Annotated in this window: 42 protein-coding genes and 26 pseudogenes (1 of these 68 running past the window's edge); 40 read left to right on the forward strand and 28 right to left on the reverse strand. The window is 70.0% G+C overall.

All coding sequences use genetic code 11. The features are described 5' to 3' along the window. Positions 1-1,298 precede the first annotated feature (1,298 nt). Positions 1,299-1,868, forward strand: a 570-nt coding sequence (locus tag UG55_RS17745) for a 5-formyltetrahydrofolate cyclo-ligase (RefSeq protein WP_242424690.1), incomplete at its 3' end; no start/stop codon positions are given. Between the two features lies 1 nt (position 1,869). Next, positions 1,870-2,021: pseudogene (locus tag UG55_RS47500) on the forward strand (5-formyltetrahydrofolate cyclo-ligase); the annotation flags it as partial. A 106-nt stretch (positions 2,022-2,127) separates the two neighbouring features. Here UG55_RS47500 and fxlM read toward each other — a convergent pair. Then, positions 2,128-3,405, reverse strand: a complete 1,278-nt coding sequence (fxlM, locus tag UG55_RS17750; RefSeq protein WP_066070304.1) for a methyltransferase, FxLD system — start codon at positions 3,403-3,405, stop codon at positions 2,128-2,130. 348 nt (positions 3,406-3,753) lie between these two features. On the opposite strand from fxlM, the gene UG55_RS17755 reads away from it, so the two are divergent. Next, on the forward strand, positions 3,754-5,022 hold the full coding sequence (locus tag UG55_RS17755; RefSeq protein WP_066070307.1) for an MFS transporter: 1,269 nt from the start codon (positions 3,754-3,756) through the stop codon (positions 5,020-5,022). Positions 5,023-5,161: 139 nt separating this feature from the next. Here UG55_RS17755 and dndA read toward each other — a convergent pair whose 3' ends face one another. After that, complete coding sequence (gene dndA / locus UG55_RS17760; RefSeq protein WP_066070497.1) at positions 5,162-6,367, reverse strand: cysteine desulfurase DndA; 1,206 nt, start codon at positions 6,365-6,367, stop codon at positions 5,162-5,164. Positions 6,368-6,470: 103 nt separating this feature from the next. On the opposite strand from dndA, the gene dndB reads away from it, so the two are divergent. The 13 genes and pseudogenes from dndB to UG55_RS47555 all read left to right on the forward strand — a co-directional run. Then, positions 6,471-7,625, forward strand: a complete 1,155-nt coding sequence (gene dndB / locus UG55_RS17765) for a DNA sulfur modification protein DndB (protein WP_083986929.1) — start codon at positions 6,471-6,473, stop codon at positions 7,623-7,625. Continuing rightward, positions 7,622-8,726 (forward strand): DNA phosphorothioation system sulfurtransferase DndC (gene dndC / locus UG55_RS47505; protein ID WP_396230942.1); only part of this gene is annotated, 1,105 nt, incomplete at its 3' end. The genes dndB and dndC, both read left to right, overlap by 4 nt. A 1-nt stretch (position 8,727) precedes the next feature. Then, positions 8,728-8,945: pseudogene (locus UG55_RS47510) on the forward strand (DNA phosphorothioation system sulfurtransferase DndC); the annotation flags it as partial. Between the two features lie 47 nt (positions 8,946-8,992). After that, a pseudogene (locus UG55_RS47515) lies at positions 8,993-9,160 on the forward strand (DNA phosphorothioation system sulfurtransferase DndC); the annotation flags it as partial. Beyond that, a partial coding sequence (locus tag UG55_RS38425; RefSeq protein WP_242424691.1) for an AAA family ATPase occupies positions 9,157-9,861 on the forward strand: 705 nt, incomplete at its 3' end. The pseudogene UG55_RS47515 and the gene UG55_RS38425, both read left to right, overlap by 4 nt. Position 9,862: 1 nt before the next feature. After that, positions 9,863-10,145, forward strand: a pseudogene (locus tag UG55_RS47520) (DNA sulfur modification protein DndD); the annotation flags it as partial. Position 10,146: 1 nt separating this feature from the next. Next, positions 10,147-11,130, forward strand: a pseudogene (dndD, locus tag UG55_RS47525) (DNA sulfur modification protein DndD); the annotation flags it as partial. Positions 11,131-11,138: 8 nt separating this feature from the next. After that, positions 11,139-11,531, forward strand: a complete 393-nt coding sequence (gene dndE, locus UG55_RS47530; RefSeq protein WP_083986930.1) for a DNA sulfur modification protein DndE — start codon at positions 11,139-11,141, stop codon at positions 11,529-11,531. Next, positions 11,528-11,658, forward strand: a 131-nt coding sequence (locus UG55_RS47535) for a hypothetical protein (RefSeq protein WP_396230944.1), incomplete at its 3' end; no start/stop codon positions are given. The genes dndE and UG55_RS47535, both read left to right, overlap by 4 nt. 1 nt (position 11,659) lies before the next feature. Continuing rightward, positions 11,660-11,755 (forward strand): annotated as a pseudogene (locus UG55_RS47540) (hypothetical protein); the annotation flags it as partial. A 1-nt stretch (position 11,756) separates the two neighbouring features. Further along, a pseudogene (locus UG55_RS47545) lies at positions 11,757-12,490 on the forward strand (DNA phosphorothioation-associated putative methyltransferase); the annotation flags it as partial. 1 nt (position 12,491) lies between these two features. Then, positions 12,492-12,671 (forward strand): annotated as a pseudogene (locus tag UG55_RS47550) (SAM-dependent methyltransferase); the annotation flags it as partial. Position 12,672: 1 nt separating this feature from the next. Further along, positions 12,673-13,000 (forward strand): annotated as a pseudogene (locus UG55_RS47555) (SAM-dependent methyltransferase); the annotation flags it as partial. Between the two features lie 147 nt (positions 13,001-13,147). Here UG55_RS47555 and UG55_RS17780 read toward each other — a convergent pair. Both UG55_RS17780 and UG55_RS17790 read right to left on the reverse strand, forming a co-directional pair. Next, positions 13,148-14,923, reverse strand: coding sequence for an ATP-binding protein (locus UG55_RS17780; RefSeq protein WP_083986932.1), 1,776 nt, complete (start codon positions 14,921-14,923; stop codon positions 13,148-13,150). 434 nt (positions 14,924-15,357) lie between these two features. Then, positions 15,358-15,834, reverse strand: a complete 477-nt coding sequence (locus tag UG55_RS17790; RefSeq protein ID WP_066070319.1) for a hypothetical protein — start codon at positions 15,832-15,834, stop codon at positions 15,358-15,360. A 1,003-nt stretch (positions 15,835-16,837) separates the two neighbouring features. Between UG55_RS17790 and UG55_RS28660 the strand changes: the two are divergent. Beyond that, a pseudogene (locus UG55_RS28660) lies at positions 16,838-16,965 on the forward strand (transposase); the annotation flags it as partial. Between the two features lie 186 nt (positions 16,966-17,151). On the opposite strand, the gene UG55_RS47560 reads toward UG55_RS28660, so the two are convergent. The 3 genes and pseudogenes from UG55_RS47560 to UG55_RS47570 all read right to left on the reverse strand — a co-directional run. After that, positions 17,152-17,558 (reverse strand): hypothetical protein (locus UG55_RS47560; RefSeq protein ID WP_396230943.1); only part of this gene is annotated, 407 nt, incomplete at its 5' end. Position 17,559: 1 nt separating this feature from the next. Next, a pseudogene (locus UG55_RS47565) lies at positions 17,560-18,144 on the reverse strand (DGQHR domain-containing protein); the annotation flags it as partial. Between the two features lies 1 nt (position 18,145). Further along, positions 18,146-18,429: pseudogene (locus UG55_RS47570) on the reverse strand (DNA sulfur modification protein DndB); the annotation flags it as partial. Between the two features lie 1,083 nt (positions 18,430-19,512). Between UG55_RS47570 and UG55_RS17810 the strand changes: the two are divergent. The 4 genes and pseudogenes from UG55_RS17810 to UG55_RS30125 form a co-directional block, all read left to right on the forward strand. Continuing rightward, positions 19,513-20,319, forward strand: coding sequence for a hypothetical protein (locus tag UG55_RS17810; RefSeq protein ID WP_066070331.1), 807 nt, complete (start codon positions 19,513-19,515; stop codon positions 20,317-20,319). A 17-nt stretch (positions 20,320-20,336) separates the two neighbouring features. Further along, positions 20,337-20,474 (forward strand): annotated as a pseudogene (locus UG55_RS47575) (helix-turn-helix domain-containing protein); the annotation flags it as partial. A 1-nt stretch (position 20,475) separates the two neighbouring features. Further along, positions 20,476-21,203: pseudogene (locus UG55_RS47580) on the forward strand (ImmA/IrrE family metallo-endopeptidase); the annotation flags it as partial. 24 nt (positions 21,204-21,227) lie between these two features. Then, positions 21,228-21,449, forward strand: a pseudogene (locus UG55_RS30125) (Xre family DNA binding protein); the annotation flags it as partial. A 307-nt stretch (positions 21,450-21,756) separates the two neighbouring features. On the opposite strand, the gene UG55_RS38430 reads toward UG55_RS30125, so the two are convergent. Then, positions 21,757-22,436: hypothetical protein (locus UG55_RS38430; protein WP_242424692.1), on the reverse strand; the 680-nt coding region annotated here is incomplete at its 5' end. A 951-nt stretch (positions 22,437-23,387) separates the two neighbouring features. On the opposite strand from UG55_RS38430, the gene UG55_RS17825 reads away from it, so the two are divergent. Next, the gene (locus tag UG55_RS17825; RefSeq protein WP_066070337.1) at positions 23,388-24,167 is read left to right on the forward strand and encodes an SDR family NAD(P)-dependent oxidoreductase; all 780 of its coding nucleotides are present in this window, start codon (positions 23,388-23,390) and stop codon (positions 24,165-24,167) included. A gap of 363 nt (positions 24,168-24,530) precedes the next feature. Here the strand turns inward: UG55_RS17825 and UG55_RS38435 are convergent. The 3 pseudogenes from UG55_RS38435 to UG55_RS38450 form a co-directional block, all read right to left on the reverse strand. After that, a pseudogene (locus UG55_RS38435) lies at positions 24,531-24,718 on the reverse strand (PPOX class F420-dependent oxidoreductase); the annotation flags it as partial. Between the two features lies 1 nt (position 24,719). Further along, positions 24,720-24,860 (reverse strand): annotated as a pseudogene (locus tag UG55_RS38440) (PPOX class F420-dependent oxidoreductase); the annotation flags it as partial. A gap of 26 nt (positions 24,861-24,886) precedes the next feature. Continuing rightward, positions 24,887-24,977: pseudogene (locus UG55_RS38450) on the reverse strand (PPOX class F420-dependent oxidoreductase); the annotation flags it as partial. A gap of 287 nt (positions 24,978-25,264) precedes the next feature. On the opposite strand from UG55_RS38450, the pseudogene UG55_RS47585 reads away from it, so the two are divergent. The 4 pseudogenes from UG55_RS47585 to UG55_RS17845 all read left to right on the forward strand — a co-directional run. Continuing rightward, positions 25,265-25,407, forward strand: a pseudogene (locus UG55_RS47585) (VapC toxin family PIN domain ribonuclease); the annotation flags it as partial. A gap of 85 nt (positions 25,408-25,492) precedes the next feature. Continuing rightward, positions 25,493-25,630 (forward strand): annotated as a pseudogene (locus UG55_RS47590) (pirin-like C-terminal cupin domain-containing protein); the annotation flags it as partial. A gap of 131 nt (positions 25,631-25,761) precedes the next feature. Beyond that, positions 25,762-25,851: pseudogene (locus tag UG55_RS45495) on the forward strand (hypothetical protein); the annotation flags it as partial. Position 25,852: 1 nt separating this feature from the next. Continuing rightward, positions 25,853-26,109, forward strand: a pseudogene (locus UG55_RS17845) (tetratricopeptide repeat protein); the annotation flags it as partial. Between the two features lie 693 nt (positions 26,110-26,802). Here UG55_RS17845 and UG55_RS17850 read toward each other — a convergent pair. Continuing rightward, positions 26,803-27,663 (reverse strand): LLM class F420-dependent oxidoreductase, encoded by an 861-nt coding sequence (locus UG55_RS17850; protein WP_066070505.1) that lies wholly within the window; start codon positions 27,661-27,663, stop codon positions 26,803-26,805. A gap of 82 nt (positions 27,664-27,745) precedes the next feature. On the opposite strand from UG55_RS17850, the gene UG55_RS17855 reads away from it, so the two are divergent. Then, positions 27,746-28,087 (forward strand): MerR family transcriptional regulator, encoded by a 342-nt coding sequence (locus tag UG55_RS17855; RefSeq protein WP_066070350.1) that lies wholly within the window; start codon positions 27,746-27,748, stop codon positions 28,085-28,087. A 61-nt stretch (positions 28,088-28,148) separates the two neighbouring features. On the opposite strand, the gene UG55_RS17860 is transcribed toward UG55_RS17855, so the two are convergent. Both UG55_RS17860 and UG55_RS17865 read right to left on the reverse strand, forming a co-directional pair. Continuing rightward, positions 28,149-29,045 (reverse strand): cyclopropane-fatty-acyl-phospholipid synthase family protein, encoded by an 897-nt coding sequence (locus UG55_RS17860; protein ID WP_083986934.1) that lies wholly within the window; start codon positions 29,043-29,045, stop codon positions 28,149-28,151. Positions 29,046-29,191: 146 nt separating this feature from the next. Beyond that, positions 29,192-29,719 (reverse strand): ester cyclase, encoded by a 528-nt coding sequence (locus UG55_RS17865; protein WP_066070352.1) that lies wholly within the window; start codon positions 29,717-29,719, stop codon positions 29,192-29,194. 1,009 nt (positions 29,720-30,728) lie between these two features. On the opposite strand from UG55_RS17865, the gene yaaA reads away from it, so the two are divergent. Continuing rightward, positions 30,729-31,640, forward strand: a complete 912-nt coding sequence (yaaA, locus tag UG55_RS17875; RefSeq protein ID WP_242424694.1) for a peroxide stress protein YaaA — start codon at positions 30,729-30,731, stop codon at positions 31,638-31,640. 157 nt (positions 31,641-31,797) lie between these two features. Here yaaA and UG55_RS30130 read toward each other — a convergent pair. From UG55_RS30130 to UG55_RS47595, 4 genes and pseudogenes are all read right to left on the reverse strand, one after another. Next, on the reverse strand, positions 31,798-32,007 hold a 210-nt coding region (locus UG55_RS30130; protein ID WP_206779388.1), incomplete at its 5' end, for a hypothetical protein. A 1,385-nt stretch (positions 32,008-33,392) separates the two neighbouring features. Then, a pseudogene (gene nadE / locus UG55_RS38455) lies at positions 33,393-33,794 on the reverse strand (NAD(+) synthase); the annotation flags it as partial. Position 33,795: 1 nt separating this feature from the next. Next, a pseudogene (locus tag UG55_RS17885) lies at positions 33,796-35,450 on the reverse strand (NAD(+) synthase); the annotation flags it as partial. Positions 35,451-35,492: 42 nt separating this feature from the next. Beyond that, on the reverse strand, positions 35,493-35,996 hold the full coding sequence (locus UG55_RS47595; protein WP_066070510.1) for a CinA family protein: 504 nt from the start codon (positions 35,994-35,996) through the stop codon (positions 35,493-35,495). A 516-nt stretch (positions 35,997-36,512) separates the two neighbouring features. On the opposite strand from UG55_RS47595, the gene UG55_RS27540 reads away from it, so the two are divergent. Both UG55_RS27540 and UG55_RS17895 read left to right on the forward strand, forming a co-directional pair. Further along, positions 36,513-36,816 (forward strand): WhiB family transcriptional regulator (locus UG55_RS27540; protein WP_131799245.1); only part of this gene is annotated, 304 nt, incomplete at its 3' end. Positions 36,817-37,083: 267 nt separating this feature from the next. Beyond that, on the forward strand, positions 37,084-37,575 hold the full coding sequence (locus UG55_RS17895) for a peptidylprolyl isomerase (RefSeq protein ID WP_066070513.1): 492 nt from the start codon (positions 37,084-37,086) through the stop codon (positions 37,573-37,575). Positions 37,576-37,652: 77 nt separating this feature from the next. Here UG55_RS17895 and hrpB read toward each other — a convergent pair whose 3' ends face one another. The 10 genes from hrpB to UG55_RS17945 all read right to left on the reverse strand — a co-directional run bounded on the left by hrpB (position 37,653) and on the right by UG55_RS17945 (position 48,078). Next, positions 37,653-40,292 (reverse strand): ATP-dependent helicase HrpB, encoded by a 2,640-nt coding sequence (gene hrpB, locus UG55_RS17900; protein ID WP_066070367.1) that lies wholly within the window; start codon positions 40,290-40,292, stop codon positions 37,653-37,655. 172 nt (positions 40,293-40,464) lie between these two features. Continuing rightward, the gene (locus UG55_RS17905) at positions 40,465-40,731 is read right to left on the reverse strand and encodes a DUF4235 domain-containing protein (RefSeq protein WP_066070370.1); all 267 of its coding nucleotides are present in this window, start codon (positions 40,729-40,731) and stop codon (positions 40,465-40,467) included. Between the two features lie 226 nt (positions 40,732-40,957). Beyond that, positions 40,958-41,383, reverse strand: coding sequence for a DUF2267 domain-containing protein (locus UG55_RS17910; RefSeq protein ID WP_066070373.1), 426 nt, complete (start codon positions 41,381-41,383; stop codon positions 40,958-40,960). A gap of 87 nt (positions 41,384-41,470) precedes the next feature. After that, a complete protein-coding gene (locus UG55_RS17915) occupies positions 41,471-41,890 on the reverse strand; it encodes a CBS domain-containing protein (RefSeq protein ID WP_066070374.1) in 420 nt (139 codons plus the stop codon). Between the two features lie 84 nt (positions 41,891-41,974). Further along, positions 41,975-43,099 carry an NAD-dependent epimerase/dehydratase family protein gene (locus UG55_RS17920; protein WP_066070377.1) on the reverse strand — a complete coding sequence of 375 codons (1,125 nt, stop codon included), beginning with the start codon at positions 43,097-43,099 and terminating at the stop codon, positions 41,975-41,977. Positions 43,100-43,187: 88 nt separating this feature from the next. Continuing rightward, complete coding sequence (locus UG55_RS17925) at positions 43,188-43,376, reverse strand: DUF2795 domain-containing protein (protein WP_066070380.1); 189 nt, start codon at positions 43,374-43,376, stop codon at positions 43,188-43,190. Positions 43,377-43,464: 88 nt separating this feature from the next. Further along, on the reverse strand, positions 43,465-44,448 hold the full coding sequence (locus tag UG55_RS17930) for a glycosyltransferase (protein WP_066070516.1): 984 nt from the start codon (positions 44,446-44,448) through the stop codon (positions 43,465-43,467). Next, positions 44,445-45,341: a glycosyltransferase gene (locus UG55_RS17935; protein ID WP_066070383.1), complete on the reverse strand. Its 897-nt coding sequence runs from the start codon at positions 45,339-45,341 to the stop codon at positions 44,445-44,447. The genes UG55_RS17930 and UG55_RS17935 overlap by 4 nt, the downstream gene beginning before the upstream one ends. Beyond that, on the reverse strand, positions 45,338-46,834 hold the full coding sequence (locus tag UG55_RS17940; protein ID WP_066070386.1) for a PfkB family carbohydrate kinase: 1,497 nt from the start codon (positions 46,832-46,834) through the stop codon (positions 45,338-45,340). Before UG55_RS17940 ends, UG55_RS17935 begins: the two co-directional genes overlap by 4 nt. Next, entirely contained in the window at positions 46,831-48,078 is a 1,248-nt protein-coding gene (locus UG55_RS17945) for a glycosyltransferase family 9 protein (protein ID WP_242424696.1), read from the reverse strand. The genes UG55_RS17940 and UG55_RS17945 overlap by 4 nt, the downstream gene beginning before the upstream one ends. A gap of 200 nt (positions 48,079-48,278) precedes the next feature. Between UG55_RS17945 and UG55_RS38460 the strand changes: the two genes are divergently transcribed. The 10 genes and pseudogenes from UG55_RS38460 to UG55_RS17985 form a co-directional block, all read left to right on the forward strand. Beyond that, a partial coding sequence (locus UG55_RS38460) for a glycosyltransferase (RefSeq protein WP_304440419.1) occupies positions 48,279-48,663 on the forward strand: 385 nt, incomplete at its 3' end. A 1-nt stretch (position 48,664) separates the two neighbouring features. Then, positions 48,665-49,616, forward strand: a pseudogene (locus UG55_RS17950) (glycosyltransferase family 4 protein); the annotation flags it as partial. After that, complete coding sequence (locus tag UG55_RS17955) at positions 49,613-50,725, forward strand: glycosyltransferase family 9 protein (protein WP_066070394.1); 1,113 nt, start codon at positions 49,613-49,615, stop codon at positions 50,723-50,725. The pseudogene UG55_RS17950 and the gene UG55_RS17955, both read left to right, overlap by 4 nt. Before the next feature lie 41 nt (positions 50,726-50,766). After that, positions 50,767-51,423: an HAD-IIIA family hydrolase gene (locus UG55_RS17960; RefSeq protein ID WP_083986938.1), complete on the forward strand. Its 657-nt coding sequence runs from the start codon at positions 50,767-50,769 to the stop codon at positions 51,421-51,423. Then, positions 51,423-52,532, forward strand: a complete 1,110-nt coding sequence (locus UG55_RS17965) for a glycosyltransferase family 9 protein (protein ID WP_083986948.1) — start codon at positions 51,423-51,425, stop codon at positions 52,530-52,532. The genes UG55_RS17960 and UG55_RS17965 overlap by 1 nt, the downstream gene beginning before the upstream one ends. Then, the coding region (locus UG55_RS38465) for a glycosyltransferase (RefSeq protein ID WP_242424698.1) at positions 52,529-52,915 on the forward strand (387 nt) is incomplete at its 3' end. The genes UG55_RS17965 and UG55_RS38465, both read left to right, overlap by 4 nt. Position 52,916: 1 nt before the next feature. After that, positions 52,917-53,761, forward strand: a pseudogene (locus tag UG55_RS17970) (glycosyltransferase); the annotation flags it as partial. Position 53,762: 1 nt separating this feature from the next. Further along, positions 53,763-55,937, forward strand: a complete 2,175-nt coding sequence (gene rfaE2, locus UG55_RS17975; RefSeq protein WP_083986939.1) for a D-glycero-beta-D-manno-heptose 1-phosphate adenylyltransferase — start codon at positions 53,763-53,765, stop codon at positions 55,935-55,937. Then, positions 55,933-56,658, forward strand: a complete 726-nt coding sequence (locus UG55_RS17980; RefSeq protein WP_396230945.1) for an SDR family oxidoreductase — start codon at positions 55,933-55,935, stop codon at positions 56,656-56,658. The genes rfaE2 and UG55_RS17980 overlap by 5 nt, the downstream gene beginning before the upstream one ends. A 58-nt stretch (positions 56,659-56,716) precedes the next feature. Then, positions 56,717-57,671, forward strand: partial view of a glycosyltransferase family 9 protein gene (locus tag UG55_RS17985; RefSeq protein ID WP_066070522.1) — the 5' portion only. Its footprint extends 68 nt past the window's final position; 955 of the gene's 1,023 nt are visible here — the first part of the coding sequence; the start codon lies at positions 56,717-56,719; its stop codon lies beyond the right edge, outside the window.

The raw sequence follows: 57,671 nt of genomic DNA on the forward strand, positions 1-57,671 counted from the left end.
CCCGGCACCGCGCCCCGGGTCGACCTGCACTTTCCCACGTCACGGGTGCGCCGGTTGACGCCGCAGACTCTGGCCCTGCTCGCCGGCGTCTACGGAACCGACGTCCATGCCCTGGTCGATCTCGATGACCACGAGCGTCTCGATCCCTCGGATCGGCTTCTTCTTAACAGCGTGGGTACCGCGGGGCCGGCCCCATCTGATCGCGCGAGCGCGGCGCGGAGCGTGGCCGCTCCAGTGGCCCCAGCCCAGCCCGCTGCTGGTGGATCACAAGCGCGCCGGCGGCCCGCCGTGCTCGCTGATCCTGCGGCCTGGCCGACTGTCGCGGCGCTGGGACCGGACGGGTCTGTCGAGGAACGCCTTGGCTACGTCCGCGACCAGCCCCGATCCGTGGATCTGGTGACCGTCGCGCTTCTGCGGCAGCGGGTCGAAGACCTCGACGTGCAGTACGACCGCACGCCTGCGACAGCTCTGCTCCCGGAGGCGAGCCAGCTACTCACCCTGGCCAGCTACCTGCGCTCCCAGGCGCCGTCCGCGCGGGTGCAACGGGAGCTGCTGACGGTGGAGGCCGAGGCGGCGATCCTGATGGGACAGCTCGTGTGGGACGCCTCCCAGCGCCGTGACCATCACCAGGCCCGCGCCTATCTGGATCGAGCCGCCGACGCTGGCCGGGAGCTACGCAACCCGATCGCGGAAGGACTCGCGCTGCTGCGCTCGACGATCGTCGCGCTGCACGGCGAGCAGGACCCGGAGGCGGCGCTGGAGCTCGCCCAGCGCTGCATGGCGGTGACCGAAGGCTCCAGCGACGTGCTCGCCGGCCTGGCCACTCTGCACGCCGCCGAGGCGTACGCGATGCAGCGCAGCCCGTCCGAATGCGAACAGCTACTCGGCCAGGCCGACAGGCTCCTCGGCACCGTTGACGCCGCGGACGAGGCGAGCTACCTGTACTCGCCCGGCCATATCCCGCGTATGGCCGGCTCCTGCTACCTGTTCCTCGGCCAGCCCAAGACGGCCGAGCGCCTGCTCGAACGCGTCATCTCCCACCCCCACAGCCCGGCGAAAGCCGACGCGATCGTTCTGGGGAACCTCGCTCTCGCCCAGATCCGGCAACGCAAACCAGACGAGGCCGGACACGCGTTCAGCCAGGCTCTCGACGTGGTCGCCCGCACCTGGGGCGGCGNGGGCATCGCGATGGCGTTCACGATCGGCCGGGAACTCCAGCCCTGGCGCCACGTCCCGACCGTCCGCGACGCCTGCGACCGTCTCCTCGACGTCATGGCACCCGCAGGCCAGGCAGCCCGATGAACCTCGACGTCCACGAAGCCAAACAGCGCGTCCGCGAACGGATCTGGACCCTGCTGGAGCGCGAACACGCCGCTCCGCCCGATGTCCACGGCTACATCCCCACGTTCGTCGGCGCGGACGAAGCCGCCGCACGACTCGCCGCCCTACCCGCGTGGGCCTCGGCGCGGATCGTCAAGGCCGTTCCCGACCGGGCCCAGCAACCCGTCCGCGCCCGCGCCCTGCGCGACGGCAAGACCGTCTACATGGCGGTCCCGAGACTGGCCGAACCGCTGCCCTTCTACCACCTCGACCCGGCCACCCTCCCTATACCGCCAGACCAGGCCGCCGACCGACACCTCGCCGCCACCCTCGCCCGCCAGGTCGGCGTGCAGGACATGCAGCCCGTTGACCTCATCGTCTGTGGCAGCGTCGCGGTCAACCCGCACGGCGTACGCCTCGGGAAAGGCGCCGGCTACTCCGACATCGAGTTCGCGCTCCTCCAGGAAGCCGGGCTCATCCGTCCCACCACCACCGTCGTCACGACCGTTCACGACCTTCAGGTCGTCGAGGACGATCTTCCAGAATCCNGCTGGGACTTCAGCGTCGACCTCATCGTCACCCCCACCCGGACCATCACCTGCGGCCCGGCCCGCCGGCCTGCCGGCCTGTATTGGGACGACCTGGACGACGCCACCATCGGCAAGATTCCCATCCTCGCCGCCCTGCGACGCCATGGGTAAGTGGCGCCACTCGTCGACCCGAGGCGCGTGGCCCTCATGCGCATCGTCCAGGAGAACATGGCTCCGGGCCTGCACAAGATGGCGTCGCACAGGCCCACTAACCTAATTAGCTCGGCGCCGGGCGGGAGCCGTGGTAGGTCGCGTCCGGGTCCGCTGGATGTGGCCAGGTGATGGTGATGCGGGCGTGGGCTCGGTCGAGGGTCCGGCCCGGTGGCAGAACGTGGTCCGGGGTTTCGGCGGGGTGGGCGGTGATGCGGGGGTCGGGTCCGTTGCGGTGGTCGCGTTCCCAGATGCGGACCTGGTCGGCGAGGTCCTCGGCGAGGGCGGTGGCGTCGGGGCCGACGGCGTGGGCGCGGAACTCGTATAGCGATTCGGCGATCTTCGGGCAGGTCAGATAGGCGAGGCTGGCGCCGTGGACGACGGCGTCGCCGGGCGGCTTGCCCTCAGGCGCGAGGGACTCCGTCGCCGCGTCCTTCGCGACGTCGATCTGGCAGTAGCCGTCGAACACGGTCGCGAGCCAGAGTTTGAGCGTGGCGAACGAGGTCATCGGCGGGAGCCGCACCCCGGTCCAGGTATCGACGCGAGGGGTGTCGAGGATGCCGTCGAACAGCTCGGGTTTGGCCGGGTAGTTGCCGTCGAACCGCAGGGCGATCTCGTCGCCGCGCAGCGCGAGGCGCTCCATCGGGCTCGCGCCGGCGCCCTGCATCCGTACGAAGCCGCACATCTGCGTCTCGCGGCTGACCAGCCGGTTGCCCTGCCGCTCGAAGGCGACCCCGCGGCCGAGACCGCGCAGCCGGAGCGGGACGACGAGCCGGCCACCCTCGACCAGCTGGTCGACCCACGCCGGTGCCAGGTCCACGGCCTGCGCCGTGACAATGATCGCGTCGAACGGGGCGTGCTCGGCCGCGCCGTCCCAGCCATCGCCAGTCAGGACCCGGACCCGGTCGTAGCCCGTCGCGGCCAGGAAGCCAGCGGCTCGGTCGGTGATGTCCGGGTCGATGTCGACCGTGGTCACCTCGCCCGTCGGACCGACCAGCTCGGCGAGAAGAGCCGCGTTGTACCCGCCCGAGCCGACTTCGAGGCAGCGCATCCCGGCCGCCAACCGTGCCTGCTCGATCATCGTCGCCTGCAACCACGGCGCGGACACCGAACTGATCGCCGTCCCGTCGGCGTCGAACTTCGTCCGCACGACATCGTCGGCGTACGCCGCCTCCAACGACGCCTCAGGCGCAAACAGGTGCCGTGGCACAGCCCGGAACGCCGCCTCCACCTGAGCCGTCCTAATCCACCCACCCGAAAGCAGCCCGTCGACCAGCCGCGCGCGCAGTACGTCCGCTTGCTCCTCGTCGAGGACGCCCGCCGTCTCATCCTGAACCGCATCCACGTGGCCAGCTCCCCTACTTCAGATCGAGATCGTCGGTCGCGGGTTACCCTGCCTGATCGGAGCGGGTCACACATTCCCCGGACGCAGAACATTCCGTTCGCGTCCCAGAGTGGCCCTGACCAGCGACGACGTTCCGAACCTGGCCGACATCTTCGCGCGCCGCACCAGCCGTCAGATCAACTGCCTCATTCGCTGGCGTGGTGGTTTGCACCGCGGCCACCGGGACAGCGGCGCCCGCCCGGCCGGCGCCCTTTGGCCTTGCGGGCGACCACTGCTCTCAAGAATTCTGCGCATTGGGCACCGGCGGCTTCGACCTGGCGGGAACATTGTGAGTGGTACCGTGCGCCGGTGCGGGACCGAGATCGCCGTAATCTGCTTTTCGCCTACGCCGTGAGTGCGGCGGGAAGCGGTATCGGGTCCGGGGCGCTGCCGATCGTCGCGGTCCTCGTCCTGCACGCCTCCGCGTTCGAGGTGTCGTTGCTGTCCGGTCTGGCCGGGCTCACCGCCGCGGCGGTCCTGCTGCCGCTCGGTGCCGGCATCGAACATCGGCGCAAACGACCCGTCATGATCGCGGCGGATCTGGTGCGGTTCGCCGCGCTCGCGAGCGTGCCGGCTGCTGCCGTGCTGGGTCTCCTCACCTACCCGCAACTGGTCGCGGTCGGGGCCATCTGCACGACCGCGTCGATCGCCTTCGGCGCCGCCAGCGGGGCGCACCTGAAAGCGATGACCGATCCGGCGGGGCGTCTGGCGACGAACAGCTGGTTCGAGACCGCCGACTGGATCTCAGATACAGCCGGGCCGCCGGCCGGCGGGCTGCTGATCGGCGGACTGGGGGCCACCGCGACGATGGCCGTCGACGCCGCGTCGTACCTCGGCTCCGCCGTCGGCGTGCGGCGCATCCACGCACGCGAGCCGCCACCGCCCGAGCGCTCCGCCCACTCCGGCATCCGACAGGGATGGCGCTACATCTTCGCCCACCCCGGACTGCGGCCCCTGTTCCTCAACGCGATGCTGTTCGGCGGCCCGGTAATCATGACCATTCCGCTGCTCGCCGTCCTCATCCTCGACGATCTCCGGCTATCCGCGTACGCCTACGGGCTGGCCCTGGGCCTGCCGTGCCTCGGCGGGATCGCCGGCTCCCGCCTCGCGCCGGTACTGGTGCGCAGGTTCGGCCAGCGGCGCGTGCTGCTCGCCGCCGGCGCGGCCCGCGCCCCCTGGATCCTGCTGTACCCGCTTGCATCCCACGGCCTGACCGGACTAGTGATCATCGTGGTCGCAGATACAGCCATGCTGACGTGCGCAGGAGTGTTCAACCCGGTGTTCGCTACGTACCGCATGGAGGTCACCGCCGACGCCTACATGGCCCGCGTCCGCACCGCCTGGGGAATCAGCGCCAAGACGGTGCAGCCACTGTTCGTCCTCACCGGCGGCGGGCTCGCCGCGCTCACCAGCGTCAGGGCCACGCTGCTCATCGCAGGGCTCGCTTGCGCGGCCAGCGTCGCGCTGCTGCCGTACCGGACGCTGTCCAGAGAAGCCACGGCCTCCGCCGGAATCCCCACGGAAGTAAGGCAGGCTCCCCGTAGACATCGGTGGTCGGCCCCCTGGGCACGCCCGTGAACGGAGCTGACGGGTAGCCGTCGCCGTGGCCTTGGTTGCCTACTGGGCACAAAGGCTGGTTACGCCTTCATCACGAGCGACGCCATCGACCGTCACTGTGCAGCGTGGGGGTTCGGCACCGCAGAATCGCGGCAGGGAATTAGCCGATTGCGGTGCCAGTGAGTCGGCGCAAGCGTTCAGCAACGGCTACCCAGTCTACTGAGGGCGTGAGGTGACTCCATGACAACCTGAGGGCTCCGGCAACTCGCTCGTCAGGCAGTCCAGCAGCGGTAAGGACATGGCTGGGTTCGTAGCTTTGCGACGTGCAAGCGGACCCGTTAGATATCGCCACGAGGTCCTTAAGCTCCACTATCGCGGCCTCCGAGTCCACTCCCGGGATGGAGAAGTTGAGTGTATGCGCGGCCATCCGAGCTTGATCGCCGTTGAACGCGATACCGAGAGGCTCTAGAGCCGCCAGTGCCGCCTCCTTCATGGCTTCGCACTGCTGAATACGTTCGCCGTGCTCACGGAGTGCCAGAGAAGCGGCCAAACCGAGTCCGGCGATGAGTGCTACCGGCAGGGTTCCGGGGCGGAGTCCCCGCTCTTGGCCGCCGCCGTAGAATAGTGGTTTGAGCGGGATTCGTCGGTAGCCGCGGCGCCGCGCAACAAGCGCACCGATCCCCTTCGGAGCGAAGATCTTGTGTCCGGATACGCTGAGAAGATCAATCCGGTGGTGACGCAGCGGGTCGATCAGCTTGCCAAATGCCTGCGCCGCATCGACATGAAAGTATGTCTCATGGTCCGCGAGCAGCGCAGCAATCTCGGATATGGGCTGGATTACCCCGGTCTCGTTGTTAGTTGCCATGATGGAAACGAGCAGGGTATCTGGGCGAAGCGATCGGCGGACCTCGTCTGGGTCAACCCAGCCCCCAGGCGTTGGAGGCAGAAGCGTCACCTCGAAGCCGCGTCGGCGCAGCTCCTCAAGCGGCTCCAGCACAGCCTTGTGCTCGATCTGACTGCTGACGATGTGGGTTCGCCGGTTGCGCTCGCCCTCTGGAGCAAGCCCCAAGATCGCTAGATTGTTACTTTCAGTTGCACCGCTAGTGAACACAACCTCGTCCGCCTGGGCGTCGACGACGCGGGCGACCTCCTCACGCGCCCGGTTCACACGGCGCTTCGCTGCTTGGCCGAAGCCATGGGTACGGCTGCCTGCGTTGCCGTACTCGTCCGCCAGGAAGGCCATGACCTCAGCTACGACGCGCGGTTCCACGGGCGTGGTGGCGTTGCAGTCCAGGTAGACCGGTCGCTCGGCGGCGGAGTCAGCTGTGGCGCCGACCAGGCTGTCTGCGGGAGTCGCTACGGTCATGGACACGATCATACGCGCAGGTTCGGACCCATGTTCGGGGGGACACGGGCGTATGTTCGGACTGTCCCTTCCGTACAGACCACTCGTCTGGTAGGTGTAACAGGTGCCACAGGCCAAGGTCAGACACGAGCCGGGGCGCGGTGCGGGCGCGCGCCGCCGTCCCGGCGCCTTCGAGTACGTCTTCCCAGCCATCCGAGGGGTGCAGGCTGGGCGGGAGTACTACGTAACCATGTGTCCACTCCGCCTCATCCCGCGACTCTTCGTGTTCGACGAGGAGGAGCTGCCAGCGGAGATGCGGGCACAACGGACGCTCAACAAGTCTCGGGTGCCGGAGATGGCACGCTATGTCGTCGAGAACCCGAGCAGTTACGTGTTCTCGGCGCTCACCGCGTCCGTCAATGCCGAGGTCCAGTTCGAACCGTTGGCCGTAGACAGCGGCCCAGCGGAGCGTGTCGGAACCCTGACCATCCCGATGTCCGCCAAGTTTGTAATCAACGACGGACAGCACCGCCGCGCGGCGATCCAGCAAGCGCTAATCGCCAGCCCAGAGCTTGGCGACGAAAGTATCGCGATTGTCCTGTTTCTTGACATCGGCCTTGACCGTTGTCAACAGATGTTCGCCGATCTCAATCGCTATGCAATCAGGCCATCCAAGTCGATCGGTGTGCTATATGACCATCGCGACGAGATGTCGATCATCACGAAATTGGCGGTCCTGCGATCCACCTTCTTCGGCGATCTAACCGAAATGGAAACCAGCAACCTGGCCGCACGGTCCCGGAAGCTGTTCACCTTGTCGGCCTTCTACAACGCAAATAAGGCACTGCTTGAGGACGTGGAAACCACGTCCCTGGAGCGACGGGTTGATCTGGCTGCCGAGTACTGGCGGATCGTCGCTGACCAGTTCCCCGAGTGGCGTCAGGTTCGCAACCGTGAAGTCACCGCGGGTGAAATTCGACGCGATTTTATCCACAGCCACGGCATCGTCCTGCACGCGCTCGGCAAGGTCGGAAACGGCTTGCTCCAAGCCAGCCAGGACCCGGCAACATGGGAGCAGCGGCTCCAGAAACTACGCACCATCGATTGGCGTCGCGCCAACTCCACAACTTGGGAGGGCCGCGCCATCCTAGGAGGAAAGGTCAGTAAGAGCGCCGCGAACGTCCTACTGACCACCTCGATAATTCGCGCCTCGCTCGATCTGCCTCTTCTGCCAGAGGAACAGCGCGCTGAGGATGCGTTCGGCAAAGGAGAGACGTGACACGTAGCCTGCCTATCCAAAGGCGTTCCGCCTTCGACGAGGCCGGCTTCGCCGGTACGGTCGATGCACTCGTCGCCCAAACCCAGGAGCTTTACCTGGCCGACGGCGTTCCGTGGGTGGTGGGCTACTCTGGCGGCAAGGACTCCACAGCGGTTCTCCAGCTTGTCTGGATGGCGCTGGCCCAGCTCACTCCGGAACAGCGAACCAAGCCTGTCCACGTGATTAGCACAGACACGCTCGTGGAGAACCCGGTCGTGGCTGCCTGGGTTACCCATTCCTTGGAAATTCTAGCGTCAGCAGCGGCGCAGCAGAACCTACCAATCACCACACACCGGCTTACGCCAGCTATAACAGACACCTTCTGGGTGAACCTCATAGGACGGGGGTACCCTGCCCCGCGTCCGAAGTTTCGCTGGTGCACAGAACGCCTGAAGATTAAGCCATCGAACGCCTTCATACGCGAGATGGTTCGCTCTTACAGCGAAGCGATTCTGGTGCTGGGTACCCGAAAAGCCGAAAGCTCCGGGCGATCGCACCGCATGACCGCCCTTGAATCCCGGCGTGTGCGCGATCTACTCAGCCCAAACGACAACCTGCCAAACTGTCTCGTCTACACGCCGATCGAGAACTGGTCGAACGACGACGTGTGGACTTTCCTGATGCAGCGTTCAAACCCGTGGGGATACTCCAATAAGGACCTTCTGACGATGTATCAGGGTGCGTCGCCTGATGGCGAGTGCCCGCTCGTCGTTGACGCTAGCACCCCAAGCTGCGGTGACAGCCGATTTGGATGCTGGACGTGCACCTTGGTCGACAAGGATAAGTCGATGTCCGCGATGATCCAGAACGACGAAGAAAAGGAGTGGATGCTGCCGCTGCTCGACCTGCGCAATGAGCTTGATGTAGCGGACGACCGGCACCTACGCGATTTTCGCCGCATGAACGGTACAGTTCAGCTCTTCAACGGAAAGCCGATCCCGGGGCCTTACACGCAGGTCGCACGCGAGCGGTGGCTTACCCAGTTGCTAGAAGCCCAGGTGTGGATCCGTGCTAATGGACCGGACTACGTCCGGACTCTCGAACTCATCACTCTCGCCGAACNGGAGGAGATCCGCCGCATTTGGGTGGTCGACAAGCACGAGTTCGAGGACCTCCTACCCCGCATCTACGAGGCCGTAACGGGTGAGGCGTACCCCGGGCGGGAACTTGACGAACACCTGCCCCTCGGGCCAGCCACCGTGGAGATCCTGAAATCGGTCGTAGGAGAGGACCGGATTCACTTCGAACTGGTACGAGAGCTGCTCGACATTGAGCAGCGTCNCCNTGCCCAAGCGCGCCGTGCTGGACTATTCGAGGAGTTGGAGAANGCCCTTCGGCGCGGATTCTACGACGACGAGGAAGACGCCACGGCCCGAGCGCACCAGCGTAAGTCCGCCTTGGACCGTACACTAGCCGCGGAGACCATCGACGAGCCCGATCCACTCGACCTTGCCGACGGCTACGTCCGCCACGCGGATGCGGAGGCAGCGCAGTGATAATCGATGAACTTGTGCTGGAAAACGTCGGGACCTTCGCCGGCAGGCAGTCGATCAAACTCTCGTCGCCATCGACCAAGAAACCCATTACCTTGATCGGTGGACTGAACGGCGCGGGAAAGACCACCATCCTCGAAGCGATTCACCTTGTCCTCTACGGCTCGCTCGCGCAAGTGTCCGGCCGCCGCTCCGGCAGCTACGACAAATATCTTCGGGGATTGATCCATCGCGGCGTGCCGCATACTGTGGGCGCTGCTATCGAAATTAGTTTTCACGCTCGCCAAGAAGGAGTCCAACGCAAATACTGGGTACGGCGGAGCTGGCGGAGCACGGGCGCATCTGTACGAGAGATCCTTCTCGTTTCGGTCGATGGACGTCACGATGCCGCCCTGGCCTCCACGTGGAGTGACCAGATCGAAACTTTTCTGCCGCGCGGTATCGCCGGGTTGTTCTTCTTCGATGGCGAACAGATCGAGGCGCTGGCCGATATGGATCGGTCACGCGAGGTCCTCGACTCTGCTCTCGCGTCCCTGCTTGGTCTCGACCTTGTCGAAAGGCTGAACACCGACCTGGCGGTACTCCGCCGTCGGCATAGGAACCACCAGGTGCCCGATGGGCTTCGCGAGGATGTAGAGGATCGCCGACGCACGGTCACATCGCTTCGGCAAACCGAAGAATCGGCCGTCGCCGCGGCTGGCGCCNTGCGCGTCGAACTGGAGCGTGCTGAGAAGCGGCTCTTCGAAGCCACTGAGCGATACCGGTCTGCGGGTGGCGATCTCCTCGATCGCCGCGATGCTGCCGAAACCAAGGTCGAAATGCTCCGACGTGAGCTATCACGACTCGAAGATGAACTGCGTGAGGAGCTAGCCGGATCGGCGCCGCTTCTACAGCTGATCGGCACGCTGCGTGATCTAGCGGCCCAAGCCGACCTGGAGGTCGAAGCGGGCCGACAGCGGATCATCACGGACACCGTGACCGCACGCGANGCCATCGTACTAGAACAGCTCAGGACAGCCCAGATTCGGAGCACGACGCTCACGAGAATCGAAAAATTCCTCGCTGCCGACCGTGCCGAGCGCGAACGCGCCGCTGCGGCGCCTGTCGTCACAGCACTACAGGACGTCGCTATGATTGAGATTCTCCGGGACTCTACCTTGCCCGGGGCAGAACGGCGTCTACGCGGACTATTGGAACGGCGTGAACAGACGTCCGCAGAGCTCGACCAAGCTGAACGAATCCTCGTAGCGATGCCTGATCCTGAACTCCTGGCCCCCTTGCGTGAGCAACGCGATCGTGCCTCAGCCGACGCAATCCGCAGTAGAGCTGAGTTCGAGCACGCTGAGGAGCGGCTTGCGACGCTTCGCCACGAGCGAGCCCGCGCGGACGCAGCGTACGAAGCTGCCCTTGATAAGGCGGCTCGGGCGAACCTGACCGCCGATGACGGACGACGCCTCGTTGATCACGTAGACAGAGTCCGGATCACCCTCGACCGTCTGCGCGCAACCGCGACGGAGCGACACCTAGACCGTATCTCGCAACTGATCCTGGACGCACTTAGCCGCCTCCTGCGTAAGGACAAGCTAGTCACCGATATCGATATCGACCCAGAGTCCTACACGGTCAGATTGACCGGGCTGGATGGTCGACCGTTGTCATCTCATGAGCTATCCGCAGGTGAACGACAGCTCTTGGCCGTGGCACTGCTGTGGGGTCTGGCTCGGGCCGCCGGCCGGCCGCTTCCGATCATCATCGACACGCCGCTCGGTCGGCTCGATGGGTCTCACCGGGGTCACCTCCTGGAACGGTATTTCCCTGAAGCAAGCCATCAGGTTATCCTTCTATCGACGGACACTGAGGTAGACGAGCTAGCTTACGATCGGATCGCCAAATACGTAGGCCGTTCGTATAGGTTGGAGTTTGACCCCAAAACGAATGCCACGTCTGTCGAGCTCGGCTATTTCTGGGAGTAGCGGCGGCCATGACCATCGAGCACATCCGGCTATCACAGACAGCCCGCGACCAACTCATCACGCTGAAACGCAGAACCGGAATAGCGCATTGGAATGTACTCTGCCGCTGGGCACTGTGTCGTTCTCTCGCCGAGCCTGCACCACCACCCGCGGTGAAGCTCACACTCGATAGCAGTGTTGAGATGACTTGGCGCGTCTTTGCTGGCGATATGGGCGACATATTGTGGGCTCTAGTACGCTATCGCTGTCATCAGGATGGGCTTCCACTTGAAGATGAAACGCTTGCTCAACAGTTCCGTCTTCATCTACACAGGGGCATCGGATATTTGGTTGGTGACGCTCGCGTAACCGACGTCGCTGGTCTCGCTGGTCTCGCGCTTTCTGCTTCTACGTCATCATGACCACGACCGTGGCCCGGCACCGGACCGCTATGACCCGCGTGTCCTTATCCCGGCCCCTTGCCCTGGCACTTTCCGACGAGCTGCTTAATCCAGCCATGTCAGTGTTCGATTATGGCTGTGGCCGCGGNGGCGACATTCGCCATCTACAGACTCTCGGATACGACGTTGAGGGCTGGGATCCGGTTCATAGGCCACAATATCGACAGTGTCGCGCCGACATTGTCNATCTCGGCTATGTGATTAATGTGATCGAGCGCGTTGATGAACGCGCGCAGGCGCTGCGCGCGGCCTGGGACCTAACAGGCGAACTGCTTATCGTTTCCTCTCGACTGACATGGGATGCTCGCGGCCTGGTCGGGCGGCCCTTTGGCGATGGCATTCTAACGAGGAGCGGCACTTTTCAGAAGTTCTATGAACAGACTGAGCTTGCGGACTGGATTGAGCAAACGCTTGCCGTTCGCCCTCTCGCTGCCGCACCAGGGGTCTTCTACGTCTTTCGTGATTCTGGTAAGGCACAAGAGTTCATCGCGACACGCGTATACCGATATCGACCACGCGTTCGTACTGACCCACACGCGGTTTACGAGCAGCATTGTGATACCCTCGCGCCGCTGCTCGGCTTTTTGAGTGACCATGCACGTACTCCGCGGGCAGGAGAGCTGAGCGCCGAGCACGAGCGCTGTATCCGGGAGGCGCTCGGCGGTATCGGTCAGGGTGTTCGGCTGATCCGGCAGGTCACGCCGGATGCGCATTGGGACCGAGTGAGGATCCAGCGGCGTGCTGAGCTGCTGGTCTACATTGCCCTTTCTCGGTTCCGCCGCCGGCCCCGCTTCAACGAGCTCGGGCATACCTTGGCGGCGGATATCCGCGCGCTCTTCGGTAGCTACCAGGCCGCCTGTAAGCAGGCAGATCGCCTGCTGCGGGCGTGCGGTAGCCCGGCGGTGATCCTCGTGACTGCCNGTAGCTCACCGGTCGGTAAGCAGACTCCAACCGCGTTGTACGTCCATCGCTCGGCCATGGCTGAACTGCCGCCGGTGCTCCAGGTATACGAGGGGTGCGCCCGCGCGTTGACGGGAACGGTGGAGGGGGCGAACATGGTAAAGCTTTCGGTCGTAGAACCGCAAATCTCCTATCTCACCTNCCCTCGGTTTGATCGTGATGCACACCCGACATTAGCCGCGGCGGTCACGGTCAATCTGCGTAGGTTGAGCGTCGACTGGCGCGACTATAGCCGGTCGAGCAACCCGCCGCTGCTACATCGCAAGGAGGAGTTCATTGGGCGTGAGGATTCGCGCCGTAATCTATACTCCAGGCTGACCCGGGCCGAGATTCGTGCTGGGTTGTATGAGCATCCGGAGCGCATTGGTACGCTGCGAGGCTGGCAAGCCACCCTCGCGGCGGCGCAGGTGGAAACACGTGGGCATCGGCTCCTGCGCCGTACCGCTCCATCGCCTGAACCTGCCCAATGATGCCGGCGCCGGCATCGCGCCTTCCTGGTGCAGTCGGTATCGTGTCGGTGCGTGTGGTGCAGCCGTGTGCGGATGCACTGATTTGTGACTATGCGAATGATCGTGGCTGCGGTGAGGGGCGTTTACCCTTCACCGCAGCCAGGATGATCAGTCTTCCTTGATAACCTCGTTGATGTAGGATCGGGCGAACGTGCCCCAATAGGTTCGTAGGTCATCGAACTGAGCGGCGTCCGTGTGCAAGTTCTCTGCCTTGGCGTAGGCGAGAATCAACGCGTCGATACCTGCTTCCGCGTTGCGCAGTAGCCCTAGGAGTTCCTCGTCGGTACTGTTCGTCGTGCCGGAGGCCGCTGCCTTGATGGGTCCGTAGACCTTTTTCCAGAACGGATGCCGGTGGTTGATCTTCACGATCGCTTTTCCGTTGAGGTGCACGATTTCGAACAGCTCGGAACCCGACCATGCAGCATCCACCATCGTTATTGGTTTTTCCTCGATCTCCTGCTGGACGCGCGCGGCGGTGTCCACATCGTCGCCGCCCGAGTCAAGTTGAAGATCGTCGAGGACGTCCCTGATGTACTGCTGCTCCTGCTCCGGGGAGACGTCCTTGCCCGCCTGACCGGGCGGGCTAGTTTGCTCCACGCGAGCCACGGCGGCGGTGACTGACTCGTGAGCCTGCGCTTCGGCACGCTCCCTGGTCTCGACGTCACTCCAATGCCTACGGATCTGGCTGCGGGCGTGCCGCACCGGGCGGTCGAGCCACTTGCGGAGCTCCTCGCGGAGCTTCATCACCGGGACGGCGCCTCGCTTGACGTTGCGCACTTGGAAGAACTCGTCGAGTTCGGCCGGGAACTGGACTTCGATACCGATGTACCGATCGATCTTATCGACGCCGGCCGGAAGGAGCTTAGCCACGATATCGTAGTTGATCTCGCGGCCGTTGCGAACCATGCTGATCTTACCGGCGCTCTCGGCGATATGATAGTCGCGGATCGGCCGCCCTTTGTAGTCATGAGTTCCACCGCTTCCAGACTTGGGACGGAACTCCTCCGGGGCCAGGCTGACCGTGACGTGGATCCTCTGACCAGGGCGTATCTCGATGTCTGCTTGCTCGATGATGGTCCCTCGTACGTCGAGCGGCTTGTACTGCTTGATGATGCGGGGGTTGTCGAGCAGGAACAGGGGGTCGAGCAGGGTGACCGGTGTGCCGGCTAGCTCGATGGTCCGGCCCTTGTCGAGGTAGTACCGGTAGGTGCGCGCGATGAAGGTGCGCAACTCGCTGATCTTCTCGTCAAGCGCGGTGGCGTAGTGGCCGCCGCTGGTCAGCCGGTCGATGTTGCCGTAGATGACCAGCGTGCCGGAGGAAAACGGGTTCCCTTGAGCATCGGCCATGAGGCGGGCGTAGGTGCTGGGCCAGTCCTCGACGGACTCGGCGATGATGTGCTTCTGCGTACCGTTCTTGATCTCATCAAGGTCGATGTAGGCGTGCCAGATGCGGTCATCGATCCGACGCGTTGAGTAGACGTCGATCCGACGCCCGAGGCTCAGACCGGCGAGCTTCATGCCGACTCCGAATCGGCCGAGTCCGCTGCGCTGGCCGTAACGGGTGCTGTAGCCCATCGAGAGCACGTGAGCCATGTTGTCGGGATCGATGCCGGCCCCGTCGTCGGCAACGGCGATCGCGTCGACGGACTGGTTGTTGGCACCGTAAGTAGGCTCGACCCGGATGATGCGGGCGTTGGCCTCAAGGCTGTTGTCGACCGGTTCGCCGACGGCGGCGGTGAGGTCGTAGCCGCTGTCGCGCATCGACTCCAGGGCGGTATCAACCTGGATGAGGTCCGCGTGGGTAGCGTCGCCACCTACCTGGGCCCTGGTCGGGGCGGGCGGAGTAGCAGTATCGGGGGACTGGAAGAGCGGGCTGCTGGCCATCGCGGTAGATCTCCTTGCTCGTGTCGAGACGCGGTGTCTCCGTCTCGGTGGTGGTGGCTATCGATGCGTTCGCGCCGCAGGACGGGTGCCAGGCAGGCGAAGTCGTGCGTTGGCGACTCCGCGGCAGAAGGGGCAGGACCGTGCTTCCCCGGATGGCGCCGCGGGATGGATCAGGTTCGAGGTGAAGCCCTTCGTGTTGTGGAAGTGGGCGCACTCGATGACGAATGCCTGCTCACGCGTGTGATGGACGTCGAAGGTGAAGAAGTCCCCTCGGTTCGCCTCAGCGTGTTGGATGAGGCGACGGCGAAGGTCCGTGTCGCTGCGACCGATGTAGGTCACCGCGTCGTCGCGGTGCAGTTGATAGGTCCCGATCCGCCGGGGTGGGATCACCTCGCGGATCAGCCAGGGCCGTAGCCGTAGGAGCCGAAGGGCGCTCACGCCGTTGCCTGCAACACCGGCAGAAATGACCTGGCCTTGCGGCGGACGCGTGAGATCCTCTCGCGCATGCGCTGCTCGGAGATGCCGTAGTCGGTGGCCAGTGCGTCGGCTTCGTCGCCGGCGACGAGCCGGCGTAGCAACGCCTGGTCCGCGACTGGCAATGGGGCGCGGTCGATCCAGTCGGCATACTCCACGTCGAGGTAGCCGGGGTCGGCGCAGCCGGAGTAGTCCTGGCCAGCAGCCACATCCTGCTCCAGGGAGTAGATCGCCGCGGTCGCCCTGCGCTCCTTGAGGACCTTGCCGGCGTTAGCCAGGGCGCTACGGACCTGGAACGGTGGTGGCGACGATTTCGCCCGATTCCGGACGATTTCGTCGAGGGCGCGGTCGATACGCTCCAGCTCGAATATGTCGTGTGCCTGGACAGCTCGGCGCTGTAGGCCGAGCATGGCGGACTCCGCCTCAGAACTGAACATTGCTGTCTCCTGACTGACTGCGGCTCCCATGTGGTGAGACGCGGCCGTGCGACGGAAAACATGAAGTTATGACCGGAATCCTACCCGGGCTGGACGCCTTGCCGTCAGCGGGCCGAAGCGGGGTCCGCCTTGGCCGACGTGGGCTTGCACTCCGGTANGGGGGCCGACCACCGGGATCGTTGCAGGGGGCGGACCTCGTGGACGGTGAGCGGGATCAGCCCGTCGGCGGGGCTGATGTCGTGGGCTCGCGCGGTGGTGACGGCGAGGAAGGCGAAGGCGAGCATCGCGGGCGGGGCCCAGCGGTGCCAGGAGGTCCAGGTCCAGCCCCGGTGTCCGTCGAGGGCGGCGAGTTCCTTGTGTTCTGGAAGTCGTCCCCGACGGCCCAGCGAATCCCAGCGAGGGGACGTAGGCGGTCAGTGGGACGGGNGTCNGGCTGTNGGCGCGGCAGAAGGCGTACTCGCCGGTACGGATATTGCCGCGGATCAGTAGGTGGTGCTGTCCGGTGAGGTCCTGGTCGGTGGTGGCGACGAGCGCCCAGTCATAGAGCCGCTCGCCCTTGACGCCGATCCCGGCCGAGATCCTGGTCCAGGCTCGTTCGGGCAGGGTGACTGTGACGGCGAGATCGATCGCCTTCTTTCCGGCCCTGGTGTCGATCTGGTAGGTCTTCGCGACGGCGAGGACGTAGCCGAGCCGCCGGTTCGCGAGCGCGCAGGGCGGGATCGTTGCCGTAGACCTCGTCACCGGTGGCCCAGGGGCGGCCGGGACGCCGGCGTCGAGCGCTTCTTCGATCATCTGGCAGGCGAGCGTGGGCTCGGTCTAGGAGTGCACTGAAGATCTTGCTTCGACGACCTGATTTGCCCAACTTTGTACCCAAAAGGGAGTCGGGGCGAATGGGTGAAAAGCGGGCAGGCTTTCAAGATTTTCAGGAGTCTTCTAGAACGCCAGGTTCTCGGACACGGCTGCGGGCTGGCACCGCTGCGGGTCTGACATCCACGCCCGCGCGGCGGTCTTTGTCGTCGACGAGACGGCGACCTCAAGAAGGGCAGGATGACCGTCGATGTCCAACGGCAGTACACCGTCACGGCTGGCCGTGACGAGAACGCGCAGGTCGCGGTGTATCTGACCTATGCCATGCCGGCCGGCACGCCTTCCTCGACAACATGCCGCGGATGGCCCAGCAGACGTGCAGTTCGACATGGCCCGCTCTGCCAGTGGTCAGCTGACCCCCTGTCGGGCATAGCAGCCGGGCCCTGGCCGAACTNGGTCTGGCCTCGTCGTCGTCCGGGGACCGTCCCTCGCCACGGCTGGCAGCAGATGTCAGGCAATGGGGTCAGGGAGCTCGTAGTCGTCCATGCCGCGGTAGTGGGCAACCCTCGCACGCGCCCTCTCCCGAATCTCTGGGGTGTTCCCTTCGCGGCCGATCAGGTAAGCAATCAGTTCCGCAGTGACCTCGAAGTTCTCCGAGCGGGCGGTGATGCGGCTGCCTCCCGAGACGATGACGTTCTCCCAGAGTCCATCCTTAATGTGCCAGGGCAGCTTGTTCAGGCGGCTGATCGCGAGGTCGCGCGGGGTACCGCGCTCCGCCGCCTTGATCACGGCCTTGAAGATGACCATGTGCATGGCGGGCTTCAGGAGGAGTCCCCACTCGGAGTGGTCCGCGCGGATCTGTGGGACGTTGTTGGGGTCCGCCTGGATTGTCTTGAACGCTTCGACTCCGTTCAACANGGCGGTCCACCAGTCGCTGGCTATGTCGAGGGCCTCGGCCAGCAGGCTGTCGTCGGGCCGCTGGCTTTTCTCGTCGAAGTCCTTGCCCTTGTGCTTCAGGATGTCCATTACTGTGTCGTGGACCGCGGAGAGCGTCGTCCAGTGCGCGCTGCGCTCGCTGATCGTCGTCGACCTCCAGTTGACGATCGGCTCGTACTTGCCCTCTCTCGTCTCGCGTTGCTGGCCTAGGACTGCGCCCTCCTCTATGAGACGCCGGGCGATTATGGCGTGGCCGTCGTCCTCGTTGATAATGATGTTGTCACTACGGCCCACGGGCTTGGCCGTCTTGTTAATCTTGTTGAAGATTCTCCGGGTCGTCTCAGTGCTCTCGTGTTCGATAAAGATGATCACGAGTTCGTCGTTCGGAACCTCGGTGACGTAGGGCCCGGCGACCTCCTCTTCCTTATCATTCTCCTTCTGGATCACTGAGCGCAGGGCGGCGAAGCGGTGCTGACCGTCAAGAACGATCATTTCGCCGCCGTCAATAGTGAGCGTCCCGACCTGAACGAGCGTCTTGCGGTAGGTCGCGGGGACGTCCTTCTGAAGNAACTGAGCGGCCGACTCGTACTCAAAGGTTTCCGGGGCTTCAACCAGGACGAGGAGTGACCCGAAGAAGCGATCCGCGAAGTTCGCCAGGTAGGGGACGATCTCGTCACGCACACGCTTCTTGTTCAGCTCTCGCTGGATGCGCTCCTCCAGGCCCTTGTCGGCCCAGTCGTCCCGCTCACTGGCCGGCCGGGCGACAGCGATGAGTTCCTTCGCGCGCATCTTCGTCTGGTAGTACGAGATAGTTCCCATCTGCCCTTTCAGGGCGGGAACGGTGATGGCCATACGGTGCAGTTCCTTTCGGGGATACAGGAGACCTAGAGCCTTCAGGAGGTGAAGCGGATCACGTTGCACAGTGGTTGCAGGCTGCGCACCAGCTCGCGTTCGTGCACGACCGCGGCCATCNGGTCGCAGCAAATCCAGCTGAACTTGGTCTCGCCGAGCGGCTTCCGGAGCGCTGTCCTCAGGGCACGGTTGTGGGTGGTCCAGTAGTGCTGCTGGTAGCGGGCCTGGAGGTCCTGCGCGCGCCCGATGTAGAGAAAGCCTCGTAGGTCGTGCAGCAGGTAGAGGCCGCTGCCGTCGGGCACCAGCAGGGTCCATCCCTGCCGGTAGGGCACGGTTCCGCTGAACTCAAGCGCGGGTGGCCGGTTCACGACCTCCTCGCGCCACGCTTGCCAGCCGTCGGGTGCCTTGGCCGTGGTCGGGCGACCCCCCGCGATCATCCTTCTCCTCCCGGTGCGCCGCATCCGACCGAGGTCCTCGACGCCCATCCACTTCCGTCGGCCCTGCACCGACACGACAGATGTTTGCGCAAACAGATTGACATGTCAAAGCAGACACGGTCGATGTACGCACAGCCGACAGCGCCGGCATGTGGGCGAAGCTCATCGGCGCTGGTCAGAGTGGTGGGAGCATCCGGTTGTGGTGCGCGGGCGGAACATGCGACCGGGCACGGACCGGCGCCAGGAAGTCGACGTTCCAGCGGATCGCCAACCGGTTCGGGCGGCGTCCCCGCGACATGACGAGCCCCGCTCCCACCCGATGCCCGATGCGCCAGCCCCGCGACCGGGGTCCGCCACCTTGAGAGGTCGTGGTCCCGCAGCAGGTTCGGTGGGGGGCGGCATGAGATAGCGGCTACAACCACCCGGACACGGTGCCGGCGAGGGCGAACCTGGCCCGGTCCGGCCCTCCGGACGTCGGTGAATTGCTGGCGAACCCCGATGGTGGTGGCGAGTCTCGTCGCCGCACAGCCCGCCATCGCCGAGTTCTCCGCTTCGCCTCGGATCCAGAAGCAATCGAAGGGCCTGGAGGGGGCCACGGAGGTTCAGTTTGATACATCATCTACTGGCAGTGGTAGGGTCTCGTGCTGTGAACGAACGGGATGAGGTTATTGCCAACCTCGGTGGTGCAGGAGTCTTGGACGCGGTGCGATGGGCCTACATGTCCGGCACCGCGCGGGCCCTGGAGGTCTACTCCGAAGCTGACGGCCATGACGCGACGCTGCTCGGCATCCTGCGGCACACCCTCCTTCGCGATCGCCTCGATCGGGTCTTCGCCTGCGGGAAGTACGCCCCGGCTCCCGACGCGGAGACCGATGGCGCCCTCGACGTGCTGTACGCCGAGCTGAGCGACCGTGACGTTGCCTCCATGCCGACTTTGGCGCCTGGGCTGGTGGTCCGGTCCGATCTCAACCACAGCCCTGGCTGGGTATGGGAACGGACGCGGTTCCTGCTTGCGGCGTTCGTCGTTGGTGAGCTGGACCGGATGTCCTGGCCGCGGAAGAGCCGGACCAAGCAGCGTGTTGCCCGCCAGCTGGCTTCCGATTCGAACCAGCTGTCCCTACTCGACGGCATCGCCGACGAGGAGATCGACGGCTTCGCCGCCGCGCTGGAAGCCGCCCACGAGCTGGACATGCGGACCTTCGTCGTCGCTCACAGCCTCGACCCTTGGACAGGAAGAGGGGAGCTCGTTCTCGGCCGCGCCCGACTGAACACCGGCGGTGGGCCCGCCTGGCACTGGCACCATGACCTGCTGTCCGACTCGCCCGCTGGCGGAGGCCGTCGAGGAGAAGATTCGCCGGCCCCCTCCGGACCGAACACCGTCCCGGACGCGACCGTGCGCCTTCGGTCGAAGCCAGCGACCCGACCGGGCAACCAGGCAGGCGGCGTTCAGTGAGCGGCACGACGATGCCNGGGGAGCGGGCGGCCGAAGTCGCCGCACTGTTCGACGGTGGACGGCTGACCTTGGCTCGGCACCTGGCTGGCCTGCGCAAGAGCGAGCTTGCGGAGAAGGTCGGCAAGAGCCCGACCGCTGTCGCGGCGTGGGAGTCTNGGGCGAAGCGCCCAACAGCGGCAAACGTCGCCCAGCTCGCGCTGAGTCTCAGGGTCGAGCCCGGTTTCTTCGCCGTTCGGCCGGACGACATCGCACGGCTCAGCTCCACGCCGCACTTCCGCTCGCTGCGTTCCACCACCCAGCTGGCCCGGGACCAGGCGTTCGCATACGGCCAGACGGCTGTCGACGTCGCCTCTAGCTTGGAACGCCACGTCGAGTTCCCCGCCGTCGACCTGCCAAGCTTCCCCGTCTCGGTGGACGACACCGACAGCGACGATCCGGAGCGGGCGGCGCAGGCGGTCCGCGAACAGTGGGGGCTGGAGACGAGACCGGTCGGACATCTAGTCCGGCTTCTGGAGAACCATGGTGTCCTTGTGGTGTTCAGCCCACCACAGGCCGCCTCCGTGGATGCCTACTCCTTCGACAGTAGGCTCCGCCCGGTAGTCGTCCTCAACCCGATCAAACGGGACTATTACCGCCAACGCTTCGACGTCGCCCACGAACTCGGTCATCTGATCATGCACAGCGACGCCGAGCCCGGCGGCCGAGTCGTCGAGGACCAGGCCCACCGCTTCGCCGCAGAGCTGCTCATGCCGGCCGAGGTGATCTACGACCAGCTCCCTACCACCATGGGCAGCGGCGCATGGCGGACTCTCGCGCGTCTGAAGGAGCGGTGGGGGGTCAGCATGCAGGCCCTGCTTTATCGGGCTCGCCGGCTCGGCCGCCTCNGCGACGTGTCCTACCGCAACGCCATGACCACGATCTCGGCACGCGGGTGGAGACGGGACGAACCCGGGCTGGTGGCCGCGGTCGAACAGCCGTCGCTCCTCCCGCGAGCGGTCGAACTGTTGGCGCAGGAGGGCATCGACGAAGATTCGCTCATGGACCAGTGTCGTCTTCCGGTTGACCTTTTCCGAACGGTAACGGCACGGTGGCCAGGCCCTTTTTCCGCGGAGGAAGAACCGGTGCCACCANGGCGCGTGGTCTCCCTTCTCGATCATCGGCGAAAGCCCGTAGGCGACACGTCGGGGATACGAAACGATGCTTCCTGTGAGTCACGCCCCAGATTGCGAGGTCGTCTGCTACATACATGATCCCGGTCTACAGCCCAGGCGACGTCGGGGCTTCGGACCTCAGGGGGATCACAGCAGACTGGCTCGGCCAAGGCTGACCGCCGTCAGCTTCTATAACCAGCCGGCCGCGTCCTACGGAGAAGCTCGACAACGATGCCCGTGCCACCAGACCAGCGGGGGCACGGGCATCGCCCCAAGTCTCTGTCGATCAGAATGCCTGCTGGGGCTCACCGCCAGCTGACCCTGCGCTGCCTTCGATCTGGGTGTGGATGTCGCTGCGGAGTTGCGCGACCAGCCTGCGGGCAAGGGGAGCACCGACGCGGAGCCGTTTGCGGAGCGTCTCCGCGGAGATCGGGCGCTGATGCTGATGCCAATGCAGCACGTCTTCGGCTCGCGCCCGGTGGAGCAGGTCCTGCTCCCGCGCACCCGAACCGTTCCGATAGGGTGCCGCGTCTGCCGAGAGCACTTCTCCCGCCCTGACATCCTGACGAGACTGCGCGGGCAACTGCGGTTGATTCATCAGCATCAACTCATGCGAATCGTCCGTGGTTCGTGAGGTCGGCAGGGGCTCGCGTGCCCCGGTAGGCTGCATAGCCTGGATCAAACCAGGGCCAACCTCTGCCCAGCCGATCATCAGCAACGGGCCGACGGCGTCGAACGCGGCCTTGCCGTACTGGCCGGCGATCAACGGCTCGGCGACATTGAGAGCCAAGGTGACCAGGCTGGCGAAGATGAGCAGACGCCGAGCGGACCGCTGCACGTCGGCGGGACCGCCATACAGCGCCAACTGACGGGTCCCCAAGAGCAGCCCGACGACAGACAAATCCACCGCCGGAGCCACCAAGGGGGCGATGAACACCGGAACACCCAAACGCAGGCCGAGAGCGANAGAGTTTCCGAACCCGAAAAGGAACGTCAATNCCACGACGATGCCGATCATTGCGGTCACGAGCTTCACGGTGTACGCGGGTACGGCCACATTCGAAGAGTCCTTGCAGGGCGAGGAGGCCGATGTTTCCCTCTGGCCGTTCACCGGGTACCACGACCCCTGACNGACAGCGATACGGCCATCCCGACCGGCCAGCCCGCAGCGGTGCTGAACGGAACCCAACCAGTGATCACAGATGGCCGGCGGCTCGTCCCCGAACCTGCAAAGCCGATCTTCTTAGAGTGGAGGAGGACTNGGCAGTGAGTAAGACGGCGCCTCGCGCTGAGCTCGGGCTCAGGCCAGCTCCAGGCGACGTCGGACGGGCACAGACGCCGGCAGGTCGCGCGGACCCACGCGGCCGTCGNGGCGAGCGGAGGCGTTGCCATGGAGGCCAGCGCGCCGCAGTCGCGGTCATGGCGAGGTGTAGCAACGGCGACGACCAAGCACGCACGTCGGCGGTCCTCCACAGCCGACAAGCCACATCCAGCCGGCTTGCGCGTCGAGTCCAGCGACGGCCCTGCCGCGCGAGCCGCACCCCCGTCAAGGACGGGTCGAGGTGTAGCAACGGGTGTAGCAACGGCGGCGAACATGCACGCACGTCGACGGCCCTCTACGGCCACCAACACACATCCACGGACGCCGACAACACGGTCAATTCGGCCTGTGCGGCGGACTGCCTGTGCGTGCCGTGATGAAGTGCCTGTACCTTTTGACCCGCGGCCTGGATCCTGCCGAGAGCTACTGATCAACCCCCGGAAACGCCTTTGGCAACACAGTCCCAGCCAGAGCGGGGGTGCCTCGCCGAGAGGTGAGGCGGCAGGAGAGTGCCGTTGAGCGCCCACGTGCAACGGAAGTTTCTGAGCAGGCCGGCCCGCCGCGATGCGGGCGGGCACGTCGCGGAAGGGCGGGTCATGGATCTCAACGGCAGGGCCGCGGTCGTCGCCGGCGGCGCGGGCGGCCTCGGCGGGGCGACGGTGCGTCGCCTCGTCGAGCTGGGCGTAGGTGTGGTCGTACTCGACCCCGACACCGCGCGGGCCGGTGCGCTCGCCGCGCAGCTTGGCCCGGCGGTGACCGCCGTGGCCGGCGACAGCACCGACGACGACGCGGTGGGCGCCGCGATCGCGGCCGCCCAGGCGCTTGGCGTGTTCTCCATCGCGGTCAGCGCGACCGGTGTCGTAATCCGTAGCCCGCGGCTGGTGGACCGTGACGGGTCGGTCATGCCCAAGGAGGTCCTGCGCGCCAACCTCGACCTGCATGTCCTCGGGCCGTTCAACCTCGCGCGGTTGGCGGCGTCGGCATTCGCCGCCAATGAGCCCGACGAGGACGGGCAGCGTGGGGTCATCGTGCAGACCGCGTCCATCAGCGCGTTCGACGGCCAGGCGACCATGGTTCCGTATGCCGCGGCCAAGGGCGCGATCGTCGGGATGCTGCTGCCGATGGCGCGGGACCTCGCACCGATCGGCGTGCGGGTGTGCGCGATCGCGCCTGGCGCCATCGCCACACCCCGCCTTTCCGATCCCCGGGTTCAGCGGCTGCTCATCGAGGACGTCCTGTTCCCGAAGCGTCTGGGGAGGCCCGAGGAGTACGCCCTCCTCGCGGAGACGATCATCCGCAACCCCCACCTGAACGGCGAGGTGATCCGCCTCGACGGCGGGACGCGTCTTTCCGACGGGAACGGCGCACGGCATTGACTCCTGTTCACCCCAGGCAGCCTGGACGCCCTACCGCGCACCCCAGTCCACAATGACGTCCACCCGGCTGTCCGTACGCGAGTTCGCCGCCGCCCTGAGCCGGGCCGGCGTGGAGCCGGATACGCCGTCGAAGGAACTCATCAGAAAGTACCTCGACGACCTGCAGTACCTGGGTCTGGTCGATCCCCCGGCCCGCGGCCTCAGCTCACCGCCGACGCCATCGTCGAAGAGACGCACCTCGAGCGGGCCGGGTCACCTGCCAGGACCTGACCGTCGACACCCAAGTGCGGCGGGCTCGTCATGGGCAGGAGAGATGCGTGAATTCTTGAACCCGAGCCTGTCCGCCGTCTTCGCCGAGCGTTCTCACGGGGCGAGGACATTGCGCGAGTTGTAGCCCTGCATATGCGGTGGCCGTCCGGGTCCAGCCGGCACGAACTCCCCGATGTTCCAGCTGATGATCCGGCTCGGTCGCAGTCGGAGCGTCTCTCGGCTGAAGCCTGGGATGAGCGGCGGGTCCTGGGTGACGATCTCGATTCGGCCGCGGATCTCGANGCCTCGCCCGGTCTGACCGATCGGGTTGGGAGAGTCGGACTGGTCGTCGACCACCAACGAGACTCTCGGGTTGGCTGTGACATTCCGGAACTTCTGGCTCCTGGCGAGGTCAGGGCCGCCGATCTCGATGACGCCGCTGGCNGGGTCCACCCGGAAGGCGACGGGGNGGACGTGGGGGGCGCCGTCAGGGCCAATGGTCGCCAGCCGTCCGAGTGGATGCTCGGTGAGATAATTCAGCTCGGGATCCGTGTAGATCATGTTCTGAGGCTAAGAGCTGAACCACGGTTGAGGTCAAGCACCTCGAACCGGCGATTCTGGACGGGGCTCTCGCCCGCTCGTTGACCTCGCCGTAGTGCGCCGTGACGCCGAGACCGTACCCGCGGCAAAACCGTCATTATTCCGTGTCCAGAGTCCGCGATAGCCGCCACCTTCACGTCCCCCAATGCGAGGGACAGCACTGGCACCGGCATGGAGGCGTTCCGCGCCGACCAGGATGCGGCGGCCGACCACGAGGCGACGGGCGCCTATGACCAGTGAGCCTGCCNGCCAGGGCCTGCTGGACACCGACATCCTGATCCTGCGCCGCTGAGTCGACGTCACCGAGCTTCCGGACGAGATGGCGATCAGCGCGGTGACACTGGCGGAGCTGTCCGCCGGTACGCACCAGGTCCGGCGCGGCGACGAGCGCGGTGGGAATGCCCTGGGCCGCCGCCTGGTTGGGGCACTTGCATGACACGTCATCAAACTGTCTCTGCGGCTGCCGAGGAGATCCGATGCTCGGCGGGCGGCCGCTGCGCGAGCCGATCGCCCATTACGGGCCGTTTCTGATGAACAGCCGCGAGCAGATCATCCAGGCTGTCGAGGACTACAACGCGGGCCGGATGGGCCGCGTCCCCGTGCTGGAGCACCGCGGGGGAGCGGAGAACAGCCACGGAACAGGCGCGAACAGCCACGGAACAGGCGCGAACAGCAGCCACGGAACAGGCACGACCGCCGGGTGAGGCCGACCGCCCACCCGGGCGGAGAGGAGGGACGGGCCGCCATGACCCACACCACGACCACGCTGGCCGAGGAGTACGAGCGCGGGACGCTGTTCTTCGACGCCCAGGACTTCGCCGGTGCCGCCCGCATCNTCGCCGGCGTCGTCGCCGAGGAGCCGCGCCACCTGTCGGCCCGGCTGCTGCTCGCCCGGGCCTACTACCACTCCGCCCAGCTCACCCACGCCGAGACCGAGCTGCGCCGCGTCCTCGCCCAGGACCCGGTGGAGCCCTACGCGCACCTGCTGCTCGCCCGCACCCTGGAGCGGCGGAACCGGCCGGCGGAGGCGGCGGCGCACCGCCGCCAGGCAGCCGCGCTGACCGGCGCGATCCCGGGCAGCAGCGTGCGGTGAGGAGAGCGACGGCGCCCGGCCTCGGCAGGCCGGGTCGCCGGAGAAATCGGTGGCGCCCTGGCCCGGGTGCTTCGTCCATTCGATGCCGGCGGCGGATGTCGGGCGCCGCGGGATCCGCCGGCAGCGGGAGCTTCGGCGCCGTCTTGATCTCGTCTGTGATCCGGGCGGGGGTGATGTCGCCGCGGATCCCGTCGAGTGCTCGGCTCAGGGCGGTCATCGTGAAGTAGATGGCGGGCCCCATCGAGTTGCCCAGGTCGATGTCGGCCTCGCCGTAGGCTTCAACGATCTCCCGCCACTGGCGCATGTCGGGGTTCTCGGTGTCCCTCGAAAAATATGTCGCCAGCACCGTTCGGATCCTCGAAAGAGTGCGCCACCAGGACCGCGAGGCGTCGCCGACGACAATCGACGGTCAATAGCGCCGCACGTGCCCGCTCCGGGCGGTTTTCGGGAGACCTTGCTCCCGTCAGGCGGCTANCACCGCGCACACTGCCCCAGCCCCAGGTACGACAGATTATCCAGGAGCCGATGATGGATGACGACATCGAGCTGATCAGCGACGGCGACGGCGACGGCNACGGCCTGGCGGTTATCGGGAGTCCGACGGCTGTCGAGCGCTTCCTCGTCTCCGGAGGACGGGTGAAGCCCGTCCACGAGGTCCCGGCCTGGAACTGGCCAAAGGACTGGCAGAGGCTTTCAGACGGTCGCCGGGGCCATGCCGGCTCTCCGCGCGAGAATGCAGAGGCTGTCGAGCGCGCGGACGGCGGTGTCAGCGTCGCTGACGGGTAGCGGCCCGAACAGGATCCGGTAAATGCCGAGAGGCAGCAGTTTCTCGACGGCGGCCTCGGTCGGTTCTGTCAGGAGCAGGGTCACCGGCGGTGTGGGCAGGCCCACCTGGTCAGCTGCGGCGGCCAGCTCGCCGACGCCTCGGAGCAGGTCATCGACCGCGATGGGCGGAGCGAGCCAGCCGTCGCCGTCAGCGATGATCCGGCGGAAGGTCGTCGGGCCCCAGCCTCCCACCCAGACTGGTGGATGCGGCCGCTGGACTGGCTTCGGCCACTGGTAGACCGGGTCGAAGTCGACGAAGCGGCCGTGGAACTCCGCCTGTTCCGACGTCCAGAGTGCTTTTACCGCGGCGAGCCGTTCTCGCGTCAGGGCGACCCGGGTCACGGGGTCCGTCCCGTGATTGCGGATTTCCTCGCGTAGCCAGCCGGTGCCGACGCCGAGCTCGAACCGGCCGTCGCTGATCAGGTCCAGGCTGGCAGCCTCCTTTGCCAGCAGGATCGGGTCTCGTTGGGGCACCAGGGCGATCGCGGTGCCGATCCGAAGGTGGGTCGTCGCGGTTGCGGCGGCGGTGAGAGTGACAAACGGGTCGAGATTGCGGTAGTAGTCACGGGGGATCTCGGCGCCATCGACATACGGCGTCTCCCGCCGTACCGGTATGTGGCTGTGTTCTGGCACGAACAGTGATTCGAACCCGCGCTCCTCGATGGCACGCGCCAGCGCTGCCGGCCTGACCTGCTCGTCGGTCACCGCGGTGAAGATTCCGATGTTCATGTAGCTCACGGTAAAGTCTGACGTCAGTGTCAGGGTCAAGCGCGGCAGAGCGGATGTGCCGCGGCCAAGGAGAGGCCGGCTGATGCGGATCGGTGAGCTGTCGGCGCGCACCGGCGCCAGCGTGCGCTCGCTGCGCCACTACGAGGCGCACGGCCTGCTGGTAGCTGACCGCCTCGAGAACGACTATCGAGACTTCCCGGAGTCCGCGGTAGAAGCCGTGACCAAGGTTCAGGCGCTGCTCCGCGCGGGTCTGTCGGTGGCGACGATCCGCCAGGTCCTGCCCTGCACCCTGGACGCGACGCCCCGGGTCGTGCCGTGTGACGAGCTCGCGGCGACCCTGCGCGGGGAACTCGCCCGCCTGGAGGAACAGTCGGAGCGGCTCGACCGCGCCCGATCCCTGATCCTGGCGATGCTCGCGGACTGACCCCTCCACCCGTACTCCGGCGCCGCGCCCGGTACCTGCGGGTCCGGCATTGCGGGTGGGCCTACCGCCGGGTGGCGGCGTCGGCGGGCGGCGGGTCGTCGCGCAGGAGAGGGTGGGCGGTGTAGGCCGGTGGGATGTCGGTTATGGGCTCGTCGGGGGTCGCGTCGGTGCGGCGGTGGGCGACGGCGCGGACGTAGCCGAGGTGGCGGCCCCGGTCGGCGGTGAGCGCGTCGATCTCCACGGTGTTGTCGGGGTTGACGGTGCGGTGCCAGTCGAGCCAGCGCAGCCAGCCGTCCGGCATGGTGTCGGCGAGGGTCACCTCGGCGACGCCGCTGCGTTCCCAGTGGCGTCGCCACCAGGCCGCGGAGTGCAGGCAGGCCATGCTCGGCTCCCACCAGGGGCGCAGATGGTCCGGCACCGGACCGTCGAACTCGTCGACGAGCCCGGCGCCGGCGATACCGATCGCGCCGCCCGGCCGGACGAACCGGGAAAGATAGTTCAGGTACAGATCGTCCGTGCCGTAGTAGACGAACGAGTCGATGCTCACCACGGCGTCGAAGAAGTCAGTGGCGAACGGCAGTGAACGGGCGTCGGCGCGCAGTGGGAACACGGCGGCGTCGACACCGGCGTCACGGAGGCGGGCCAGGCGTTCATCCGGGCTGAACCACAGGTCGGTGGCCCAGACCTGCACCCCGAACTCCCGGGCCAGGAATACGGACGATGCGCCACGGCCGCAGCCGAGGTCGAGAATCCGCAGGCCGGGCCGCAGGTCGAGGGCCTCGGTAAGCCATTCGGTCAGCCACAGCGAGTTCGCGCCGCCGCTGACCGCGCCGGTAATCCAGTCGGGGTGATAACGGGAGCTGCGCGGGAACCGCGCCGAGCGTAGCCGTTCGCCGGCCTGTCCCGCCCTCCGGCCGCCTGTTCGGCCGGCGTTTCCTGCCTTGTCCTCGTCGGCCATCTCGGCTGTTTTCGTCCTTTCATGGCTAGTTGGCTGCCTGGATTCTGCCGGTGCGGCGCTGGTCTGTCATCCGCGTTTTCCGGCGGTGGATCGGTCGTCCTGACGGCCCGCGACGGCCCGCGGGGGCCCGCGGGGGGCCGGGCGGGTCAGGCGTCGGGTGTCGACCTGCGGGCCCGGCGGGTGGCCAGGGCGCACCGGAGCAGGTAGAGCGGTGTCGGCGGGATCCAGCCCAGCTGGGCGGCGGTGCCCAGGTCGTCGCGGTTCGCCCAGTGCTCGATGATCTTGCCGTCGCGCAGGCGCAGCCAGTGGGTCTGGGTGGTGGCGAAGGTCCGTCCGGTCGGCGGGAACACCCGCTCGATCCGCGCGTCCGCGTCGTAGGCGACGAACGGCCCGGCGTGGCGGCCGCTCATGGTGCAGTGCACCACCACGAGGTCGCCCCGCTCCACCGTGTCGTGGATCTCCCAGTGCAGGTCGGCGTAGGCCGCACGCAGCCACAGGGCGGTCGCGTGGAAGGCCCGCGGGCCCTGGCCGCGGGCGTCCGGCGGCTCGTCCACACTTTCCCGGTTGGTTGCCAGCGGGTGCACGACCTCGGTGAAGTCGCCGAAGTCGCCACCGGCCATGATCTCGATCGAGCGGAGCGCGAGTGCCGTCCCGGAGGAGACTGCGGTGTTCATGGGTCACCTCGTACCTGAAAAAAATGTGCTGGGTACCTGAAAGGAATGTGCTGGCTGGTGGTGCGGTGAACGGGGCGTCCCCTCGGGTCGGGCCGAGGGGACGCCCCGTTGGTGGTCGTCAGCAGGTGACGGTGAGGTGGAACGGCAGGACGGTCTTGGACTGGTCGGGGTTGCGCATCGCCNCGAACACGCCGTTGGCCTTCCCGCCCCGCTGCGACACGGTGATGAACCCGGGCGACGGCACGTCGGTCCCCCGTCCGCCGATGGACGCCGTGTAGGCGCAGCCGCGGATGTCGCGGTCGAACAGCACCTCGACGTTCTGCGCGGCGGTTAGCCCGGACGTGACACCGGCGCTGCTCCGGACGACCGCGCCGCCCGAGTCGATCACCGCGAAGCGGTGCGCCTCGATCGGCAGCGCGTCCGCGGTCGGGGCACTGACGGCGGCCCGCGACGGGTCCGCGACGTTGTCCGCCGCGCCGTCGCCGACGGCGGCGAGCGCGGTTCCGCCGAGCGCGCCGGTGACGGCCAGGGCGGACGCGGCGATGACGAGACGGGAACGGGTGATGAGGGAACGAGACATCTTGGTCGACCTCTTCTCAATGATGCCGCACCGTCTTTTTCGGCGTCTCCCGGCGTCTTCCGCGGACTTCTGGAGTCTTCCGGGGCCTTCCAAAATCTTCCGGGGGTTCCGGGGTGCGGCGGCTGATTGCGTCGACGTCAGATAACCAGTTCGGCGGGCTGCTCGAAAATACGCACTTGTGCGTAGCGGGAGACCGGGTCGGCAGCCGGGTGGAAGAAAGCAGGAAAATCTCTCCGGCGCTGTCGGCGGCACGACTGGAAGGCATTGTGTCGGCTGCCGGACAATCATGGCACAGGAGAAAGGGTCGCGCGGCCGAGGCGACGAGCGGGCCTGCCGAGGCGACGAGTGGGCCTGCCGGCGGAAGCCACCAGACCGATGGTCCCGAGGTCGCCGTAGCGTGGCAGCACAGAACGTCTGGATGCCGAGATCGTGAGAGAGGTCGGACAGGTGCGGATCCTGCTGCCGCCGAGCGAGGCGAAGACCGGCGGCGGCGACGGGCCGTCGCTGCGGGCGGCCGGGTTCGGCCACGGCCCACTCGCGGGAGCCCGCGCGGAGGTCGTGCGGGCGGTCGCGGCGTTCTGCCGGGCCGACCCGCCCGCGGCGGTCGTCGCGCTGCGGCTACCGGCTTCGCGCGCGCAGGCCGACCTGGCCGCCAACGTCGCGATGCTGGACGCCCCGACGATGCCGGCGCTCGACCGGTTCGCGGGAGTCCTCTTCCAGGCGCTGGCGCCGGCGGCGCTGCCACCAGCCGCGCGAGCGGTGGCCGACCACGCCCTGTTCGTCTCCAACGGGGCGTTCGGCCTCCTCGGCGCGACCGAACCGGTGCCCGACCACCGGGTCGCCATGGCGGCGGCGATCCCCGGCCTCGATGGGCGCACCGCACCGACCGGGCTCGGGGCCTTCTGGCGTGCCCGGCTCGCGCCAGCCCTGCCCGACCTGCTGCTCGCCTGCGCCCCGGACGCCGCCGGTGCCGTTGCTGTCGCCGCTGTCGCTGCCGTCGACGCCGTCGGCGAGCACCTCGTCGTGGACCTCCGCTCGTCGGACTACGCGACCGTGCCATCCCTTTCCGGGCCGATCCGCGCCGGCGCCCTGCCGGTGCGTGCCCTGACCGAGAAGCTCGTCGACGGGCGCTGGGTCCGCCGTCCGCTCAGCTACCAGGCGAAGCAGACCAAGGGCGTGCTGACGCGCGCGCTCCTGCTCGCCGAAGCCGCCGGCCGCCCGGTGAAGACCATCGACGACGTGGCCGAGGTGGCCGAGTCCGCCGACCTCGTCGCCGAGCCACGTGGCACCGCGACCGCGCCCACCCTCGACGTCATCGCCCGCTGGAACCCGACCGCCTGACAACTCGGAGCCGTGCGCTCGGCACCCCCCACGTCGACGAAAATTTTCTACGCCGGGTCCGGTGGCAGGGGCGGTGTCGCCATCGGGAAGTCCGCCGCGGCGGGTGCCGCCGTCGGGNGGAGCCAGCCCCGCCCCGGCGACTCCGACATATTGTCCGTCAATATTCCAAAAATGGTGATCCGGTTACCCGGACGGCTGGCGGATCGCCTTTTTTTCGATATCCGCTCTCGGCCCGAGGGTCGACCAATACAGTCGGGCTGGTCGCCGCCAGTCCAGCCGTTTCGGGGGTATCTGGATGTTCGGTTTCGAGCTGCAGACAAATGCGAACACGTTCCTGTCGGGGGTGCAGCCACGCGAGGTTGCCTGGNGGTCCAGGCTGGTCACCCTCGAGGGCGATGAGTGCGTCGACCACCCGGACAAGTCCGAGTTAGAGTTCGTCACCGTGCCCTGTCGGGACCGGGCGATGGCACAGGAAGCGATCAAGGAGGCAATGCGCCTCTCGTTCGAACTNCGGGCGGACGCGCAGCGCAATGGCAAGATCGTCTCCTTCGTGGAGGGGGCGGAATACGCGGGTGGACGATGGGAGCGCACCGGCAGCGCGGAGATCGACAACCCGTCGTTCGAAGCGCAGCCGCAGTTCACCGTCGGGATTCCGCTGGCGGAGTTGCGGNGGTTCATCGCCGATGCCCTCATCAATGTCGGCGGTGCCCTGACGGTGGGCGATCTGAAGGGTATGGAGGAACAGGGCAAGCAGGTTCAGGAGCATTTCAAGGTTCCCGCGTCAAGCGAGCTGGACGGCTTCCTCTGGGCCTGCCGATACCTCGTGCTGCGGACGAAGAACCTGAAGGTCAACGACTTCAAGGTGACACCGGACGGGCGGCCTGTCACGGCCCGCGCCCGCCACTCCGCGCGGGTGTTCCAGTTCGACAGTGAATACCTGAATGGCGCCGGGTTCGGAGTCGGTNGAGGCGTGAACGTGCGTATCGTGGTCGACCGGGACTCGCCGAAGTCGCTGTTCGAGCTCCTGCATCGCACCGATTTCCATGCGATGTTCGCCGCGATCCCCGAAGGAAAGAGTGCCAATATCACGCCGGGCGTCCTGGAGTGGTTGATATGGCCGTACAACGAGCCGAAGGACTTCCGGCTCCTGCCCTTCCCGTACCGGGCCGACCCGCTGGNCCCGAACGCCACGCCGCCGGNCGTCCAGTATGCGGGGCTGGGCTGGTCGGACTCGGACCTGGGTCCCGCCGCCACCGAATTCTGGGACCTGACGGAGCACGGCCCGACCTTCGGTGAATGGTGTGAAAGCATCATCGACGGCCGGCCCTCGACCGACCCGGGCACGACGGACAAGGTGCGTAAGAAAGATCTGATGTCGCCGCCCCGGGGGTTGCGCGGCCGGCCGTACGACGGCCACGACGGATTCCCGTCACCAGGTGAGGACAAGTCTGCCTACTACGGGATGGGTGTCTTCCCCGTCGATCGCGACGGGAACCGCGGGGCGCTGGCTGTCTACGAGCACCGCCTCCTTCGCGACGACACGACGATCGCGACCCTGCTCACCGCGAACCGACTGGTCGCCTCGGCGCGGTGGGACGATCTGGTCGAGGCCGTCGTGGCGGCGTATGTGGTGTCCTGACGCGAGCCCCGCACTCCGACCGAGGTATGTTGACCATGGCGGTGTCCTGGGCGCGGACGGCGGGCGACCTGGTGGCGGAAATCCTGGCCCTGGTACGGACCTGGTCGGCAGGCTCAGGTCGCCGGCCCGTTCTTCTTGAGCTCGCTCAGCCAGAGTGCCGCGCTCGCGTCCGATGGTGCGCGCCAGTCCCCGCGAGGGGACAGCGCGCCGCCCGCCGAGACCTTCGGGCCGTTGGGCAGTGCGGAGCGTTTGAACTGCGACAGCTCGAAGAAGCGATGGAGGAATACCTCCAGCCAGTGAACGATGGTCGACAGATCGTAGGCCCGCCGTTGCTCCTCCGGGAAGCCGGCGGGCCAGCGGCCCGCGTCCGCCGCGCGCCACGCGTGCCAGGCAAGGAATGCGACCTTCGACGGTGGCAGCCCGTACCGGAGAATGTGGAACAGGAAGAAGTCGTGCAGCTCGTACGGTCCGATCCGGTCCTCCGTGCTCTGCAGCGCGCCCGTCTCCGCGTCGGCNGGCACCAGCTCCGGTGATATCTCGGTGCCGAGGATCGCGGTCAGCAGCGCGCCGGTGGCCTCGTCGAACTGGCCGGTGGTCACCGTCCACCGGATGAGGTGCTGGATCAGGGTCTTCGGTACACCTGCGTTGACGGCGTAGTGGCTCATCTGGTCGCCGACACCGTAGGTGCACCAGCCCAGCGCCAACTCGCTCAGGTCGCCGGTGCCGACGACGAAGCCGCCCCGCTGGTTGGCCAGTCGGAACAGGTAGTCCGTGCGCAGGCCAGCCTGCACGTTCTCGAACGTGACGTCGTACACCGACTCCCCCCGCGCGGCCGGGTGCCCGAGGTCCGCGAGCAGTTGGCGGGCGGCGGGACGAATGTCGAGCTCCGCGGCCTCGATGCCGAGCGCGCGCATCAGCGCCCAGGCGTTCGCCTTGGTCTCCTCCCCGGTGGCGAAGCCGGGCATTGTGTACCCGAGAATCGAGGTACGGGGGACACCCAGCCGGTCGCAGGCCTTCGCCGCGACGATCAGTGCGTGGGTCGAGTCAAGCCCGCCGGAGACACCGATCACCATTTTGCCGCCGCCGGTCGCCTGAAACCGCCGCGCGAGGCCGTGCACCTGGATGTTGAAAGCCTCGTAGCAGTCGAGGTCGAGACGCTCGCGGGTGTCGGGAACGAACGGGAAACGGCGCTGGGAGCGCCGCAGCCCGACGTCCCGCCGGTGCGGCCGGTGCGGGAAGCGGACTGTTCGGAAGCGACGTTCAGGACGGTCCTGGGCGACGGCGTTGTCGTTGAACGTCCCGGTTCGCATCCGCTCCAGGCGTACCCGGGCGAGGTCGACGTCGGCGACGAGGAGCTGCGCGTCCTGCGCGAACCGTTCTGACTGGGCGACCAGGTCGCCGAGTTCGTGGACCGTGCCCTGACCGTCCCAGGCGAGGTCGGTGGTGCTTTCCCCGGTACCCGCGGCCGAGTAGACGTAGACGGCCATGGCACGTGCCGACTGGGCCGCGGAGAGGTGGGCGCGATCGGCGGACTTGCCTACGACGATGTTCGACGCCGACAGGTTGGCGAGCAGCGTCGCGCCGGCCAGCGCCGCGTAGGAGGACGGCGGGATCGGCGCCCAGTAGTCCTCACAGATCTCGATACCGAGCACGAATTCCGGCAGGTCCGTCGCGGCGAAGATCAGATCGGTGCCGAACGGTACGGTGTGCCCGGCGATCGTGACTTCCTGGCCGGTGACACCGGCACCCGACGCGAACCATCGTTTCTCGTAGTACTCGCGATAGTTGGGCAGAAACGACTTCGGCACCACGCCGAGGATGGTCCCGCGGGAGATCGCCAGCGCGGTGTTGTAGAGCCGCCCGCGGCAGCGGATGGGCGCGCCGACCAGCAGGAGGGGGCCGAGGTCGCGGGTAGCCTCACAGACCGCCGACACCGCCTCCTCCACGCCGTCCAGAAGGGCGTCCTGCAGGAACAGGTCGTCGATCGCGTACGACGACAGACCCAGTTCGGGATAGACGACCAGGTCCACACCGTCCGCGTCGGCCTGCCGCGCGAGCGAGATCGTCGCGGCGGCGTTGCGAGCCGGGTCGGCGGTCGCGACGACCGGGGTTGCCGCGGCGACCCGCACCAGACCGTGACTGTGGATCGCCCCGAATCCTCCGAGCCGCACGCCGCCTCCTGAAATCGTCCCCCTGATGTGAGGTCTACGGCATCAGTCGCTCCCGCGCGAGCGGTCCCGGTGAGTCTCCACGGCAGCGGAGTCGAGGACATCCACCAGGTCTCCGAGGGCTGCCGCGGCGGCCGCGATCCGCACGGCGTCGCGGTCGCCGTCGAACTCGTGACGTCTGACCGATGTGCCCGCGGCTGACCCGACGGCCACGAGCACCTCACCCACGGGCCGCCCGCCCTGCGCGCCAGGACCTGCCACCCCCGTCACGCCGACACCGTAGTCGGCGGACAGCCGTTCGCGTGCACCTGAGGCGAGTTGCTCCGCGATGAGCGGATGAACCGGCCCGTGGCGTTCCAGATCCTCGGGACGCACGCCGGCCGCGGTGCACTTCAGGTCGGTCGCATAGACGACCAACCCGCCGCGAAAGGTGACGTTCGTCCCCGGAGAAGTGGTGAGAAAGGCGCTGATCAGACCACCCGTGAGGGATTCGGCCACAGCCACCGTCCTGCCGGACTCGACCAGCCTGCCGTGAACGAGGTCGGCCAGCCGAAGTGCGTCGCGCCAACCTGGCGGGNGGTTCACCGGATCCGAGGATGCCGTCACGGGTTGCTCGGGCTGCTCGGGCTGGACGCTGGAGGCGCGGTCGCTGGCGGCGGAAGGCAGCACAGGCCGCCCGTCGTCATGGTGGTCCTTCGCACGCGCGTACCCCCTTCCTCAGGCTCCGGGCGCTGGCCCGGGGCGCTGGGCCTCGACCGTCGTTGAGGGCACCGGCACCGGCACCGACAGTGATGGTCATGTCCTGAGGGGCCGCCGTTGCTGATCACCGCAGCTGACGAGCCCCGGTCGTTTCGCCGGATACCCGGCTGCGGCGCACCCCACACGTCTCCCTTCGGGCGGCGCTCAGACCCCGCGGCGCGGTACAGAAAGGGCGGATGGCACAGATTCCGGCCCGCGGCGGGTTTCGCGGCCCGAAGCAGGGAACAGCCGCAGTCGGCATCCTTCCCGAACAGTGAGGTGTGGCCCGAGATGACCCGAGTTCCCACGCCGGCCCCGGAGGGGCCGATGCCGCAGGTGAGCGTTCCGCCGCTGTTGTCCTGGAAGTCGGCTGGCGCCTGCGGCCAGGCCGACCTGGATCTCTTCTTCGTTCCCGAGGGTCTCGACGCACGTGCGAAGGAACGGCGAGAAGCGGCGGCCAAGCGCATCTGCGCTGGCTGCGCGGTGCGGAAAGAATGCCTCGGCTACGCAGTGGAGGCGGCGGAACCGCACGGCATCTGGGGCGGGTTGACTGAGCGGGAACGCAGCGGACTTCGTCGCCACACCGCCCCTCCCGGAAATGGGCGGCGGCGGACGCCGAACAGCGCGCAGCNGGTTTCCGTGCGCTGAATCGCCGACGGTCCNGACGCCGGTGCGGGCTCACCTCGCCGCCTCACCCGCGGGCCACCCGGATGGTGACCAGGTCGGGATCCGCGGCGTCGGGGTATAGCCATGCCCGCTTCGCGGCCGCTGAGGGGGTATCGCACCACCACCACGCTGATGCGCTCGCCGGGCGGGACGACGGGGCGCCCGGTGGGTGGGGCCGGCGCGGCGGCCGACCCGAGCTGAAGATCCATCGTGAGGATGGGATCATGTGGTCATGACCAAGAACGTTTACTTTGACATCACCGCTGATGGAAGCCCGCTGGGGCGGATCGAGTTCAAGCTGTACGACGACGTGGTGCCCAAAACCGCCCGCAACTTCCGTGAGCTGGCCACCGGCGAGCACGGCATCGGTTACGCGGGGTCGCCTTTTCACCGGGTAATCCCCGGATTCATGCTCCAGGGCGGCGACTTCACCCGTGGTGACGGCACGGGCGGAAAGAGCATTTACGGTGAGAAGTTCGCCGACGAGAACTTCAAGCTGAAGCACGACCGGCCTTTCCTGCTCAGCATGGCAAATGCGGGGAAGAACACCAACGGCTCACAGTTCTTCATCACCACGGTCGTCACTCCCTGGCTGGACGGGGCGCACGTCGTGTTCGGCGAGGTCGTCGAGGGTGAGGATGTCGTCAAGGCGGTCGAGAAGCTCGGCAGCCAGTCCGGCCGGACCTCAAAGAAGATCATTGTCTCGGCAAGTGGAACCGTGTAGGGATCTCCCTATTTCGCGGTCGGTCTTCGTGGCCCGGCGGAGCCGATAGCCGGTGGTGGGGTGCGTGGTCTGAGCGGTCAGCGGCCACGGGTGCGGGGGGCGACGCGGCGGGTCGGCGGGGCTGTGGTCGGGTCGTCCGGCCAGGGGTGGCGGGGGTAGCGGCCGCGCAGCTCCGCGCGGACCTGGGGGTAGCCCGTGCGCCAGAACGACGCCAGGTCGCTCGTCACCGCCACCGGGCGCCCCGCCGGCGACAGCAGGTGGAGCACCAGCGGCGCGCGGCCGTCGGCGACGACGGGTAGCCGCTCCCACCCGAACACCTCGGCGATCTTCACGGCCAGCACGGGGCCGGCAGCGCCGCTGGCGCCGCTGTAGTCGAGGCGCACCCGGGAGCCGCTCGGCACCGCCACCCGCTCGGGTGCAAGCTCGTCCAGCCGGGCGGCCTGGGGCCAGGGCAGCAGCCGGCGTAGCGCCCGGCCGGCGTCGACGCGCTCCAGGTCGGCGCGGCGGCGCACGCCGTCGAGATCCGGCCCGAGCCAGTCGGGGGCGGAGTCCAGCAGGGCGGCGTCGGTGACGTCGGGCCAGGGAGCGCCGAGCAGCCGGTGGCAGAACGCGAGCCGGTCGCGCAGGGCGAGGGCGTCGGCGTTCCAGCGCAGCACGGGCAGCCCCGCGTCGCGTAGCCCGGCGAGCGCCGCGGCCCGCAGCAGGGACGGGTCGGGGCGGGCCACCGGGCGTTCGGCGAGGATGATCGCGCCGAGGCGGTCGAGCTGGCGGGCGACGATGTCGCCGCCCGACCAGGCGACCTCGTCCTCGGTTCGCAGCAGCACCGCGCCCGCCTCGCGGGCGGTGGCCGCGTCGAGGGCGACGGCCAGGCGCACCCGGGCGGACGTCCGGCCGGGCCCGCGGTCGGCGACCGCGATGGCGAGCCATTCCGCTCCGGTGAGCGCTGAGCCCGCGGCGAGCTCGGCGCCCGTCCCGCCGGCCATCAGGTAGTTCGAGCTGCCGGGGGCGCGGGCCCGGGCGAGCCGCTCCGGAAAGGCGAGGCCGACCACCAGCCCGGCGGCGAGATCGTCGGGCAGCCCGCCCGCTCCCCGGGCCGCGGCTTCGCCGAGTTCGCCGAGTTCGTCGGGTTTGTCGGGTTCGGCGAGTGTGGCTTCCGTGACCGCGCGCAGGCGGCGGGTCTCCTCCCGCCAGCGGGCGGACGCGGCCCGGTCGGTGTCGTTGCGCAGGCGGCGCCACGTGGCGGCGAGGTCGTCGGAGGGGCCGCCCGCCGGGCCGTCCCCGGAGAGCATCGCCACGACCTCCGCCGCGCGGCGGGCACCGACGGCCCGGGCGCCGTCGAGCAGCGCCCGCGCGAGCCGCGGATGGGCCCCGACCTGGGCGATCGAACGCCCTCGCGGCGTAACCCGGCCGGTTTCGTCGACGGCGCCGAGGGCCCGCAGCGAGAGCCCGGCGGCCTCCATCGCACCGGCGGGAGGGTCGCTGAGCAGCGGCAGGCCCGCACCGCCGGGATGGCCCCAGACCGCCAGCTCCAGGGCGAAGGCGGTGAGGTCCGCGACGGCGATCTCCGGTTCCGGCTGGGCGGGCAGCCGGTCGTGCTCGGCGGCGGACCAGCATCGGTACACACGGCCCGGTGCCTCCCGGCCGGCCCGGCCCGCGCGCTGCCCGGCGGACGACCGCGACACCCGCACGGTGACCAGCGAGCCCAGCCCGCGGGCATGGTCCATCCGCGGGGAGCGGGCCAGGCCGGCGTCGACGACGACCCGTACGCCGGGCACGGTGAGGCTGCTCTCCGCGACCGCGGTGGCCAGCACGACCCGTCGCCGCGGGCCGGTGCGCAGCACCGCGTCCTGCGCACCGCCGGTCTGGCGGCCGTGCAGGGTGAGTACGTCGACCGCGCCCCGGTGCCCGGCGAGCCGGCTGGCGACGGCGGTGATCTCACCGGCCCCGGGCAGGAAGACGAGCACGTCACCGGACGTCTCCCGCAGCGCGCGCCCGACGGTGGCGGCGACGTGGTCGAGCAGCCTCGGGTCGACCCGCAGGCCGTGCGCCGGGGTGATCACCCCTGGTGGGGGTGCCCAGACCACCTCGACGTCGTACATCGAGGCGTCCGTCCCGACGACGGGGGCGGGCTGGCCGGGTGCGCCGAGCATTGCGGCCAGCCGCCGGGTGTCGGCCGTCGCGGAGGCGGCGAGCAGCAGCAGGTCGGGGCGCAGGGCGGCGCGGGCGTCGAGCAGGAACGCGAGCGCCAGGTCGGCGTCGAGGTGCCGTTCGTGGCATTCGTCGAGGACGACCGCGTCGGTACCGGGCAGTTCGGGGTCGCGTTGCAGCCGCCGGACGAGCACGCCCGTGGTGATCACCTCGACCCTGGTGGACGGCCCGGCCCGGCGCTCGCCGCGGATCGTGTACCCGACCGCGCCGCCCACCGCTTCCTCGCCAGCGCCGCCCCCGGCGCCGGCGAGGCCGGCCATCCGGCGGGCCGCGGCACGGACGGCGATCCGCCGCGGCTCGACGACCAGGACCCGGCCGGAGACCTGGTCGGCGAGCGCGAGCGGGACGAGTGTCGTCTTGCCGGTGCCGGGCGGGGCCACCAGGACCGCGGCTCCGCCGGCGCGGCCCGACCCGGGCTGGGCAGCACCGTCGGTCAGCGCAGTGACGAGCGCTGGCAGGGCGGCCCGGACGGGCAGGTCCGCCCCGGCGACCGTGAGGTCGGGCAACATGCGCCCAGTGTCCTCGGACCGACGGTGCTGAGGGCGTCGCGGCCGCGGGCTGTGGATGACCGCCCGCCGATCAATTCACCTGTGGACAGTGGCTGACACCGAGCGGGCAGGGCCGAGACACCGAGCGGGCAGGGCCGGGACGCCGAGCGGGCAGGGCTGAGACGCTCAGCGCTCAGTCTCCGGGCCACACTCCGGTCGCGCGCCGGAACCCGAGCGCGCCCAGCCGGTTGATCGCGGCGCTGGTGGCGGCGAAGACCGCGCCCTGCAGCGCCGCGGCGAGGATGATCTCGCCGAAGCCGTGGTCGAGCCGCAGCGGGTCAGGGGTCTCCTCCTCGCCGGCGATCGCGGCCCAGCTCTTCCTCACCAGGAACCCCGAGGCGGCGCCGGCGAGCATGCCGCCGGCCATGCCGACGGGCTTGTAGGCGAGCTTCTTACCCATACTCACCGCTGGCCCCCGCGCGGTACGGCCATCTTCTTCCACACCGGGGCGGCGACTGCCGTCACTTTGTCCGCAACGGTCGACCCGGGCGATTGTGTCATCGGTGTCGTTCCTCCTCCGGCAAAGCGGTCAGCGATCTCCGACCGCTCACCAGCTCTGCCCCGCAACGGCCGGAATACACCTTGGCCGCGGCCGGCACCGGTGCCGGGGGCGCCGGCCGGACCAGTCAGTAGTGGATGATCGGCTCGCGGCCCAGCAGATCGGCGTAGTCGTTCGGGAGCTGCCCGGCGACGTCCTCGAACTCTCCCGGGCTGATCGACGCCTTCAGCGCCGCGACCACCGCCCGGGCGTGTTGGCGGGCATGCGCCTGGTCGCAACCACGGCCTTCCTGCTCGGTGCCTTCCCGCTCGGTGCCTTCCCGTTCGGCGACGCGGCGGTAGAACTCCTCGATCCCGAACCGCTCACCCCGGCCGGTCGGCGGCAGCACCCGGGCGAAAACCGGGGGAAGCTGGGAGGCCAGGTCCTTGGTCTCTCCGCCGGACAGCCGTTCGCCGAGCACTGCCAAGGTCGCCCGCACGGCGGCCTCGGTGTGCTCGACGGTGTCGATCCGGCTGGCCCCACGGACAGCCGAGACGAGCTCGTCCTGGTTCATCGGCTTTACCTTTCCCCCAGCGTTGTGCCTGCCTGCCCTCGGTTCGCCGCCGCCGCCGTCGTCGCGGTTGGCGGTCGGCGGTTGCGGTCAGCGGTTGCCGGGCATCGCGCTGACCTGGCCGAGCACCGACTCGGTGTCCCGTGCGATCGCGAGGTCGCCGAGGCTGACGATGCCGACGGGGTCCGAACCCTCCACCACCGGTAGCCGCCGGACGGCGCGCAGCCGCATCAGCTCGGCGGCGTCATCGATCCCGGTGTCCGGGGTGACTGTCTCCAGCTCAGCGCTGCAGGCCTCACGGACCTTCGCGGTGGACGTGTCCCCGTCCTCGGCGACGATTCTGATCACGATGTCCCGGTCGGTCAGGATGCCGACCAGCTGACCGTCGTCGACGACGAGCACGTCGCCGGCGTCGGTCTCGCGCATCGTCCGCGCGGCCTCGGCGAGGGACTGGTCCGGCCGGACGCTCGCTGGGTCTCGGGTCATCACCTCGGCGACAGTGGTAACCATTCCTGTCTCCTCTCACTCGTCGCGTCGCGCGGTCTGCCCGGGGGGCGTGACCGCCGGTTGCCAGGCGCGTTGTCAGGTGCGGCGTCAGGCGCGTTGGCCCACTCCGGTGAGGACCTCGTGGACCCGGCCGGCCGGGGTGCTCGGCGCGAGCGCCGCGGTATCCCCGCCGGCACCCGCCCGCAGGCCCGTGAGGAGGTCGCGCAGCGCTGCCCTGGAGTCGTGCCCGGGCACCCAGCCGAGTTCCGTGCTGGCGCGGGTGGTGTCCATGAGGGGGAGGTGCAGCACCGCGTCGAGGAGGCCGGGAGCGGCGGGTACCAGGTGCAGGCGCCAGGCCGCGGCGAGTGCGGCGCGGGCCGCCCGGGCCGGCACCCGCACGGTGCGGGCGTCGAGAGCCTCGGCGAGCAGCTGGCTGTCGACCGCGGGCTCCGCGGCGATGTTGAAGGCGCCCCGCACCTGCCGCTCGGCGGCGAGCCGGTAGGCCTCGCCCACGTCCTCGGCGTGGACGACCTGGAACTTCAGCCCGGGAAGGTCGGGAACCACCGGCACCACGCCGGGCCGGACCAGCCCGCCGGGCAGGAACGGCCCGGCGAAGAGGCGGCGCTGCTGGCTGGCGGCGAGCCGTTGGAAGACGAACCCCGGCCGCAGCCGGACCACCCGCATCGCCGGATGATCGCGCTCGAAGGTGTCGAGGACCCGTTCGACGTAGGCCTTCTCCCGGGTGTAGGCCGCGCCCGGCCAGCCATGGGTCGGCCAGCTCTCGTCGACGGGCTCCTCCTTCGGCCCCGGCGAGTACGCGCCGACCGACGAGGCGTGGACGAGGGCCGGTACGCCCGCCCGGGCCGCGGCGTCGAAGACCCGGATACTGCCGAGAACATTGGTCGACCAGGTCGTCGTCGGATTGTGCGTGGGTTGGAACAGCCACGCCAGATGGATGACCACGTCCGCGCCCTCGAAGACCCCGACCAGGTCGTCCCGGCTGATGTCGGCCGAGGCCCAGGTGATCTTCTCCGCCGCTGCCGGGGCCGCCGACCTGGCCGCCGCCGACCTGGCCGCCGCCGACCTGGCCGGCGGCCGCCGGGCGACGCCGGTGATGTGGGCGATGCCGTCCGACCGGAGGAGCGCCGCGACGACGCCTGTGCCGACATTGCCGGAGGCGCCCACCACGACGACTCGGCGCGCGGGGGTGGATGGGGACGCTGACGTGCTCACGAAAGACCTCCTCGGGCACCCGTGGCACCCGTGGCACCGCGGAACCGCGAGGCGCAGCGGCACCGACGCGCGCTCGCGGCGGCCGGGCCTACGACGCGTGGGTGACTTCCTGAGAAACCGCGTTGGGCCCGTCATAGGACCGGTCGGTGATGTGCTCCAGCGCGGTCAACACCTCCTCGGAGGCGCCTTCCCGGCGTGCGGTCGTGACGAGGGTGCGCCGGTCCGCGGGGTAGTCGATGCCCTTCAGGAACTTCTGTACCTCGATGGGATTCGCCATACCGCCAGGATCGCCGCTGACGAGCAGGCAAAACGTGGGGAGGCCGGTCGGCCCGCTGGCCGCGCGAGCACCTCCGGGGCCGGGAACGTCACGCCAGGCGGCGCGCGTACGCCTCGTGGAGTACCTGGTCCCAGTCCCGAAGGAAGCGGCCGAGCCCGTACCGGTCGAGCGCGGCCTGCCGGGCCCGCGCGCCGTGGGCGCGGGCGAGTTCCTGGTCCGCGAGGAAGGTGCGCGCCGCCTCGACCAGCACGTCCGGGTTGGTGGAGAGCACACCGGCGCCGGGCGGCACCGCCTCGTACGCTTCGGTGACGGCGAGGGCGATCACCGGCATGCCGAGCTGCATCGCCTCCAGCAGGGACAGGCCGAGCGAGGTCCAGCGCGGTAGGTGGACGTAGACCCGGCGGTGCGCGAGAGCCGTGTGCAGGTCCCGCTGTGGGAGGTCCTCATGGGCCGCGAGCTGGTTCGGGCCGAGTCCGGTGTGTGCCGGCAGGGTGCTGACGCCCATGCCGAAGGCGTCCACCGGGGCGGCGTTCGCGGCGAAACGCCCCAGTAGGTCGGTGCCGGTGACCCGACCGCGGCGCACCGGTTCGTTCACCGCGACCGCGATCCGCGCTAGATCCCCGGTGAACAGGTGGCCGGGGTCGAGGATGCCGTGTTCGATCACCCGGCTCGGGGTGGTGCCGGCGTCCCAGAACAGCTGGTTGAAGTGGGTGACGTGCACCAGGGTGAGCTCAGGGCGGTCGGCGACGGGATGCCGGCTGCTCGGAACGTCTCCCTTCGGGGTGTTGTGCTCCAGGTAGACGGCCGCGATGTCCCGGCCGGGCCGGCGGCCGCCGAGCCATTCCCGGGCCAGCTCAACCTCGTGTGGCCGTTGCAGGATGACGACGTCCACCTCGGCGTCGCGCAGCTGCTCCGGGGGCAGTTCGCGGACGCTGGACGGCCAGGCGTAGGTGCGGGCCAGCCCCAGACCGTCCGGGCCGCGGTCCGCCGTGACGGGGACGACATATGTGTGGTCGCCCTGGACGAACGACGTCGTCCAGGACCCGTGTACGTGCCACAGCAGGATTCTCACGAGCATCCCCTCCCAAACGGCGCGTCGGTGGGTCCGGCCGGCCGGGCCTCGGGCGTCTCCAGGTCATCCACCTCGATGACCGCGGCGTAGGCGTCCGTGCCGCGTTCCGTGACCGAGGTGGGCAGCTCCAGGTGCACGGCGCCGGGAGGCAGCAGACCCGCCCCGCCGTACCGCTCCAGCACGCGGAGCTGGGCGACGACGTCCTCGCCGCGGTGCCCGGCCGGCAGCCGTCGCCAGAACGCGAATCCACCGCTGGCCACGAGCGCGGCCCGCTCGTAGAGAACACAGCCGGCTACCCAGGCCACCCGGTACGTGAGCGAGCCGCCCGCGGGCAGCGCGATTCGATCAGCCAGGTGGACGAGGTTCGCCGCGTTGTGCAGTCGCCAGCGCTCCCAGGCCGGCCGCCCCTTGCGGACCCGTTCGGGGGCGATCGAGGCAGCGTCCACCGCCTCGAACGGCAGGTGCTCGCCCGGGCGCACATCGTCGAGGTAGCTCAGTCCCTGCGGGGCGGCACCGACGAAGCCACATCCGAGCTCGGCGCGGGCCCGGCGCAGCCGCCCGAGGGTCGCTGCCTCCAGGAAGACGTCGTCATCCAGGCAGAGCACCTCCGGAGCCTGGGCACGGTCCAGGAGGAACTGCCGCTGCTCGGCCATTCCGTACCGGTGCCGCCGGCGGTAGGTCTGGACGGCACCGCCCTGCCGGCGGAGCTGCCGCACCATGGCGGCCACGGCTGGTGCGTCGATCGACGGCTGGCCTGGTTCCGGTGTCTGGTCGGAGATGAGCACGCCGAAGCCCCGCTCCGTCTGGTTGGCCAGCCCGGCGAGGGTGACGGCCAGCGCTTCGGGGCGCCCGCAGGTCGGGATGAGCACCTCCAGCCCCGGGACGCGGCTCACGGCACGGTCACCGTGCCGGCGCGGATGCGGCCGACGATCCCGGCCGTCGAGTGGTCCTCGACGTAGTCGACGATGCGGACTTCGCCGCCGAGGCGGCGCACGAGCGGTGCCTCGGGGATCATCTGCTCGGTGTAGTCCCCGCCCTTCACGTAGACGTCCGGCCGCAGCGCCCACAGCAGGCCGGTGGGGCTTTCGCCGGTGAAGGTGACGACATGATCGACGCCGGCGAGCGCGGTCAGCACGGCGAGCCGGTCGGGCAGCGGATTGATCGGGCGGTCCGGCCCCTTGAGCCGGCGCACACCGGCGTCGTCGTTGACCGCCACGACCAGGACGTCGCCGAGCCGGCGGGCGGCCTCCAGGCAGGCGGTGTGACCGGCGTGCAGGACGTCGAAGCAGCCGTTGGTGAAGACGACCCGCCGGCCGGCCGCATGGTGGCGCGCCACCAGCTCGACCAGCCGCGGCGCGTCCGTCACCGCCGGCGGCCCGCCCTCGGCTACCGGTGGCCCGCCCTCGCCGAGCCGTGCCGCGAGGTCGCGCGCGGTACAGGTGCTGGTGCCGGGGGAGGTGACCACGACGGCGGCGGCGGTCGCGGCGAGCTCGGTCGCCGTGCGCGGCCGCGCGCCCGCGCACAGGGCGAGCGTCAACGCGGCGACGAACGTGTCCCCGGCGCCGGAGGTCTGCTCGTCCGGCGCCTGAGCGAGAGCCGGCAGGTGCCACGGCTGGCCTCCGGGGGTGAGAAGCACGACGCCGTCCCGGTCGAGCGTGACGGCGAGTGACCGGGCGCCGCTCGCCCGGGTCAGCTGGTCCCGGTAGCGGTGGACGGCGCCGACCCGGTCGCGGGTGAACGCCGCCCGGGCGGCGTCGTCGGGCAGTAGCCTCATGATCTCGCCCGCGTTCGGTTTCACCAGGTCGGGGCGCACGTGCGCCCAGCGGGTGAGGTCGTGGGCGTCGACGATCAGCGGGCGGCCGGCCGCTCTGGCGGCGGCCGCCACCTCGTCGACCAGGCGCGGCGTGAACACCCCGGCGTCGTAGTCGCAGGCGAGCACCGCCGCGCTGGTCGAGGCCGCGGCGGCCACCGCGGCGATGAGCCGGTCCGCCGCGGGCGGCCCGGGCGGAGCCTCGTCGCCGGTGTCGCAGCGCAGATGAAGATGGCCGCCGGAGGCGATCCGCCGCTTGACGAGCGTCGCGCGGCCCTGCTCGGTGAGCAACCCGTCGGTACCCACCCCGCGGGTGGCGAGCAGTTCCCGCAGCCGGTCGCCGTCCCGGTCGCCGCCGGCCAGGCCGACCAGCACGGCGCGGGCGCCGAGTGCCGCCGCGGCGACGGCGGTGTTGGCGGCGCCTCCGGGCACCTCGGTCTGCTCGACCACCCGGACCACCGGAACCGGGCCCTCCCGGGAGAGCCCCCGGGGCGGCCCCCAGCTCCAGACGTCCAGCAGGGCGTCGCCGACGACCAGCAGGGGCAGGCCGGACAGTCGCCGGACCAGCGCGTTCATCGCGCACCGCTGCTCGTGCGGTCACCGCGCGGCGAGGGCGAGGGGGACGGCGACGGCGATCGATCCGCGCGCCTGGCCAGCCGGAGGGCCGCGCAGGCCACTTCCTCCGCCGGGATGTCGAGGCACTCGTGGTGGTAGCGGCAGACGAACGCCCGGCAGGGCGCGCAGGGCGTCGGGCGCCGAAGGAGCTGGTGGGCGCCGGAACGGGGCCGGTACTCGTCGTCCCGTTCGGTGCCGGCGAACAGCGTCACCACCGGCGCGCGCACGGCGTCGGCGAGATGGGCGCCACCGGAGTTGTTCGTCACCACGACCGTCGCCTCCTGGAGCAGGGCGGCGAGCTCGGGCAGCGTCAGCTCTCCGGCCAGCGCGACAACCGCCGCCTCCGCCCCGTTGGTGGTCGCGTGCCTGCCGGTGGCCTCGTGCCGCACCTGATCCACCAGTTCCGCCTCGCGGGCCGTTCCCACCACGAGCACGCGCAGACCGGCGGCGGCGAGCCGGCCGGCGACCTGGGCGAAGCGGCTCGCGGGGTAGCGGCGGGACGCGCAGGAGGCACCGGGCAGGAGCACGGCATAGGGATCCGCACCCTTCGGTGGGGTTCCGCCGTCTCCCGTGGACGGTCCGTCATCCTCCGCGGAACCGAGGCACAGCCACCGCAGGCGAACCCGGGCGGTGGCCTCCCGCGGCACGCGCAGGGAGAGCCCGCGATCCGCGGTCGGACCCGCTCCCGGCACACCACACCGGTCGAGCAGCGCGAGGGCCCGGTCGGCCTGATGCAGCCCGTCGGGCAGGTCATCGACCCAGTGGGTGAGCACCGAGCCGCCGAATTCGCGGGAGGCACCCACCCGCACCGGGATGCCGGCCAGCGCGCAGACGTAACCCGCCACCCACGGCGACTGGGAGAACGACGTGAAGATGACCGCGAGGTCGTAGCGGCCGGCGGCGATGCGGGAGACCAGCTGGGACTGCGCGGCCGGGTCGAAGGGCCGGCCGTCGACAAGCTGCCAGCAGACCGAGCGCACCTCCAGGACACCGTCCAACGTCTCCACCAGTGGGACGACCGCCGCGCCGGCGGGGGTTGCCAGCAGGTCGAGGCGCGCCGCGGGAGGCAGCGCCGCCCGCAGCGCGCGCAGGGCCGGGGTCAGCAGCACGACGTCGCCGAGGTTGTCCGGGCGCACCACCAGGGCCCGGCGGGCGAGGCGCAGGTCGAGGGGGCCTGCGCGCCCGGCGGCTGGGTGCGGCACCACGGCGGTCATAGTCCCTCGGGCTCGGTCGGCAACGGTGGTTGCTTCCGCCTTGCCCTCTCGCATTGAGCACAAACTGCTACTCCACGCATTCGAATGTGGATGGTCTGTGTCAGCCGGCTACCAGGTGTGCGCAGCCTGTTTGGTCAGCCGGCCCCAGCCCGGCCGGTGCGGAACCCGGATCGGTCGGGTACCTGGGCGGCATGCGTCGACCGCGGATAGCCCTGCTGTGCGGCAACCTGACCCCCGAGCGGGACGGGGTGGCGGACTACACGGTCCGGCTGGCGCGGGCCCTGGCCGTGAGCGCGGACGTCGTGCTCCTCGCCGGCGAGCCCGGCGGTCTCGGTGGTCTCGGTGGTCCCGGTGGTCCCGGTGGTCCCGGTGGTCTCACGGCCCGCGGCGGTCCGGGCGGATGCGAGGTCGTCGACCTGGGCGGTACCGGCTGGGGACCGCGCCGGCTGGAAGCCGCGGCGCGAGCACTGCGTGCCCTGTCCCCGGACGTCGTGCACGTGCAGTTCGCGCCGTCCGCCTTCGGGTTCTCCCCGATGGTGGGGCTGCTGCCGGCGCTGCCCAGCGGACGGGCGCGCTNGGTGACCACGCTGCACGAGTACGGGTGGTGGTCGTGGCCCTCCTGGGTTCCCGCCCGGGCGTGGCGGCGCTGCGAACGCGGCGGGCCGCGCTCAGCCCGCCCGACGGCCCGCTGGGACCGGGAGACGCTCCTGCTCGCGCCGCGTTCGGACAGCCTGGTGGTGACGAATGCCGAGCACGCCGCGATCGTGCGCGCCAGGCTCGGGGTGGAGCCGCACATCGTCCCGCTTCCCCCGAACATCGTGCCCGCCGCCCACCGCGGGGAACAGGTGTCCGCGGGCGGCGATTTGACCTGGCGGGAGGCGGCCCGGGGACGGGCCCGGGCGAACCTGCGCCGTCGCCTGGGCGCGGGCGCGGACGCTCCCGTCGTGGTCTTCTTCGGGTTCGTGCACCCGGTCAAGGGGGTGCGCTATCTGATCGACGCCGTCGGCCGGCTCGCCGGGGAAGAGCGGGAGCTGCGCCTGGTCGTGGCCGGCGGGTTCACCTCCCAGGCGCTGCCGGCGGCCGAGGCCGAGGCATTCCGGCGGGAGCTGGCGGAACACACCCGCCGGGCGGGGGTGGCCGAGCGGGTCACGTTCACCGGCCACCGGCCCGCCGACGAAGTCTCGGGAATCCTGCTCGGCGCCGACGTCTGCGTGCTCCCCTTCACCGCCGGTGTCACGGGTCGCAGCGGAGCGCTCGCGGCCGCGCTCGCGCACGACCTGCCCGCGGTGGTCACCGCCGCCGACCCGCCGGACCCGGACCTCGTCGACGGCCGGACCGCGGTGGTCGTGCACGGTGTGCGCGACCCCGCCCCGCTCGCCGCCGGCATCCGGCGGTTGCTCGACGCCCCGGAACTCAGGGCCACTGTCGCCGCCGGCGGTCGCGGGCTGGTCGCCGGCCGAGACTGGCCGGCCGTCGCCGCCGCGCACCTGCGCCTGTACCGCCGCCTGCCGCCCCGGGGCGGATCATGAGGCCCGCGGGCTCCGGGCCCGCCCGCGCCGGGACGTCCGGCGGCCCGCGCGAGATCCTCTTCGTCGAACTGCTCGGTGGCTTCGGGGACCTGCTGATCGCGCTGCCGGCCGTCCATCGACTCGCGGACAGTCATCCCACGGCCAGGCTGCGGGTGCTCACCTTCGCGCCGGGCGGGCAGCTGCTCGCCCGCGACCCACGGGTCGCCGAGGTGATCGAGCTGACCGACCACACCGGGCCGGCGCTCCGGCGGTCCGTCGCGGCGGCCCTGGCCCGCCACCCGCCGGATCTGGCGGTCACGACCACCCGGCACAGCGGCCTGCCGGCACTGCTGACAGCCGGGACCCCCGGCGTCGCGGTCACGGACCTGTGGCGGTGCCCGCCGGCGGACGAGCGGGTCGGCGATCGCTACCTGGACCTGCTCGCCGCCGACGGCTGGGTCGACGGCACCGGGAGGGCCGACGGCACCGGGAGCGGGGCGGACCCACCCGCGGGAGACGGCGGCTGCGCCGACGCGAGGCCACAGCCTGGTCGGCTCGCGCTCGACCCGGCCGAGCTGGCGGCCGGGCAGCGGCTCGTCGACGCGCTCACGGACGGTCGGCGGGGTCCCGTGCTGTGCGTACCGGACGCCGGGATGGCGGTGAAGCGCTGGCCGGCCGACCGCTGGGCGGCGCTCGTCCAGCGCCTCGCCGCGGCCGGGCGGCCGGTGCTGACGAGCCGGGCGGGCCCGTCGCCACCGGCCGCGGCGAGCCGTGCGCTGCCGCCTCTGTCCCTGCGAGGGCTGGCGGCCGTCTGCGCGGCAGTCGGTCGCCGCGGCGGCGCGGTGGTCGGCGGGGACACCGGCCCGGTCCGGCTCGCCGCCGCGGTGGGCACCCCGACAGTCGGGTTGTTCGGCCCCACCCTGGCCGCCCGCTACGGCTTCGGTGCCGGCGCCCTGGCGGGCGGCCCGGCCACCGATCTGCAGGGCCTGCCCGGTTGCCCGGTGCGCCGTCCCGCCGCCATCACGGAGCAGGAATGCTGGTGGACGGCCCGTTGCCCGCTGGCCGCCGACGGGCCGGCCTGCCTGGCGAATCTGACGGTCACGGACGTCATCGCCGCGCTGTCGCTTTGAGTAGCAGTTTTGTTCGGCTTGGTGAGGGAAGCCCGCCAACCATGGCCAGGACCTCTCGCACGGACGCCACTCCGTCACGTGCCTCACGCCGGGCTCAGGTGCCGGCCGGGCCGGTCCGGCGCCCCGAGGCGGTCCTGTTCGACCGCGACGGCACGCTCTGTGTGGATCTGCCCTACAACGGTGATCCGCGCCGGGTGCGCCCGACCGCCACCGCGGCCGCCGCGCTCGCCCGACTGCGCTCGGCCGGGGTGCCGACCGCGGTCGTGTCGAACCAGAGCGGTGTCGGCCGCGGCCTGATCACCATGGACCAGGTCGAAGCCGTGAACCGCCGGTTGGGCGAGCTGCTCGGCGGGCTCGGGCCGGTCCTTGTGTGCCCGCACCTGCCGGCCGACGGGTGCGGATGCCGCAAGCCCGCGCCCGGGCTGCTGGTCGCGGCCGCGGCGCGGCTGGGCGTGCCACCGGAGCGCTGCGCGGTCGTCGGGGACATCGGCGCGGACATGGCGGCGGCCCTCGCGGTCCGGGCCCGGGGGGTGCTGGTGCCCACCCCGGTGACCCGCGCCGAGGAGGTCGCGGCGGCCCCGGAGACGGCGACGGACCTGCTGGCCGCCGTCGAGCTGTTGCTCACCGGGCCCGCACCCGCCGCGCCGCGGCAGCCGCAGCCGCAGCCGTGGCCGTGGCCGCGGGCGGTGCCGGCCTGATGCGCCGGGTCCTCGTCGCCCGGCTGGACAGCGCCGGCGACGTGCTGCTGGCCGGACCGGCGATCCGCGCGGTGCGCGCCGGTGCCGATCACCTCACGCTGCTGGTCGGCCCGCGCGGCCGGCAGGCGGCCGGCCTGCTGCCCGGCGTCGACGACGTGCTCGTCTGGCACTGCCCGTGGATCGACGCCACCCCGCCGCCCGTCCGCCGCGGCGACATCGACCGGCTGATCGACCGGCTGGCCCGGGGGCGCTACGACGACGCGCTCATCCTGACCTCGTCCCACCAGAGTCCCCTGCCGACCGCACTGCTGTTGCGGATGGCCGGGGTACCCCGGATCGGCGCCGCCAGCCGGGACTACCCGGGCTCCCTGCTGGACGTCCGCCATCGCCTCCCGGAGCACGGCCCGCACGAGCACGAGGTGGAACGTGCGCTGTCGACGGCCGCGGCGTTCGGATACCCCCGCCCGGCGGGTGACGACGGTCGGCTGGCGGTCCGCGGGCCGCTGCCCGACCCGACGCCGCTGACGGGCGGCGGGCGTTACGTCGTGCTGCATCCCGGCACCTCCGTGCCGGCCCGCGGCTGGCCCGCCCGACGGTTCGCGGAGCTGGCCGGCGCCCTCGCCACCCGCGGCCTGTCGGTCGTCGTCACCGGCGGGCCGGACGAGGTCTCCCTCACCGCTACCGTCCGCGCCGCGGGAGTGCGCGTGCGCGACCTGGGTGGCCGGACGGACCTGCCGACGCTGGCCGGCGTGCTGGCGGGCGCGGCGGCGGTCGTGGTGGCGAACACCGGGCCGGCGCATCTCGCGGCGGCGGTGGGCGCCCCGGTGGTCTCGCTGTTCGCGCCGACGGTGCCCGCCGAGCGGTGGGCCCCGTACACGGCACGACGGATCCTGCTCGGCGACCAGACGATCGGCTGCGCGGGCTGTCGTGCCCGCGCCTGCCCGGTCCCGGGGCATCCGTGCCTGGGGGCCGTGTCGGTCGCCGACGCCCTCGCCGCCGTGGCGGAGCTGTTCGCCGCGACGCCGGTGCCCGGCGAGGCTCCCGTGCCGCCGGCCCGCACCCGCTGCTGCGAGCCAACCGGCACAGCACCACCTGGAGGGGCTACATGAAGGTGGCGATGATCTCCGAACACGCGAGCCCGCTCGCGGTGCTCGGCGGTGTCGACGCCGGCGGGCAGAACGTCCACGTCGCCGCGCTGGCGACGGCGTTGGCCCGCCGCGGCGTCGATGTCACCGTGCACACCCGCCGGGACGCCCCCGCGCTGCCGCGCCGGGTCGACCTCGGGCCAGGGGTGCGGGTCGACCACGTCGACGCCGGCCCCCCGCGGTCGCTCTGCAAGGACGATCTGCTGCCCTACATGGACGACTTCGCCGCGGAGCTGGACCGGCAGTGGCGGCACAGCCGGCCCGACCTCGTCCACGCCCACTTCTGGATGTCGGGCCTCGCCGCGGTGCGCGCCGCCCGGCCGCTCGGCGTGCCGGTGGTCCTGACCNTGCATGCGCTCGGTGCCGTCAAACGGCGTCACCAGGGCCACAAGGACACCTCGCCGCCCAGTCGCGTCGCCCTGGAGCGACGCCTGGTCGGCGAGGTCGACCACATCATCGCGACCAGCACCGACGAGGTGTTCGAGCTGGTCAGGACGGGAGCGCCCCGGCCGCGGATCAGCGTCGTCCCCTGCGGGGTGGACCTTTCGACATTCGCGGCCGACGGGCCCGTCGACGAGCGTCCCGGCACCCTGGCACGGCTGCTGTTCGTCGGCCGCCTGGTGGAACGCAAGGGAATCGGCAACGTGGTGAGCGCGCTCGCCGAGGTGCCGGGTGCCGAGCTCGTCGTGGCCGGGGGCCCGGACCCGGCGGGTCTCGACGCCGATCCGGAGGTCGGCCGGCTGCGTGCGCTGGCCGCCGACCACGGTGTCCGCGACCGGGTCCGGTTCGTCGGCCGGGTGGAGCACACCCGGCTGCCCTCGCTGTACCGCTCCGCCGACGTCGTGACCTGCGTGCCCTGGTACGAGCCGTTCGGCATCGTGCCGTTGGAGGCGATGGCCTGCGGGGTGCCGGTCGTCGCGTCCGCGGTGGGCGGGCTGGTCGACACCGTGGTCGACGGAGGTACCGGCCTGCACGTCCCACCCCGCTCGCCGGAGCGGGTCGCGGAGGCGCTGAACGACCTGCTCGCCGACCCCGCCTGGCGTCGGGGGCTGGGAGCGGCGGGATCGCGCCGGGTCAGGCAGCGGTTCTCCTGGGAGCGCGTCGGCGCGCTGACCCTGACCACCTACCGGCATCTGCTGCGTGACCGGACCGCGCCGCGGCGTCCACAACAGCCCAGATGGGCGGGACTGTGAGATGACCGGACCCCACCCGCCCACCAGCCCCGGCCCGGACAGCGGCCGGGTGGGAAGGCGGCACGTCGCCGGCCTGCGCGCGGCCCTCGACCGGCTCGACCTGAACCGGCTGGAGGACTGGGGCCGCCGGCTCGCGGCGACGCTGCCCGCGGGCGGCCGCCTGCTCGCCGCCGGAAACGGCGGGTCCGCCGCGGAGGCCCAGCATCTCACCGCCGAACTGGTCGGGCGGTACCGCGACGAACGGCCGCCGATGTCGGCGATAGCCCTGCACGCCGAGACCTCGTCGGTGACCGCGATCGGCAACGACTACGGCTACGCGCAGGTCTTCGCCCGACAGGTACGGGCGCACGGACGGCCCGGTGACGTGCTGATCCTGCTGTCGACCTCCGGCCGGAGCGAGAACCTGCTGCGCGCGGCCGAAGTGGCCCGGGAGATCGGCGTGCGCACCTGGGGTCTGGTCGGCACCCCGGACTGCCCGTTGGCATGCCGCTGTGACGAGGTGGCCGCCGCCGCCGTTGCGGGTCACCCGCCGCCGGCAGCGGCCATCGTGCAGGAACTCCATCTGGTCGCGGTGCATCTGCTCTGTGAGGCGTTCGATCAGGCACTCGGGACGGGCTCCGCCAGCCCCGCGGTCCCGGCGGGCTCGCTGGTTCCGGCGGGCTCGCTGGTTCCGGTGGTCCCGGCGGGCTCGGTGGTCCCGGCGGGCTCCGTGGGCCGGGCCGACCGGCCGCTGGTCGTGGTCGGGGACGCGCTGCTCGACCTCGACGTGCACGGTCAGGTCGAGCGGCTGGTTCCGGACGCCCCCGTCCCGGTGCTCGACGCGGTCGCCGATCATCCCCGGCCCGGCGGCGCCGGCCTCGCGGCTCTGCTCGCCGCCCGGGAGGGCCGCCAGGTGGTGCTGGTGACGGCTCTCGGCCCGGACGAGGCCGGCCGGCGGGTCGCCGCGCTGCTCGCCGCCGCCGGTGTCGAGGTCATCGACCTGGGCCTGCACGGCCCGACGCCGGAGAAGATCCGGCTGCGGGCCGCGGGCCAGACACTGCTCCGGCTGGACCGCGGTGGCGGTGGACCGGTCGCCGGCCCGCTGCCGGAAGCGGGTCGCCGGGCGCTCGCCGCCGCCGGGGTGGTCCTCGTCTCCGACTACGGTCGCGGGCTCGTCGGTGTTCCCTCGGTGCGCAGTGTGCTGGCCGAGCGGGCCGGGAGAGTGCCGGTCGTCTGGGATCCGCATCCGCGCGGATCCGTGCCACCGCCCGGAACCCGGATGATCACTCCGAACCTGCCGGAAGCCCGGCTGTTCACGGCGGGCACCGTGACCTCCGTGAACAGCCGGGACGTGGTGGCCGAGGCCGCCGAACGGGGCCGCCGGCTGCTCGGTTCCTGGCGCGTCGCCACCGCGGCGGTGACTCTCGGCGCGCGCGGGGCATTGCTGGTGGACGCCTCCGGAGCGCCCCCGCTGGTCGCCCCGGCGCCACCGGCCCCAGGCCGCCGGGATACCTGTGGCGCCGGAGACATGTTCGCGGTCACCGTGGCGGCCGGGCTCGCGCGCGGTGCCCTGCCCTCGGAGGCCATGGTGGGCGCGACGGCGGTCGCCGCCGGGTTCGTCGCCAGCGGCGGGGCCTCGTCCGTCTCGACGGGCCGGTCCACGGGCGGGCCCGCCGGCACTTCCGCGGGCAGGGCGGTCACCGACCCGGGCGGGCCGGCACCGCCGGCCGCTGACCGCACCCAGGCGCTGGACGTCGTCCGGCGCACGCGGGCCGCCGGGGGCACGGTCGTGGCGACCGGTGGTTGCTTCGACCTGCTGCACGCCGGGCACGTCGCCGTCCTGGCCGCGGCCCGTCAGCTCGGCGACTGCCTGGTGGTCTGCCTGAACAGTGATGCCTCCGTGCGCCGGCTCAAGGGCCCGGGCCGGCCGCTCGTCCCGGATGCCGACCGGGCCGCGGTACTGCGCGGACTCGACAGCGTCGACGCCGTGGCGGTGTTCGACGAGGAGACCCCCGGGCGGCTGCTCACCGAACTGCGCCCCGACGTCTTCGCCAAGGGCGGTGACTACGCCGTCGCCGACCTGCCGGAAACCTCGATCGTCGCCGGCTGGGGCGGCCAGGTCGTGGTCCTGCCCTACCTCGACGGCAGGTCGACGACATCGATCATCAGAGAGGCGGTGCGCCGTGGCGGTCATTGATCACGCGGAGAGGAACGGGTCGGGGAGGTTGTTCGCCGATCCGGGGACGGTGCTGGTCTCCGGCGGAGCCGGCGGGCTCGGCGCGGCGGTCGTGGCGGCGGTGCGCGACGCGGGGGGCCGCCCGCTCGTCCTCGACCGGCTCCCGGCCCCGCACGCGGTCGCCCACGAGATCGTGGATCTCGCCGACAGCCGGGCCGCCGAGGCCGCGGCCCGGCGGCTGATCGAGCGCGGGGGTGGCCGGCTGGACGCGGTCTTCACCGCCGCGGGAACGGACACCCCCGCCCCGTTCGGCTCGCTGCCGGGCACGGACTGGGACCGGATCGTGGCGGTCAACCTGCTGGGCACGGCGGCTGTGCTGCGCGCCGCGCTGCCAGCCCTCGAGGTCTCCGGCGGATGCGTCGTCACCTGCGCGTCCACCCTCGGCCTGCGGGTCGCCGGGGACGCGTCCGCCTACTGTGCGTCGAAGTTCGGCGTGGTCGGCCTGACCCGGGCACTGGCCGAGGAGCTCAAGGGACGGGTGGGCGTCACGCTGCTGGTGCCGGGCGGCATGACCACGGGCTTCTTCGACGACCGGGAGGACAGATACAAACCGCCCCCGGACGCCAAGCTCAACCGCCCGCAGGACGTGGCCCGCGCCGTGCTGTTCGCGATCACCCAGCCGGCCGGCTGCGAACTCAAGGAGCTGGTCGTGACCTCTCGCTGGGAGACCTCCTACCCGTGACCGGAAACCGCGGGTGGCGCCCGTGGTGCGGGTGGTGCGGGTGGCGCGGGTGGCGCGAATGAGCGTCCTGGCACTGCGGGCACTCGGGCTGGGTGACCTGCTCACCGCTCTGCCCGCCCTGCGCGGCCTGCGCGCGGCGCTGCCGGGACGCCGGATCGTGCTCGCGGCCCCGCGCTGGCTGGAACCGGTCGCGCTGCTGTCGGGAGCCGTGGACGCCGTCGTGGACACCGCGCCGCTGGCCGTGCCCGCCGTGCGGTCGGCGGAGCTGGCGGTGAACCTGCACGGCCGTGGCCCGCAGTCGACGGCGGCGCTGCGCGCGACCGCCCCCCGCCGGCTCTGGGCCTTCGACCTGCCCGGCGGGCCTCGGTACGACGCGGACGCGGGAGCGGCCCGCGACGAGGTGGAAGGCGCCACCGGCCGGGCGGGGCGGGAGCCGGCACGGGTACCGGAACACGAGGTGCGGCGTTGGTGCCGGCTGCTCGCCGCCCACGGCGTGCGCTGCGACCCGGACGATCTCGCGCTGCCCCGGCCGAACGGCGTCGCGGCCGCGGATCCGCTGCTTTCGGCGGGCCCGGTGGTGGTACATCCGGGCGGAGCGTCGCCGGCCCGGCGCTGGCCCGCCGAACGGTGGGGAGCCGTCGTCGCCGCGCTCGCCCGGTGCGGCCGCCCCGTCGTGGTGACGGGAACAGCCGCCGAGGCCGACCTCGCCCGGCGGGTCGCGCGGCTCGGTGGGCTGGCGCCGGAGGCCGTGCGCGCCGGCCGGACGGACCTGCCGGGTCTATGCGACCTGGTGGCCCAAGCGGCGCTGCTCCTGGCCGCCGATACGGGCATCGGCCACCTGGCGACCGCCTACGGCACGCCCTCGGTGCTGCTGTTCGGCCCGGTCTCGCCGGCGGAGTGGGGGCCTCCGCCGGGACGCCGGGCCCACCGCGCGCTCTGGGCCGGGCGGGACGGCGACCCGTCGTCCACCCGGCCCGATCCGGGTCTGCTGTCCATCACCGTCGGCGACGTTC

The organism is Frankia sp. EI5c (assembly GCF_001636565.1).
GTDB lineage: Bacteria > Actinomycetota > Actinomycetes > Frankiales > Frankiaceae > Parafrankia.

Bases quoted from the DNA above. Each gene is read 5' to 3' on its own strand.
- dndA (WP_066070497.1), bottom strand. From the start codon at position 6,367: ATGACCGTAGCGACTCCCGCAGACAGCCTGGTCGGCGCCACAGCTGAC.
- dndE (WP_083986930.1), top strand. From the start codon at position 11,139: ATGACCATCGAGCACATCCGGCTATCACAGACAGCCCGCGACCAACTC.
- UG55_RS17780 (WP_083986932.1), bottom strand. From the start codon at position 14,923: ATGGCCAGCAGCCCGCTCTTCCAGTCCCCCGATACTGCTACTCCGCCC.
- UG55_RS17790 (WP_066070319.1), bottom strand. From the start codon at position 15,834: ATGTTCAGTTCTGAGGCGGAGTCCGCCATGCTCGGCCTACAGCGCCGA.
- UG55_RS17825 (WP_066070337.1), top strand. From the start codon at position 23,388: ATGGATCTCAACGGCAGGGCCGCGGTCGTCGCCGGCGGCGCGGGCGGC.
- UG55_RS17850 (WP_066070505.1), bottom strand. From the start codon at position 27,663: ATGAACATCGGAATCTTCACCGCGGTGACCGACGAGCAGGTCAGGCCG.
- UG55_RS17855 (WP_066070350.1), top strand. From the start codon at position 27,746: ATGCGGATCGGTGAGCTGTCGGCGCGCACCGGCGCCAGCGTGCGCTCG.
- UG55_RS17860 (WP_083986934.1), bottom strand. From the start codon at position 29,045: ATGGCCGACGAGGACAAGGCAGGAAACGCCGGCCGAACAGGCGGCCGG.
- UG55_RS17865 (WP_066070352.1), bottom strand. From the start codon at position 29,719: ATGAACACCGCAGTCTCCTCCGGGACGGCACTCGCGCTCCGCTCGATC.
- UG55_RS17895 (WP_066070513.1), top strand. From the start codon at position 37,084: ATGACCAAGAACGTTTACTTTGACATCACCGCTGATGGAAGCCCGCTG.
- hrpB (WP_066070367.1), bottom strand. From the start codon at position 40,292: ATGTTGCCCGACCTCACGGTCGCCGGGGCGGACCTGCCCGTCCGGGCC.
- UG55_RS17905 (WP_066070370.1), bottom strand. From the start codon at position 40,731: ATGGGTAAGAAGCTCGCCTACAAGCCCGTCGGCATGGCCGGCGGCATG.
- UG55_RS17910 (WP_066070373.1), bottom strand. From the start codon at position 41,383: ATGAACCAGGACGAGCTCGTCTCGGCTGTCCGTGGGGCCAGCCGGATC.
- UG55_RS17915 (WP_066070374.1), bottom strand. From the start codon at position 41,890: ATGGTTACCACTGTCGCCGAGGTGATGACCCGAGACCCAGCGAGCGTC.
- UG55_RS17925 (WP_066070380.1), bottom strand. From the start codon at position 43,376: ATGGCGAATCCCATCGAGGTACAGAAGTTCCTGAAGGGCATCGACTAC.
- UG55_RS17940 (WP_066070386.1), bottom strand. From the start codon at position 46,834: ATGAACGCGCTGGTCCGGCGACTGTCCGGCCTGCCCCTGCTGGTCGTC.
- UG55_RS17955 (WP_066070394.1), top strand. From the start codon at position 49,613: ATGAGGCCCGCGGGCTCCGGGCCCGCCCGCGCCGGGACGTCCGGCGGC.
- UG55_RS17960 (WP_083986938.1), top strand. From the start codon at position 50,767: ATGGCCAGGACCTCTCGCACGGACGCCACTCCGTCACGTGCCTCACGC.
- UG55_RS17965 (WP_083986948.1), top strand. From the start codon at position 51,423: ATGCGCCGGGTCCTCGTCGCCCGGCTGGACAGCGCCGGCGACGTGCTG.
- rfaE2 (WP_083986939.1), top strand. From the start codon at position 53,763: ATGACCGGACCCCACCCGCCCACCAGCCCCGGCCCGGACAGCGGCCGG.